Genomic DNA, 57,671 nt, shown 5'->3' on the forward strand with positions numbered 1-57,671 from the left:
CTGCAACAGGCCTTTGACCAGGTCGCTGGCATCATCAGCCGACGTTGACAGCTCGCTGATCAAGCTGGCGAGCTCAGGATTTTCCATCAGCTTCTCGCTGATCTCGTTGACCCTCGCCGGGTCATGGTTCTTCTTCGGTGACACCGTAGTCATTATCGGTGAAACTCCTTCTAGATCAGAGCCTCACACACAAACTTCCTGACACTCCCGCCCGCTATCTGCTCAGGAGAATACTCCTTGCGCAGCCACGCCCACACCACTTCCTGCAACTGCGGATTTGTCGGAATCTTGCGTGGTTTCGGCCTAAACCTGCGGAAAACGGATTGACGGTGTGCCTCAAACGGCCGGTAAATCCCATCATCACCACTGTTGCGGGCAATCTCGCGCGAAATCGTCGACGCACTACGCCCCAACTCACGCGCAATTGCACGGATAGACATGTTCTGATTAACCCGGTCCGCGATCATCTCTCGGTCCTCAACCGACAGATACCGCCCATCAATGACCTTCTCCACTGCAGCCTGCGGCATTACCTGCACAGGCACACTGACCCGACCGTCAACATAACCAAGGACCTGCATAAGCCGTTTATAGCGGGGCGCATCCTCACCATCAGGAACAAACACCACCCGCCGATGACTCCCTTTGACCACGCCTTTATCAACGTCTAAAGCAGTGCGTCGACTCATTCCACACGCATCAGCGGCACTATTGCGGTCCATGCCGCATACTCGCAACTTCAGATACTCCACCCTGCGCGTTGTCGCCACCGCCCGCCGATTGCCACTTGGTTTACGCCACGCACCAACAGCCACGCCCACTCGGTACACCGCAGACGGATCAAGCCCAACAGCACGAGCAATGTCCATCGGCATTAACCCTTGAGCAAACAAACCGGCAATGACATCCCTGTCAGCCTGAGTCAGCGCAGAACGCGCCCGAAGCGGCAAACTGTCACGATGCGCTATCCGATACGCCGTCGATAACGACCACCCAAGCCGCAGCCCAGCAGCACGAACCGACAGCCCCTCAACAACGACCAACCGGTGAAACCGAACAACCTCATCACCACTCGGATCCCAACGCGAACCAGACACAACCAACACCAACTTTCCAATCAGTGTTGCAACGATCCCTAGAACTTAAGGATTGGTGCCACACACGCGAAAACCCGCCGCTTCCTGTGGCGGGGAAGCAGCGGGAAAGCGTGGCTGACGAGTCAGCGCTTGTGGCCTACAGCGGAGTGATCTCCGCGTTGAGGTGCAGCTTGTCCGGCTTAGAGGAGCCGCGCAGCTGGATATCGTACGAACCGTCCTCGTCCTTGATGGTCCACAGAGCGACCTGCGCTGGGATCACCACAGGCTTGACGAACTCGACCGAGTAGCGCAGTGCCTGAGGCAGACGGCCCTCAAGCGGAGCGAGCACAGCCGCGGCGGAGTACATGCCGTGAGCGATGCGCGCCGGGAACCCGAACAGTTTCGCACCCAGGTTGGAGGTGTGAATCGGGTTGTGGTCGTTGGAGGCCTCGACATACGCATTGACGTCGGAACCAGTCCAGCGCCAGCGGGCGTTCGGCTTGAACTCCGGCAGCTCCGGCTTCGGCAGGACCTTGCCGGAATCCTCGGCGCGGGTGGTCACGCTGACATTCGCAGACTTGGCGAATTTCGCGCCCATGCCCAAAAACGTCGAAGTCTGGCGCCACACCGGCTCGCCGTTCTCCTCGCCTTCGACGAAGATCTCGGTGACGACGTCCACCAGCAGACCACGGCGGTGCGGACGCAGGTTCTCCCCGTGGGATCGGATGGTGTAGGTGTCGTCGACCTTGAGCGTGCGGGTCTGCTCGATCACGTTGGTGACGTGCACTGCGCCCATCGCCGCGTACGGGAAGTCCGGCCGGGAGAGCAACTCCATGACGAGCGGGAAGGAGAGGACGAAGAAGTAGGTCGGCGGCAGGTCGTTGCCCAGGCGCAGACCGGTCGCGCTGGTGTAGTCAGCCAGGTTGGCCTTATCCACCTTCACGCCGTTGACCTGGATTGCCGACGTCGGATCCTGCTTCGCCTCGCGGGTACCACCGACACCCGGAATGGCGCTGACGAAGATCTTGCGGTTGATCGCCTTCATGTCCGGAATGGACTTCAGATTCTCGTACTGACGGGTGCCGTTAGCGGATCCGGCGGCTGCCTTCGGTGCGGTTGCGTCGGCCTTCGACTCTGTCGCCTCTTCAGCCTTCTTTTCGGAGGCATCGGTCAGCTCGTCGACCTTGGACGAGACCTTCTCCTTCACGTTTTCGAAGGCGTCGGCTGCCTTGTCAGCGACCTCTTCAGCCTTGTCCTGAGCCTGTGCAGCGGCTTCCTTAGCTTCGGTCTTGGCTTCAGCGGCGGCTGCTTCGGCCTTCTTCTTGGGGTCGTTGTCGTCGTTGCCCCGATTTACAGCAGTAGTCATTGTGTTTACGCTCCCAGGAGGTTCTGGCCGCAGACACGGACGGTGTTGCCGTTGACGGCGACGGAAGACGGTGCAGAGAAGTATGCGACGGTCTCAGCGACGTCGACCGGCTGGCCGCCCTGGTTCAGGGAGTTCAGGCGGCGGCCGACCTCGCGCGGGCCGAACGGCATAGCGGCGGTCATGTCGGTCTCGATGAAGCCCGGTGCGACGGCGTTGATGGAACCGCCAGCCTCGGCGATGCGCTCAGCCAGAGCGTCGACGAAGCCGACCACGCCTGCCTTGGTGGTGGCGTAGTTGGTCTGTCCGCGGTTACCGGCGATGCCAGCCATGGAGGAAACGCCGATGATGGACGGGTTCTCGGCGAATGCGTCGGCGTCGAGCAGTGCCTCGGTGATGCGCACCGGTGCGACGAGGTTGATGTTCTGGACCATGTTCCAGCGGCCCTCGTCCATGTTGACGAGCAGCTTGTCGCGGGTGACACCTGCGTTGTGGACGATGGTGTCGATCTTGCGGCCGTAGCGCTCCTGGGCGTGCTTGGCGATCTCCTCGGCGGCCTTCGGGTTGGTCACGTCGAGCGGCAGGGCAGTGCCCTTGACCTTGTTCGCGGTCTCGGCGAGGCCCTCGCCAGCTTGCGGGATGTCCACGCAGATCACCTTGGCACCGTCGCGGGCCAGGGTCTCGGCGATGGTGGCGCCGATGCCGCGAGCAGCACCGGTGACGACAGCGAGACGGCCCTCGAGCGGCTTCTCCCAGTTCTCCGGAAGCTGAACATCGACCGGGGTGATGCGGATGACCTGTGCGTCGACGAAAGCGGACTTGCCGGAGAGGAGGAAGCGGAGAGTGGACTCGACCTTGTTGATCTGTGCGCCGTCGATCGCCGGGTCCACGTAAACCAGCTGAACCGTGGCGGACTTGCGCATCTCCTTGGCCAGGGAGCGGGTGAAGCCCTCGAGCGCGCGGGCAGCGATGCGGGCATCTGCGTTCTCGAGCAGCTCCGGGGTGGTGCCGATGACGATAAGGCGTGCGTTGTCCAGGACCTTCTTCAGCTGCGGGTTGAAGAATTCGTACAGCTGGACCAGGTCTTCCGGCTTCCCCAGCTGGGTCGCGTCAAAGACGATGCCGGCGCGCTTGGTGTCTGCCTCGGCCTTGATCAGCTTGTACGGGCCGTCGAGGAGAGACGTGATCTGCTCGGCCAGTCGGCCGTTGCCACCGACGACGACCGGGCCGTGAAGAAGATCCTCACCCTGCTTGTAACGGCGTAGGGGGTAGCCCTGGGGGACACCCGCCTTCGCGGCGAGAGGGGAGTTGATGAACTGTTCGAGGAGGCCTTTCTTTGCCACAACTTTCTCCTTCTGATTTGGGGGTGCGACCGTATCAATTCGGTAGCTCTGTGTCGGATACTATTATAAGATTGCAATGGTGACGAACCTTACAAAGTTCGAACTTTGTAAAATGTCAGACAAATATCGCACGGTAAACGACTGAACAGCAGTTACTTACCTCGAGCTCCATGGGAAGTGCAGGAAATAAGCATGAATCAACCCCGCAAAGTAGCCATTCTCGGCGGAAACCGTATCCCGTTCGCGCGTTCCAACAAGGAGTACGCGAAGGCCTCTAACCAGGACATGCTGACCTCGGCCCTCAACGGTCTTGTCGCACGTTATGGCCTGCAGGACCAGGAGATGGGTCTCGTCGTTGGCGGTGCTGTGCTCAAGCACGCACGCGATTTCAACCTGGTTCGCGAGTCCGTGCTCGGTTCGGAGCTGGCGTCCACGACCCCGGCCTTTGATCTGCAGCATGCTTGCGGCACGTCGCTGACTTCCGCGATCCAGGTCGCTGACGCTATTGCGCTTGGCCGAATTGAGAACGGCATTGCATGCGGTGCCGACACCACCTCGGATGCTCCGCTGGCTGTCAATGACACGCTGCGTAAGACGCTGATCCGTCTCTCCAACGCGAAGTCTGTGAAGGATCAGCTGAAGCTCGCTGGTTCCATTCGTCCGAACCAGCTCGCTCCGGAGCAGCCGCAGAACGGTGAGCCGCGCACGGGCCTGTCCATGGGCGACCATGCGGCGATCACCGCACGCGAGATGGACATCTCCCGTGAGGCGCAGGATGAACTGGCGGCGACCTCCCACCAGAACCTGGCCAAGGCATACGAAGAGAACTTCTTCGACGATCTGATGACTCCGTTCTTGGGTGTCAACCGTGACACCAATCTCCGCCCGGATTCCACCGTGGAGAAGCTGTCCAAGCTCAAGCCGGTCTTCGGCAAGAAGGACGCCGAGCAGCACGGCGGCACCGCCACCATGACCGCAGGTAACTCCACCCCGCTTACCGACGGCGCCGCGGCAGTCCTGCTCAGCTCTGAAGAGTGGGCAAAGGAACAGAACATTCCGGTCCGCGCGTACCTGGTCGACTCTGAGCTGGCTGCTGTGGATTTCGTGTCCGGCAAGGATGGCCTGCTGATGGCACCGACCTACGCAGTGCCGCGCCTGCTCGAGCGCAACGGACTGACCCTGCAGGACTTCGACTTCTACGAGATCCACGAGGCATTCGCTTCCCAGGTGCTCGCCACCCTCAAGGCATGGGAGGACGAGACCTACTGCCGCGAGCGCCTCGGCCTGGATGCCCCGCTGGGTTCCATCGACCGCTCCAAGCTCAACGTCAAGGGTTCTTCGCTGGCAGCCGGCCACCCGTTCGCGGCGACCGGCGCACGCATCCTCGCTTCCGCAGCGAAGACCCTCGAGGAAAACGGCGGCGGCCGCACCCTCATCTCCGTCTGTGCGGCAGGCGGCCAGGGTGTCGTCGCGATCATCGAGCGCTAAACACATACCCCCAACCACATAAAGGAAGCATTTTCAGGAAAGAAGGTCATCATGACTTCCGTTGAGGACAAAGTCCGCAAGGTCAATCTGGAACGGCGTCCCCAGAAGGCGTCTCCCGAAACCCGTTCCCCGCAGGCACTGCCGGAGACCCCGGACGCAGCAGTCGCGGGCAAGCTGAAGAAGCTGCTCGACGGCCAGTGGGAAGAGCAGAAGGACAATATCCGCGAGCAGCTCAACCGTGAGGAAGCGCTGCCGATGATCGAGGGCTCCGTCGAGGAGATCCGCGCTGCGCTGCTGGAAAAGGTCAAGATGGTGGCTACCTCCGGCATGATGCAGACCGCTTTCTCCAAGGCCAACGGTGGTTCCGGCGAGGCCCACATCGGCATTCTCGGCCTGGACCTGCTCGGCCAGTTCAACGGCTCGCTCGCGATCAAGTCCGGCGTGCAGTTCGGTCTGTGGGGCGGCGCTGTGGACGTGCTCGGCACCGAGCGTCACCGCGAATACGCGCAGGGCGCTATGGACCTGTCCAAGCTGGGCTCCTACGGCATGACCGAGCGTGGCCACGGTTCCAACGTGCAGGAGCTGGAGACCACGGCGACCTACGACCCGGAGACGAAGGAGTTCGTGATCAACTCCCCGTCCCCGTCGGCCACGAAGGTCTACATCGGCAACACCGCCCGCGACGGCCGTTGGTCCGCAGTTTTCGCTCAGCTCTACACCCCGGGTGTGGAGGAATCCCACGGCGTGCACTGCTTCGTCGTGCGCATCCGCGAAGAGGACGGCTCCCCGGTCGAGGGCGTGTCCATCGGCGACCACGGCCACAAGGGCGGCCTGCTCGGCGTCGATAACGGTACCCTGACCTTCGACAACGTCCGCATCCCGCGTGAGGCTCTGCTCAACCAGTTCGGCGACGTCGACGAGGAAGGCAACTACACCTCTCCGATCGAGTCAAAGAACCGCCGCTTCTTCACGATGCTGGGCACCCTGATCCGCGGCCGCATCGCTGTCGGCGCAGCCGGCGCAGGTGCGACCAAGTCCTCTCTGGCGATCGCCCTGAAGTACGCGCACCAGCGTCGCCAGTTCGACTACGGCGACACCGGCACCGAATCCAAGCTGATTGACTACCGTCAGCACCGCCGCCGCCTGATCATTCCGCTGGCCCGCTCCTACGCCATCCAGCTGCTCCAGAACCAGCTGACGGCGCGCTACGCAGACCAGACCGAGCGCCAGGCATCCGGCGAGTGGTCCGTGACCAACCCGACCGAGGCGCAGGCACTCGCGTCCCGCGAGATGGAGACTCTGGCAGCGGCCTTCAAGGCTGTGGCCACCGAGCACGCCACGGACACCATCCAGGAGTGCCGCGAGGCTTGTGGCGGTGCCGGCTTCATGTCGGAGAACCTGTTGACCACCTACCGCGCAGACACCGACGTGTACAACACGTTCGAGGGCGACAACACCGTCCTGCTGCAGCTGGCCGGCAAGAACCTGCTGACGGCCTACACCAGCGAGATGGCTAACCCGTCTGCGATGGACATCGTGAAGTTCGCGGCCACCAACGTGACCGACATCTTCCGCAGCCGCGCCGGTCTGGGCGCCACCGTCCAGTCTGTGGTGGACACCTTCACCAACGAAGAGTCCTCCCTGTTTGACGCGGACTACCAGCTGAAGGTCATCCAGATGCGTGAGCAGCTCGTCATGCGTTCGCTGATCCGTCGTATCCAGGGCGCACGCAAGCTGGATAAGGCTGAGGCCGCCAAGGTCATCGACAAGGCGCAGGACCACATGCTGAGCGCGGCATGGGCCTACATCGAGAGCCTGATGGTTCAGGCCATGATCGAGGCAGAGCGCTCCCTGCCGGTCGGCTCCACCGAGCGCGCTGTCTTCGAGCAGGTCCGCCACCTGTTCGTCCTCGACACCATCATCCGCGAGGCAGGCTGGTACCAGGAGCACAACGTCATCTCCTCCGGCCGTGTGAAGGCTGCCCGCGCTTCCATCAACGACCTGGTCGACTCCCTCGGCCCGTGGTCAGAGGTGCTCGTCGATGCCTTCGCTGTGCCGTCGGTCGTGCTCGACCGCCCGCTGTTCAAGGACGGCGGCACGGATGACTCCCGTGACAACCCGGAGGCAATGAAGGTCGGTTCCAACATTCCGACCGGCAAGAAGTAGGTCAGTGACGGTCCCTGATTAAGACGGGGCCGCGCTCACATGACCAAAGCCCATCAGGGTCGCTCCCTGGTGGGCTTTAGTCGTCGCTAGAGCGAGTCACTGTTCGCATACGCCAAACCCAGCTATCTGGATCCAGATAGCTGGGTTTAGAGCTGTGGAGGGGCGGCTGGGCGCTGGGGGAGCGCCCCACCCCCTAGTCGGCGCCGATGCCCGGCATGCCAAGCCCGACAGCGGGGCGGCCTGCGGAGACGACCGGGGTCTCCTCAGACGCGCCGTACTTGTTCAGCAGGGTCTCGGCTTCCTGGTCGGTGGCGCCCTGGGAGGTCTCAGCGAGGTGCTTCAGGTTCTCCGGAAGCTCGCGGCCGTGGAACTTCATGGCCTCGACGTAGAGCTTGCCTGCGCGGTAGGAGGAGCGCACCAGCGGGCCGGACATGACAGCGGCGAAGCCCATGTCGTAGGCGGCATCGCGGTACTCGATGAACTCCTCCGGCTTCACCCAACGCTCGATCGGGTGGTACATCGGGCCGGGGCGCAGGTACTGGGTGATCGTGATGATGTCGGTGCCCGCATCGTGCATGTCGGCGAGCGCCTCGAGGACCTCTTCACGGGTCTCACCCATGCCGAGGATGAGGTTGGACTTGGTGATCAGCCCGTAATCGCGTGCCTGGCGGATGACATCCAGGGAGCGGTCGTAGCGGAAAGCCGGACGAATGCGCTTGAAGATGCGCGGAACGGTCTCCAAATTGTGGGCGAAGACTTCCGGCTCGGCTTCGAAGACCTGCTGGAGCAGGTCCGGCTTGCCAGAGAAGTCTGGTGTGAGGTTTTCCACGCCGGTGTGCGGGTTGAGCTCGTGGATCTTGCGCACAACCTCGGCGTAGAGCCAGGCGCCCTCATCTTCGAGGTCGTCACGCGTGACACCGGTGATGGTGGAGTAGTTCAGCTCCATCTCGCGGACGCTCTCTGCGACGCGCTGCGGCTCTTCTGGGTCGAGCGGCTCCGGCTTGGCGGAGTTGATCTGGCAGAAATCGCAGCGGCGGGAGCAGTTCGCACCACCAATGAGGAAGGTAGCCTCACGGGATTCCCAACACTCGTGGATATTGGGGCAGCCGGCCTCCTGGCACACGGTGTGAAGGGAAGCACCCTTCACCTTCTTCCGCATGTCCTCGTATTCGGGGCCCGTTTTCACGGCGTTGCGGATCCAACGTGGCTTGGATTCGATCGGGGTCTGCGCGTTGCGCTTTTCAACGCGGCGCAGCTTGCGTCCTTCTTCTGCGACAGTCACGGGTTCCACGTTAACCCCGCTCGCGCAAAGGTGCGAATATGGCTGGCCGAAGCAACCCCCGTTTAGAGTCAGTCGCGCGAAATAGTGTGGTCGGCGACGGCGAGTTCGCCCGAGAGCGCGCGGTCCAGATTGCGGATGAGAGGGGGTGCCAGCTCTGCGGGAGTGAAGTCCCGACCGAGCTCCAGACTCATCGTTGTCACATCGGCGTCGCTGATCCCGCAGGCGACGATGTGGCCGAAGTATTCGAGGGTGTTGTTGCAGTTGACGGCGAGGCCGTGCATGGTCACGCCGCGGGTGATGCGGATACCCAGCTGGGCGACTTTGCGGTCGCGGCGCACGCCTATCGACGGATCATCTGCTGGCACCCAGACACCGGAGCGGCCGTCGATGCGGCCAGCGTCCTCCACACCGAACTCGCGGATCGTGGCGATCATGGCTTCCTCGATGCGGCGGACGAAGTCCACGACATCGACGGGGTCGGCGAGCTTGATGATGGGGTAGATGACCAGCTGGCCCTCGCCGTGCCAGGTGATGCGGCCGCCGCGGTCGACGGTGACAACGGGCTGGCCGTTATCGGGAAGGTCCTCCGGCTGGGTGCGCTTGCCGGCGGTGTATGTATTCGGATGCTGCAGTACTAACAACGTATCGCCGATCTCGTCGTCAGCACGCTGGGAGGCGAGCTTCGCCTGCAGCTCCCAGGTCTCCGAATAGTCCACGAGCCCCAGTTCCCGCACGTCTAGTGGGGAATCTGAGGCTCGGATGGAGCGGTCGGCGGGGAAGAACGGTTCACGCGGGGCACTCATGCCCTTCATGGTAGACCTCCCGCCGCGTCGGCTTAAGAGGGCACCGTTTACAGGCCGTTTGCGGAACCGTACTCGTCGGCAGTCATGAGCGGACCTGCGGATTCTGCGGCGACCTCGAAGAGCCAGCCCTCACCGAACGGGTCGTTGTTGATCGCCTCGTAGTTGTCTTCGATGTCCTCGTTGACCGCGGTGACCTTGCCGGTGACCGGGGAGTACAGATCGGAGACGGACTTGGTGGACTCGACCTCACCACAGGTCTCGCCTGCAGTCACGGTGTCGCCGACAGCCGGCAGCTCGGCGAAGACGATCTCGCCGAGGCGCTCGGTGGCCACAGAGGTGATGCCGATTCGGACGGTCTGTCCCTCTACGGCGTCAGCGGCGGCGTTGACCCACTCGTGGTCCTCGGAGTAGGAGAAATCCTGGGGCAGATCAGACATTCTTATTTGTCCTTTCGGGAGTAGAAGGGGGTCTCAGAGATGGTGTAAGCGTAGCGCTTACCCCTGATGTCGACCTCCACTTTAGTGCCCGGCTCAGCGTGCGCGGGATCAATGTGTGCAAGAGCCACCGGGTGGCCCAAAGTGGGGGAGGGCTGGCCGGAGGTGACCACGCCGATGCGGGTGTTAGAGCCGTCCTCATCTGTGAGGAAGACCTCTGCACCTTCGCGGGCGGCGCGGCGCTCCTCGGAGGTCAGGCCGGCGATGACAACGGATGGCTCGCGTCCGGTCAGGGCGTCCTTGCCCACGAAATTCGCTTCCTTCTTGGCAAAGGCACGGCCCATGCCTGCCTCCACCGGGGTGATGTCGGCGGTGAGCTCGTGGCCGTACAGCGGCATGGAAGCCTCCAGGCGCAGGGAGTCGCGGGAGGCGAGGCCGCAAGGAATGCCGGAGTCGATCACGGCATCCCAGATCTTCTCGGCATCCTCGTTCTGGCAGAAGAGCTCGAAGCCGTCCTCGCCGGTGTAACCGGTGCGGGCGACGAAGACCTCCACGTCGGAGCCGTCAGACTTCAGAGTGGTCCACGCGCCGGAGTAGTAGGCGAGGGGCGCCGGGTCGTCGGCAAGCAACGGCGTGAGTGCCTCGAGCGATCCCGGGCCTTGGACGGCGACGAGCGCCACCGCTTCGGAGTCGTTGCGGATCTCAACGTCGAAGCCCTCGGTGCGTGCCTCGAAGGCGGCCCAGACGGTCGCGGTATTGGCGGCGTTGGGCACGACCATGAAGTGGTCGTCGGAGAATTTGTAGGTGATCAGATCATCCAGGATCCCGCCGTTCTCGTCGACGATCATGGAGTACTTGGCCTTGCCCACCTTGAGGTTGGACAGGTTGGAGATGAGGACGTAGTCGAGGTACGCGCCGGCATCCGGGCCGGTGACGTCGATCTCGCCCATGTGGGACAGGTCGAAAATGCCCACGGCGTTGCGCACGGCGCGGTGCTCTTCGAGCTCGCTGCCGTATTTGAGCGGCATGGTCCAGCCGCCGAAGTCGGTGAACGATGCGCCGAGCGCCTCGTGCTTGGCGTGCAGCGGGGTCTGTGGCATGTGTGTGCTCCTTTACTTGCTGTTTTCTTCGGTGACGACAGGCTCGATGATCTCGCCGTCCTCAGGGGAGGCGGAGAGGTCGAATGCTTCCGGCGGTGGGCAGGCGCAGACGAGGTTGCGGTCGCCGTAGGCCTCGTCGATGCGTCGCACCGGCGGGAAGTACTTCCCGCCGGTGAGCAGGGACTCGACCGGGTAGGCGGCCTGCTCGCGGGTGAAGGCGTAGTCCCAATTGGAGGTGACCAGGCTGCGTGCGGTGTACGGCGCGTGGTGAATGACGGAATCCTCGTAGGCCACCTTACCGTCGATGATGTCCTGGATCTCTGCGCGGATGGAGCGCATCGCGGTGACGAAGCGCTGCAGCTCGGCGATGTCTTCGGACTCGGTCGGCTCGATCATGAGCGTGCCGGCAACGGGGAAGGCGAGCGTTGGGGCGTGGAAGCCGTAGTCGACGAGGCGCTTAGCCACATCGGCTGCGGTGACGCCGGAGGCATCGGTGATCTCGCGCAGGTCGATGATGCACTCGTGGCCCACAAGACCGGCGTTGCCGGTGTAGAGCACCGGGAACGAGTCGTTGAGCTCGTGCGCCAGGTAGTTGGCGTTGAGGATCGCGTTGCGGGTGGCCGAAGCCAGGCCATCAGCACCGGACATGGCGATGTATGCCCAGGAGATGGGCAGCACGCCTGCGGAGCCGTAGGTCGTCGCGGAGATCGGGACACCGGCACCCTCGGCGGCTTCCTTGGCCGCGTCCACGCCGGACATTTGCGGGTCGGCGGGCAGGAACGGGGTGAGGTGGGCACCGACACCGATCGGGCCGACGCCCGGGCCACCGCCGCCGTGCGGGATGGTGAAGGTCTTGTGCAGGTTCAGGTGGCTGACATCGCCGCCGAAATCGCCCGGGCGAGCAAGACCGGTCAGGGCGTTCATATTCGCGCCGTCGATGTAGACCTGGCCGCCGACAGCGTGAACCTTGTCCGCGACCTCGGTGACGGTCTCCTCGTACACGCCGTGCGTGGACGGGTAAGTGATCATGATGGCCGCGATGTGCTCGCCGTACTGCTCCAGCTTGGCATCCAGGTCGGCGATGTCGATCGAGCCGTCCTCGGCGGTCTTCACAACGACCACGCGCAGGTTCGCCAGTGTCGCCGACGCCGCATTCGTGCCGTGCGCGGAGGCCGGGATCAGGCAGATATCGCGTTCGGTATCGCCGTTAGCCACGTGGTAGCGGCGGATGGCCAGCAGGCCAGCCAGCTCGCCGGTCGCGCCGGAATTCGGCTGGACGGACACTGCGTCGTAACCGGTGATCTCCACCAGCCAGCCGGTCAGCTCGTCGATCAGCTCGCGCCAGCCCTCGGTGTACTTGTCGGGGGTGAACGGGTGGACATTTGCGAAGCCGGGCCACGTGATGGCCTCCAGACCCGCGGTCGGGTTGAGCTTCATCGTGCACGAACCCAGCGGGATCATCGTGCGGTCGAGAGCCAAGTCCTTGTCGCCGAGCGAGCGGATGTAGCGCATCATCATCGTCTCGGAGTGGTGGGTGTTGAACACCTCGTGGGTGAGCACCTCGGTGGTGCGCGCGAGCGCATCCGGCAGGTGATTCTCCGCCGAAGCAGCGGGGTCATCGATGATGCCGAAGCCGTTGAGCAGCGCCGCCAGATCGGCGTTTTCAGTGTCCTCGCCGAAGCTGACAGCCACGGTGTCCTCGTCGACGGCGCGCACGAGGTAGCCGGCATCGGCCAGCGTGTCGACAATGCCCTGCGCGCGGCCCGGGACGGTGACAGCCACGGTGTCGAAGAACGCGTCGTGCTTGACGGTCAAGCCAGCATTGCTTATCGACGCCGCGAAGCGCCCCGCCCATTCGTGCACGTCCCGCGCGATCTCGCGCAGGCCTTCCGGCCCGTGGTACACGGCGTACATCGAGGCGGTGACCGCCAGCAGCGCCTGGGCGGTGCAGATATTGGACGTAGCCTTCTCGCGGCGGATGTGCTGCTCGCGGGTCTGGAGCGCCAGGCGGTAGGCCGGGTAGCCCTCCGCGTCGACGGACACGCCGACCAGGCGGCCCGGCATCTGGCGCTTGAGCTTGTCGGAGACAGCCATGTACGCGGCGTGCGGGCCACCGTAGAACAGCGGCACACCGAAGCGCTGCGTGGTGCCCACGGCGATATCCGCGCCGAGCTCGCCCGGGGATTCCAGGAGCAGCAGCGACAGCGGGTCAGCGGCGACAGTGGCGAGGCCGCCGCGGGAGTGGATCGCCTCGATCACCGGGCGCGGGTCGACGATGTCGCCCTCGGTGCCCGGGTACGCCAGAACGACACCGACGAAGTCCTCGCCGACGAGGTTCGAGTCGAGCGCGGTGACATCCACCTCAAGATCCAGGGCACGCGCGCGCTCCGCGGCGACGGCGATGACCTGGGGGTGCAGGCGTGCGTCGAGAAGCACGCGGCGGCCCTTCTTCACCTTGCGGGACATCAGGCCGATGGCCTCGGCGACGGCAGACGCTTCGTCGAGAAGCGATGCATTCGCGATCGGCAGACCCGTGAGGTCTTGCACCATCGTCTGGAAATTGAGCAGCGCCTCCAAGCGGCCCTGGGAAATCTCCGGCTGGTACGGGGTGTAGGCGGTGTACCAGCCAGCATCCTCCACGACACCGCGGCGGATCACCGGGGGAGTGATGGTGGAGGAGAATCCCTGGCCGTAGAAGGCCTTTAGTACAGTATTCTTTCCGGCCAGCTCCCGCAGGCGGTTCTGGGCTTCCTGCTCCGTCAGCGCCTCCGGCAGGTCAAGCGGTGCCTTCGCCAGGATGCCCGGTGGGGTAGCGGCGGCCACAAGCTCGTCGATTGAACCGTAGCCCACGGCATCGAGCATGACTGAGCGCTCGCTGTCCGTCGGGCCGATATGGCGGGAAATGTAATCCACGTCAACTAGCTCCTTCAGTATTTAGTGCGTCACGTTTAACGTTTGCCTACGAGTGTAGAAAACCGTGTTTTAGAACTCGTCGACGGCTGCCTCGCCGAACAACCATGTGATGGCGATCGCGCCGGGATCCGGCACATCGGCGGCAGATTCTCCCAGGTAAGAAGCACGGCCTTTCTTGGCCTGCATGCCACGGGTGGACTTCGCGCCCTCCACAGCGGGGGCATGAATCTGTTTGAGGACCTCGCTGATCGAGCCCGCGGCCGAACCGTCGGCAAGCTTGGCCGCTTCCTTCGCGGCAGGTGCCAGGGAGTCGATCAATGTGTTGTCGCCCTCCTTCGCACCGCCAAGCTCGGTGATCGCGTCGACGCTGTTGTTCAGGCCAGTGCTCAGGGCGCGGACGAAGTCGGCGGCATCGGCATCGCGGGAGTCCACCTCTGCTTCGGCGAAAGCGTCGCTCATCTCGCGGAAGAGCGTGCCCAATACTGCGCCGGATGTGCCTCCGGCGCGCAACAGCATGCGGTGGGCGAAGAATTCGAGCACTTCGGCGTCGCTGCCGTTGAGCGGGGTCTCGATATCGCCGAAGGCCGCCTCGAGGTTCTGCCCGAAGTCGCCGTCGCCCGCCACACGGTCCAGCTCGGTGAGGTCGTCGTAGGATTTGCCGAGGCGGTCGGCGAAGGCGCTCAGCCACTCGTTCTCGGCACCGTCATTCGGAGCCTCGCTGTCGTCGACCATGAGGGCCGGGGAGTACTGCGGATCGGCGACGACCGCGGGCCACGCCGGGGCCGCCGTGTCAGCGTCGATGAGCTCCAGCAGCTCGTGGTCGACGACGGTGACGGTCAGGGACACGCCCGCCATGTTCATGGAGGTGACCAGGGTTCCCACAATGCCCCGTCGGACCGTCGCTCCGCGTTCCCCAAGCTGGCCCAAGGCCTGACCGAAGACCAAATCCAGCTCCAGCTCGCTCACGCCTCCGAGGCCGTTGACCAGCAGGACGACATCGACGCCGTCGAGCGCCACATCGGCGTTGCCGAGGGATTCGGTGATGCCGTCCAGCAGCTCTTCGACGAGCGCTTCCGCGGTCGGTGCCTCTCCCAGCGTGGTGTCACGGCGCTCCACGCCCGGCTCGCCGTGGATGCCGACACCGATCTCGATCTCGCCCTCGTCCAAATCGAAAGTCTGGCGGTCGCTGGTGGGAAGGTGCCCCGGCATGAGCGCGACAGCCATGCTGCGCGACTGGTCCGCGGCCTTCTGCGCGGTCGCGGCGACCGTCGCCAGATCGTCGCCGCGTGCGGCGGACGCGCCCGCGATCTTCTCCACGATGATGGTCGCGCCAGTGCCGCGGCGCCCCGGGGAATCATCGTCGTCATCGATCTCGGTCGCCGCATCGTCTGCGACAGTCACCGTGGCCACCTCAGCGTCGACGCTGTTGGCGGCGACGGAGAAATTCATGACGTCGCCGGTGTAGTTCTTCACCACATGCACGACGCCCTCGCCGCGGTCCGCCCATTCAGTCGCCGCAGTGATCTGGACGGCGTTGGGGGAGGTGAACAGCAGTCCCGGGCAGGCTGCGTCGAGCATGCCGGAACCGATGAAGCCGGCGTGCATCGGCTCGTGGCCGGAACCGCCGCCGGAGATCACTGCGACGTGGCGGTCGGCGTTGCCGTCGTTCTCCTCTGCCAGCCCGATGAAGCCTTCCTCGTGCCACTGCGCATTCGGGTGGGCGGCGACGAGCCCGCCGAGCGCTTCTTCCATGAAGTGGGCGGGGTGGTTGCGGAAAGACTTGTAGCTGTTCTTCTCGGCGTTGTTCGCAGTCGAATCCTGTGACATGAAAACCAGTGTATCGACTGCGCTCAAGGAGCGTTTTGGCAGATAAAACGGCCCGGCAACTGACCGTCGTGGTCAGTGCCGGGCCGTTCGAAGAACCCAGGTTCAGTGTGGACTTAGAGGTCCATGTCGTCCTCGAAGTCGCCTGCCTCGACGCGGTCCTTGATCGTGGTGATGAAGCGACCTGCGTCAGCACCGTCGACGATCTGGTGATCGTAGGTGAACGGCAGGTAGCACATCTGGCGGATCGCGATGGAGTCGATGCCGTCCTCGGTGACGATGACCGGACGCTTCACGATCGCGCCGGTGCCCAGGATGCCGGACTGCGGCGGGGTGAGGATCGGGGTGTCCATCAGCGCGCCAGCGGAACCGATGTTGGTGACCGTGAAGGTCGCGCCGGACAGGTCGTCCGGGCGCAGCTTCTTGTCACGTGCGCGCGCAGCCAGGTCACCGATGCCCTGAGCGATCTCAGCCAGGGACATGTTCTGGGTCTGCTTCAGAACCGGCACCAGGAGGCCCATCGGGGTGTCAACGGCAATGCCGATGTTGACGTCCTCGTGGTAGGTGATCTCCTTCGTCTCCTTGTCGTAGGAGGCGTTGACGTTCGGGTGGGAGACCAGAGCCTCAGCCGCAGCCTTGACGAAGAAGGCGAGGAACGTGATGTTCGCGCCGTGCTTCTCGACGAATGCCGGCTTGACCTTCTTGCGCAGGTCGGCGATGCGGGTGACATCGACTTCCTGGACGTGGGTGAGCTGTGCGGAGATCTGCAGGGACTCGACCATCTTCGCAGCGGTGATCTCGCGAATGCGGTTGACCTTCTGCGTGGTGCCGATGAGCTCCTGCTTGGCCGGGTCGACGGCCTTGGTGGACCAGCGTGCACGCGGGCCGGAAGCCTTCGGTGCGGACTCTGCAGCAGCCTTGGTGTCCGTGGCCTCGGATGCGCCCTTAGCGGAACCGCCCTCGGCAGCGGCGAGGACATCCTGCTTGCGGATGCGGCCGCCGACGCCGGTGCCCTCGACGGAGTTCAGGTCGACGCCGTGCTTCTCAGCGAGCTTGCGGACCAGCGGGGTGACGTACGGAACCTTGCCGCCGTTGTTGACCTTCGCGGAGGTGGTGGCAGAAGCGGACTTCTCAGCCTTCTTCTCCTGCTTCGGCTCAGCCTTCTTTTCTTCCTTCGGCTCTTCCTTCTTCGGAGCCGGCTTCTCCTCTTCCTCGTCCTCAGCGTCGTCAGAGGAATCGTCAGCAGCAGCCTCGGCATCGCCGATGCGTGCGATCGCGGCGCCGACCTCGATGGTGTCGTCCTCGTCGGCGAGGATCTCCAGCAGGGTGCCTGCGACCGGGGACGGAATCTCGGTGTCAACCTTGTCGGTGGAGACCTCGAGCAGCGGCTCGTCGACCTCAACGAGGTCACCGACCTCCTTCAACCAAGTGGTGATGGTGCCCTCGGTGACGGACTCGCCGAGCTCCGGCATAGCGACCTCAGTGGACTCGCCGGAACCCTTCTTGTCGGAGGAGGACTTCGGTGCAGACTTCTTCGGAGCGTCTGCCGGAGCCGCGGCCTCTTCCTCTTCTGCCTCGTCAGCGGAATCGTCGGAGCCGGAAGCAACTGCGTCAGCGTCGCCGACGCGGGCGATGACCTCGCCGACCTCGACGGTGTCGTCTTCCTGCGCCAGGATCTCAACGAGCGTGCCTGCGACCGGGGACGGGATCTCGGTGTCGACCTTGTCGGTGGAGACCTCGAGCAGCGGCTCGTCGACCTCGACTTCGTCGCCGACTTCCTTCAGCCAGGTGGTGATGGTGCCCTCGGTGACGGACTCGCCGAGCTCCGGCATCTCGACGTCAGTAGCGGAACCGGAACCGCCGGACTTCTTCGCCGGTGCGGACTCGGTCTTCTTCTCGTCCTCGGCCTTATCCTCGGAAGCAGCAGCGTCGTCGTCGGAATCGTCGGAGGGCTTCTCGCCTTCGTCGCCGACAACGGCGATGACCTCGCCGACCTCGACGGTGTCGTCTTCCTCAGCCTTGATCTCCAGCAGAACGCCGGCGACCGGGGACGGGATCTCGGTGTCGACCTTGTCGGTGGAGACCTCGAGCAAAGGTTCGTCGACCTCGACGGTGTCGCCGACTTCCTTCAGCCACGTGGTGATGGTGCCTTCGGTGACCGATTCGCCCAGCTCGGGCATCTCTACAGAGTGAGCCATGTTGATGGAGTCTCCTCAAAAAATTGCAGACGTTGATACGCCACCAGCGTACCTGCTTAGCCAGTATGGTGCGTGCGCAGATCTCTGCTTTGGGGTGTGTTCTATATCGCCTTATATGATGTGGTGCGTGTTCAATATCTTCGGTTCCCGCAAAAAGAACTCGCCGATCAAACCGCCTCGCGGCCCCGGCGAGACCGTGCGGCCGGAAGACATCAGGTACCTCGAGCAGTGGACCGCACAGCACGCCTTCGTTGAAGGGTTTGTTGAACCGGAAACGCTGGTCAACGAGATGTCGGTCGTGCTTGTCGCGGAAAACGGGGAATTCACCCGTCGCCGGATCGGCGGACCGAAGGGCATCGACGTGGTCGCGAAACAACTGGGCATCGCGCTTTACGACGTCGAGGAGACCGGTTACCCCGACCGCATGCGCAAGCGGATGGAGCAGGAGCGCATCCTGCGCAAGCGTGCCGAACAAAAAGAACGCCGCGCCCGGTTCGAGCGCGGCGAGTAGAACATTCCCCTAACTGGGGATTCATCGGAAGAAGAGCTGGGTTAGGCGAGGCCGCGAATGGTCTCCACCAGCGTCCGCACCGGCACGCCTGTGGCGCGGCCGGGGGTGAAACCGTGGGGCGCGCCCGTATTCCAAGCGGGGCTCGCCACATCCACGTGGGCCCATTCAATGTCGTCGCCGATGAAGCGAGACAGATAGGTAGCTGCGAATTCCATCCCGCCGAAACGGTCGCTGTTGGCGTTCTTCACGTCGGCGACCTTGGAGGAAATCTCGTCCTCGTGCTCCTCCAGCAGCGGCATTGCCCAGCCAGGTTCGTCGATGTCGCGGCCGTTCTCTGCGATACGGTCGCGCAGATTGTCGCTGCCCATCACGCCGAAGGTCCGCTTGCCCAGGGCGACCATCTGCGCGCCGGTGAGCGTGGAGGTCTCGATCAGGTGGGTGGGGGAGTCCTCGCAGGCGCGTGCAATCGCATCAGCGAGCACGAGTCGGCCTTCCGCGTCTGTGTTGATGATCTCACTCGTGATACCCCCGTAATGGGTGATCACATCGCCTGGTCGCTGTGCAGAACCGGACGGCATGTTCTCCGCGAGCGGCATCCAGGCCTCTACTCGCACCGGAGTATTCAGCGCAGCAATGGCGCACGCAGTAGCGAGCACGGCTGCGGAACCGCCCATGTCCATCACCATCTGCTCCATACCGTTTGACGGCTTGATGGAAATGCCGCCGGAATCAAAGGTGATGCCCTTGCCCACCAGCGCGACCGATGTCTCGGCGGAGGCGTTCTCCGGAGCCCACGTCAGGTGGACCAAGCGCGGCGCGTGCTCGGAGCCCTGGCCGACAGCAGTGATGCCGCCGAACCCCTGCTCACGCAATTGCGCGTTGTCGAGAATCTCGACAGCCAAGCCGGCATCGGTGGCGACCTTCTTGGCGTGAGCGGCGTAGACCTCCGGGTAGAGCAGATTCGACGGGGTATTCACCAGATCGCGTGCCAGAGCAACGGCATGGCCGATCGTCGCAGCAGTCTCGAATTCCTCGCGCTCGTCTTCGCGGCCGAGCACCGTGATAGCCAAGGATGTGTCCTTGGTCTTCTCGGCTTCAGTGTTTGCGCTGTTCTCGCTGTTTTCGCTGTCGCGAGTCTTCAACCCGGAGTAGCTGTAGCCGCCGAGCAACAGGCCCTCGACGATCGCGCCGACACCGAATTCACCCGAGACGACCGCGCGGTCAATGCCTTTCAAAGAGCGGGCAGCAACGCCCATCGCGCGGCGGACGGAGGTCGCGGAGGTGTCCTCGCCGAGTCCGACCGAGATATAGAGGACACCGTCGAGAACCACCTTGGTGATCTCGCCGTGGGCGCCCGTCGCCCCCACAGCTTCCAGTGCTTCCAGCAGGCCATCGCGGGTCAATGCCGACACCGGCAGCTCCAGTGCGTCGCCCTGGGCGATGGGGATGAGGCGCGCCGCGCCGTCGATAAGCGTGCTGTCTGTCGTCGCGGCGAAGTCGACGTCGGGCAGCGTGCCGTGGGAGGGAAGAACACCGGTGGTATGAGGAAGCATTGAACGCATACTCCTTCTAAAGACAATCAGTACGTGCGATTCTCGCGGCCGATCCTACGCCAGTACCGTGCTCGGAAACTGGCTGCGGCTGCTGACAGCCAGCGTATGCTTGGGAGGCATGACGAACTTGGAATTCACCGTGCGAGAAAACGAGAATCCTGCGAGCGACGAGCAGCGCGCGGAGATTCTCAAAGATCCGAAATTTGGCCAGGAATTCACCGACCACATGGTCGCGATTGACTGGACCGAGGACGAGGGCTGGCACAATGCCCGCGTGCAGCCGTACGCGCCGCTTGAATTCGAGCCAGCGGCCATGGTCTTCCACTATGGCCAGGCGATCTTCGAAGGCCTGAAGGCGTACCGTCAGCCGGACGGATCCATCGCCACCTTCCGCCCGGAGCAGAATGCACACCGCATGCAGAACTCCGCGCAGCGCATGGCCATGCCGGAGCTTCCCGACGAGTACTTCCTCGAGTCCCTGCGCCAGCTCGTCAAAATCGATGAGGCATGGGTGCCGGAGGCTGGCGGCGAGGCTGCGCTGTACCTGCGCCCGTTCATGATCTCTACCGAGGTCAGCCTCGGTGTGAAACCGGCGAACTCCTACACCTTCTACGTCATCGCCTCCCCGGCGGGTGCGTACTTCGACGGCGGTATCAAGCCGGTCAAGGTGTGGATCTCCGAGGACTATGTCCGCGCCGCGCCGGGCGGTACCGGTGCTGCGAAATTCGCCGGCAACTACGCTGCGTCGCTGCTCGCACAGGCTCAAGCTAAGGAGCAGGGCTGCGACCAGGTCGTGTGGCTGGATGCGATTGAGCGCACCTACATCGAGGAGATGGGCGGCATGAACCTGATGTTCGTCTACGGTTCGAGCGACGACGGCGTCAAGGTGGTCACGCCGGAACTGTCCGGCTCCTTGCTGCCGGGCATCACGCGTGACTCGCTGCTGCAGGTCGCCGAAGACCTCGGCTATGACACGGAAGAGGTCCGCATCTCCGTCGATGACTGGATGACCGACGTTGCCAACGGCAAGCTGACCGAGACCTTAGCGTGCGGCACCGCTGCCGTGATCACCCCGGTCGGCCACGTTGTCGGCAACGGGATCGACTTCACCGTCAACGACAATGAGGCTGGCGATGTCACGATGAAGATGCGTGAGCGCCTGACCAAGATTCAGCGCGGCGAGCACGAGGACACTCACGGCTGGTTGCACACGCTCGTGCCCGCGAAGTAGGGGTGCGCTGTTACAGCTCAGCTATTGCTCGGCGCCGTTCTGGGAACGCATCTCGTCGGCGACGAGCTCCGCAGCCGCGGTGACGAGCGGTAAGACAGCGGCACCGCCGGCACCCTGACCGGTGGTCATGTCGAGTGCCGCCACCGGGGTCAGGTCCAGGGCCTTCAGACACACAGTGTGGCAGGGCTCTGGGCTGAGCTGGCCGGCGAGCAGCCACTCTTTCACACCGGGAGCGAGCCGCTCGGCGGTGTAGGCGGCGGCTGCGGGAAACGCGCCGTCGATAAGCACTGGCGTACGTCGTGCCGCGCATTGCGCGATGAACGCGACCTCCGCGACGAAATCCGGTGATGAAATGCGGCGGAGGACCTCCGCGACATCGTCATTGATCTCGCGTGCGCGGAACATCGCGTCGCGCACGGCGGTGACCTTGATCTTCCAGGTCTCGTCATTGATGCCGCTGCCGCGGCCGACCGCGACGACGGGCTCGGTGAAGGTGAGCGTGCCGATGACTGCCGCGGCAACCGTCGTGTTGCCCACCCCGATGTCCCCGATCACGGCGAGATCGCACCCGGAATCGATCGCCGTGTCAGCGATGGTCCTGCCGAGCTCTGCGGCGCGAACGAACTCGTCGTCGCTCATCGCATCCTCGATATCGATTGCGCCGGACGCTTCGCGGATGAGCGAACCGGTTTCGGCGAGGCTCACGCGGACGAGTTCCACCGGGGCGTCGGCGATGCGCGCCAACGTGTTCACCGGAGCTGCTCCCGCGTCAATCTCGTCGGCTTGCAGAACCGATGCCTCCGGCGTGTATGCGGATACCCCGCGGGAGGCGATGCCGTGGTCGCCGGCGAATACGACGATCTTCGGCGATTGAACAGGCCGCGGGGGAGCTTCTCCCTGGCGTCCTGCTAACCACGCGCCGATCCCCGCGAGCCTGCCGAACGACACACCGCGCGGATTCTCCGTCATCGCGGTGCGCACCCGAGCCTCAGCGGAACTGTCCGGCATGGGGACTGGGTTGAAGTCCAGCGAAACGCTCATGATGACGTGGCCTGCTTTCTGCGCTATTCCCTGGCGCTACGCCTTGGAACCGATTGCGACCTGCGGCTTTGGGGTGCGCCAACCGCGCGGCTGGGAGGCGCGCGAGTAGGCGTACATGCCCAGGCCGAAGCCCGTCTCGTCCGTCTCCGGGAATTTCTCGCGCACAGCGCGGTTCGCACGGCGGCCGATCAGCACGGCCTCGACGAAGATCGCCACGATGAAGATCATGGACACCAGCGACAGAATCTCCGCGACGCGCGGCAAGAAAGTGCCCAGAAGCATGATGGCGAGCAGCACGACCATCGTGGTCAGCATGTAGTTGGCCAAGAAGCGGCGGGAATCCACCCAGTCGCGCACGTAGCGGCGGACGTCGCCCTGGTCGCGCTCCATCAAGTACTGCTCGTCGCCTGCGTCCATGCGAGCCTGAATTTCCTTGTTGCGCTCACGGCGCTCGGCGCGTTCCTGCTTCTTGTAGTCCTTCCACTCCTCCTTGGACATGGAGGCCTTCAGCTCCTTGCGCTTCTGCGCCTGCTGCGGTTTGGACATGGCGTTCGGGTCGCGCACGACACCGCGCTTGACTTCCTGGTCGTGCCGCTTCGGCGTCGGGCGCCCCTTCGGTGGGGTGTAGCCCTTCGGCAGTGGCTTGCCGTCTTTGCCCAGCGGGCGGTCGCTCTTGTCGCCTTGCTTTGTGTCTTGGGCGCCTGTGGAGGCGGAGTTTTTCTTCGCCGAGTTCTTCTTCGCGGAAGAGGCCTTCTTGGTGTCCTTGGCGTTGTCGCCGAGGTCGAGCTTGGTGGAGCCGCTGTCGGCGGCTGCGCCTTTTGCCGCGCGGGCATCGGATTTCTGCCAGGGAAGTTTCACGCACTCTAGGCTACAAAACCGCCGTGGGCTGGTGGGAATACGGGTGCGCAGCGTGGTGTTGAACAAATATACAAGCGCGGTATCACGCTCAGGTTTCGTTATTGTCTCGTTTTTTGAGCAGTGACCAGCGCAAGTTAGGGTGTACTAGCATCCAGGTGCCGGCCGGGAGTAGGCTCGGGAACCTGAAACGATTCGTAGGCAAGGAGAAACGTTCATGACTGCACCGACTTCCGCAACCGGCGTCAAGCTCACTGAGGCAGCGGCCGCCAAGGCGAAGGCGCTGCTGGATCAGGAAGGCCGCAACGACCTGTCCCTGCGCATCGCCGTTCAGCCGGGTGGCTGCGCTGGGCTGCGCTACCAGCTCTACTTCGATGACCGTGACCTCGAAGGCGACAAGTCCGATGTCATCGGCGGCGTCCGCCTCGTGGTGGACAAGATGAGCGTCCCGTACCTGATGGGCGCGGAGATCGACTTTGCTGACACCATCGAGCAGCAGGGCTTCACCATCGACAACCCGAATGCCGGCGGCTCCTGCGCCTGCGGCGACTCCTTCAACTAAGAGTCAGCTGGTCCGCCCCAAGCGGGTGGTGAAAACGCGTCCTTTACGGGGCGTGTTTCTTTTTGCGCTGCTGTACTGGCGGGGCGCTGTGAGATGTCAGTCCGGCATTGGTGCGGTGCCGAGAGTGCAATGGGGCAACGGGGGAAGTGCGCGCGGAACGGGGAATCGTGCGCTGAAGGAGGTTTGCCTTTTGTGGTTTGCCTTTTAGGCCACCAGAGCGGCAAAAGCCCAGGTGAATTTTTGGAAATAACCGCAAAAGGCAAACCACAAAAGGCAAACCTGCTCCCGCTGCTCCGGCAATGCGTCGGGAGCGGGTCACGGTGCAGTTACTGGCAGCCGTGGTCGTCGCGCAGCCATTTCTGGGCTTCGGCAAGCGCCGCGTCTCCTGATTCGGTTTTCGTGTCGGGCTCGAGCGGGTCTTCGGCGTAGGTCCGGCCCTCCCGATCGCGGTCCTTCGCGATAGTGAGCATCAGTTCGCTGCCGTCGGGGAAGTCATAGACAGTGTTCGCCGAGGCGAAGCCGGCTGTCGGGGTGCCGAAGCTGCGGGAGTTGTCTAGTCCGCGGAATGCCAGCATGGTCGCCTCGCCGGAAGATGCGGTTTCCTCGTCCACCAGGACCGCGGTCGGGACGTCCCATTTGCCGCCGTGGGTGGACAGGGGAGTGCCGCCGCCGGACACGGAATTGCCGTCTACGGTCACCGGCGACGTCCGGCCGGAATACTCGAATTCCATCGCCGTGCCGTCAGGGATGAGCGGGGACAGGCCGGCCAGCATCGGCCCCATATCGCCGCCGTCGTTGCCGCGCAGGTCCACGATCGCGCCACATGCGCCGCCATCGCGCGCCTGGGTCAGCCCGTCCGCGAGCGTGTCGGCGTAGCTTTGCACGTCAGCGTGGCGGGAGACACCCGGGACGGTGGCGACAGCGATGCCTCCGTTCACGTCGACAGCAGGCCCCGCACCGGCGGCGCTACCCGCGGCGTCGGAATCGGCGACGCGCTGCTTGGCTTCTTCCGGGGAGAACAGGCGGGAGTGTTTGCCACCAGCAGCATGAATGGCGTCGTCAAGCGCTGCGCGCACCTCGTCGACCGAATCCGCGTCCTTGGCCACCTCCTTCGCGTGCTCGCTGGCTGCCGCGAATTCCTCTGAATCGCTGTAAATGCCCTGTTCGGCGAGCTGCAGCACGGTGGAGGTGTAGCGTTTGGGCGAATCCGTGCCGAGGAAGCGTGCCTTGCCGGTCGTCATCGCGCTGACTGCGGGGCCGTAGAAATACGTGGCGATTGCAGCGACGAGCATGGCCGCGAGAAAGAGCACCCCGATCACGGTCAGGATTCTGCGTCCGGTCTTCTTTGGCTTTGGTTGAGTCGTGACTGACTGTGGCGTCGTGGCTGGCTGTGTTGTTGTCATGGTGTTCATTGAACAGCCGGGCGCAGGTAGAGTCAGTAGCTCTGTTTATGCAATCGAGGTAGAGACAGCACTACCCCGCGTGCAGGCACGGTGGATGTGCCGCGAGGCGGGGTAGTAGGGCCGAGGGGAGCGTTAGAGCTGCACCGGGTAGTCGCGCTGTTCGATGCCCGGGTCGATGCGGTGCTCGACGAAGATGCCGTGCCAGATCATGAATGCGAGCACGGTCCACAGGCGGCGGGAGTGGTCGGAGACACCGTCGCGGTGCTCCTTGAGCATCTCCAGCACCTCGGGCTTGTTGAAGATGTCGTCGGTCTGTGACTCGTTGATGGTCTGCTGCGCCCAGCCGTAGAGCTCATCGCCGGCGAGCCAGTGGCGCATCGGCACCGGGAAGCCGAGCTTCTTGCGGTGCAGCACGTGCGGCGGAACGATCTGCTCCATGGCCTTGCGCAGGGCGTACTTGGTGGTGCCATTCGCGATCTTCAGGTCGTGCGGGATGGTCTCGGCGACGGAGAAGACTTCCTTGTCCAAGAACGGCACGCGCAGCTCGAGGGAGTGCGCCATATTGATCTTGTCTGCCTTGACCAGAATGTCGCCGCGCATCCACGTGAACAGGTCGAGGTGCTGCATGCGCGCGACCGGATCCATGTCTTTCGAGCGGGCGTAGATCGGTGCGGTGACCTCGCGGTGGTCCCATTCCGGCTTCGCCCACGGCAGCACGCGACGCAGCTGGTCGTAATTGAAGGAGCGGGCGTTGCCGTAGTAGCGGGTCTCCATCGGGGTGGTGCCGCGCTCGAGCAGCGACTTGCCGCGCATTCCCTCAGGCAGAACCTGGCTGAGCTTGTTCAGACCCTTCAGCAGAGGATCGGGCATTTTCTCGAAAGGAGCGAGGGAGAGCGGTTCCTTATAAATGGTGTAGCCGCCGAATAATTCGTCGGCACCCTCACCGGAGAGCACGACCTTGACGTGCTTGCGCGCCTCCTGCGCGACGAAGAACAGCGGAACGAGCGACGGGTCCGCAACAGGGTCGTCGAGGTACCACATGATTTTCGGGATTGCGTCGGCGTATTCCTCAGGGGAGACGACCTTCACGATGTGCTCGACACCGATCGCTTCCGCGGATTCGGCGGCGACGTCGACCTCGGAGTAGCCCTCGCGCTCGAATCCGGTGGTGAAGGTGAGCAGGTCCGGGTTGTGGCGCTTCGCCAGCGTCGCGATCGCAGTGGAGTCAATTCCGCCGGAGAGGAAGGAGCCGACGGTCACATCAGCACGCATATGCTTTGCGACGGAATCCTCCAGTGCCCCGGCAATCTTCGTGAACAGTTCGTGCTCTTTGCCCTTGGTCACTGGGGCGACATTGAACTGCGGGTTGAAGTAGCGCTTCGCGTCGACGTTGCCACCCGGGGTGAGCGTGGCAGTGCAGCCGGACTCGAGACGGCGGATAGAGGAGTGCAGCGACTCCGGTTCCGGGACGTACTGGAGGTCGACGTAGTGCTCGATAGCGCGGCGGTCAAGGCTCAAATCCAGACCGAGTTCCTCTGCCATCTCCATGATGGCCTTCTTCTCCGAAGAGAAGACTGTGCCGGCGTCGGTGGTGGCGTAGTACAGCGGCTTGATGCCGAATTGGTCGCGGGCCACGAACATCGTGCGTGTTTCGGTGTCCCAGATGACAAAGGCGAACATGCCGCGCAGGTGCTTGACCACGTCCTCGCCCCAGTGGTGGTAGCCCACCACGATGGTCTCCGAGTCGCCTTCGGTGTTGAAGGTCAGGCCGGCGGCGGTGAGTTCCTCGCGCAGCTCGACGTAGTTGTAGATCTCGCCGTTGAATGTCAGGGCGTAACGCTCCGGGTTCTCTGCCGGGCCCCAGCGCAACGGCTGGTGGGAGTGCTCGAGATCGATAATGGCGAGGCGGTTGAAGCCGAAGACGGCGTCCTCGTCGTGCCAGGTGCCCGCAGCGTCCGGGCCGCGGTGGTAGAAGCAGGGGAGAGCTCGCTCGGCGGAATCTACGAAACGGGAAGCGTCAGACGAGCTGGTCAGCATGGCGAGAAGACCGCACATGGGAATGGCTCCTTAGTTGGTCATTTAAGGAAAGTGAGTTCAGCTCTACCCACAATAGAAGCCGCATCCGGCACGACTGGAATTAGCGCGCGCCCGCGTGGCGCGCCGCCTTGCTGTGAGGCGCTCTAGTTGTGCTGTCAGCCAACCTTTAGCCCGTCCCCAATAGGGGTGCAACTTCCGGTTGATATTTCTGGCGATTTGTGTGACGGCGGGCACATTGCCAAGTCGGCTCAGATGTCCGGCACTGAAGACGTGGCCGGTTACCAGCGGGTAAACGGATCGGTGTGGTCGCCGGTCGCAGCAGTTGATTGGGCTGGCTGAACATGCGGACCGCGGCGGGTTAGGTCCGGGGCGCGGATAATCTATTCTGACTTGGTAGGAATATTCTGCTCTGCTCGCCCCATGCTGGCTGTCAGCCGGGGGAGAGGATTGAAGGGTATTCACAGCTTTTTCGTTTGTGTGGACAGGAAGGCAGACACACGTGGATACGGCAAAGAACCGTGGCCTGGCCAAGAAGCTCGGAGTCGCAGGGCTGCTCGCCCTGAGCGGCTTCGGTCTCGCCGGCTGTGAGGCTGAACCGCCGAGCGCATTGTCGAACTTGCTCGACATGGGCTGGCCGGACCCCGTCACCCCTGAAGGTGCAAGCATGTACAACTTCTGGGTTTGGGTCTGGCTCGCTGCATGGATCATCGGCATCATCATGTGGGGCATCTTCCTCTACGCGATCTTCGCGTGGGGTGGTAAGCGCCGCGAGAAGAAGGGTGCCGGGGAATTCCCGAAGCAGCTGCAGTACAACGTTCCGCTGGAGCTGGGACTGACCATCGTCCCGATCATCATTGTGATGGTGCTGTTCTTCTTCACCATTCAGGCGCAGACCAAGGTCGTCGCTCTGGATAAGAATCCGGAAGTCACCGTTGATGTCACCGGTTTCCAGTGGAACTGGAAGTTCGGTTACGCCCACGTCGGTCCGGAGCTTTCGCCGACTGGTTCCGACTATGACGGTACTGACGCTGAGCGTCAGAAGATCGCCGACGAGTCCCAGAAGGATGCGGAGGACGTTCACAACGCGAACCCGATCCACGGCAACTCGATGTCGGACAAGTCCTACCTGAACTTCAACAAGATTGAGACTGTCGGCACGACCGAGGAAGTTCCGGTGCTGGTTCTTCCGACTAACACTCCGATCGAGTTCCGTCTGGCATCCGGCGACGTGTCCCACGCGTTCTGGGTTCCGGAGTTCCTGTTCAAGCGCGACGTCTACTCCCACCCGGAGAAGAATCAGCAGGAGCGTAGGTTCCAGATCGAGCAGATCAATGAGGAAGGCGCATTCGTCGGCCGCTGTGCCGAGATGTGCGGTACCTACCACGCAATGATGAACTTCGAGATCCGCGCGGTCTCCCCGGAGAAGTTCCGCGACTACATGCGCTTCCGCGAGGAGAACCCCGATGCGGCTAACTCCGAGGCCCTCGCATCCATCGGCGAAGAGCCGTTCGCAACGTCCACCCGTCCGTTCAACTCCGACCGAACCGGTACCCGCGGCGGCGACAACGCCGTGCAGAACGTCTAAGAGAGGCTAGGGAAAAGCAATGGGAGCTGGAGCAAAAGTCTTCTACGCCAACGGCGTCTTCCTGACGATCATGGCGGTTATCTACGCATTCGCCACCAACTACGTCGGCGATGATGCATACCTCTACGGCTACGAATGGGCCGGCGGTGTCGCACTGATTCTGGCAGCTGCCTTCTCGTTCATGCTCGGCGGTTACCTCAACTTCACCGAGAGCCGTACCGATGTTCTTCCGGAGGACTGGGAAGAGGCTGAGGTCGAGGACAGCGCAGGCGTCCTGGGCTTTTTCTCCCCGGGCTCCATCTGGCCGCTCGCTATGACCGGCGGCATCTGCCTCATGGCCTTCGGCATTGCCTTCTGGCAGCTGTGGCTGCTCGCCGTTGGTGCGGTCATCCTTATCTGGGCGACCACCAAGCTGAACCTGCAGTACGGCATTCCGCGCGAGAAGCACTAAACGCCTTCGACGCTTCACGCGCCCATCCCCGCACCGTTGATCTCGACGGTGCGGGGATTTTTTCATGCGTGCTTTTCGCACGTGAGCGGTGGGGGAGCATGGCCTTGACGCGGGGGGGTCATACGAAAGTTTGGGGCATCCGGCGTTTTGGCAGGGCGTATGTGTGAATCCAGTCACACCCGGGAACTAAAAACTTTTCGGATATTTTTCGAAAGACAGTTGCGGGATTTATGCGGATTTCAGTCCAGCGAAGTGTGCTCGCAAGCGTTAGCCGGTGACCTGCACCGATGAACGTCGTAAAGCGTGCCGAAATAGTTCCCGCAACTTTTATGTGGACCGACACGCGCAGGAAACGAAAAGAAAACGGCAGGTCCGCGTCGTGCTCACATGAAAAATTCGGGGGTGAACAAGGTGACTTTATGGTTCAAAAAGGCGATACTGATACGCGTGACGACTGCAACAACGAACCCAGGTATGGCGACAGCGCCCGATCGTCTTCCCGTGCTGAACCGACCCAACATGGTCAGCGTGGGCACGATCGTGTTCCTCGCCCAAGAATTGATGTTCTTCGCCGGCTTGTTCGCGATGTACTTCACCTCGCGTGCAAACGGCATGTCCACCGGCGATTGGTCGAACCAGACGGACCACCTCAACGTGGTCTTCGGCACGATCATCACCGTCGTCCTGGTGACCTCCTCGGTCACGTCTCAGTTCGGCGTCTTTGCCGCTGAGAAGGGCGATGTCTTCGGTCTGCGCAAGTGGTTCACCGTGACCATCGTGCTCGGCGTGGTCTTCTTGGGCCTCGTCGCATTTGAGTGGACCGAGATGGTCATGGCGGGAATCACCCCGCAGTCCAGTGTTTACGGCTCGGTGTTCTACATCATCACCGGCTTCCACATGGCTCACGTGACCGCGGGCATCCTCGCGTTCGTCGTGGTGATCCTCCGTGTGGCCAAGTCGAAGTTCACCCCGGCGCAGGCAACTGCCGCCATGGTGACCTCCTACTACTGGCACTTCGTCGACGTCGTGTGGATCGGCGTGTTCGTTACTCTCTACCTGGTTCAGTAGCGCGGCCTTTCGGACGTAAGCACTAACCACCGATTTCGCTTAAGGGAACAACATGGATAACACCCCAAAGAAGGCGCGGAACCGCCGCAAGATGCGCCGCTCCGCGGCTGGCGCACTGGCGCTCGGCATCGGTCTCTCGGGTGCCGGCCTGCTGGCTACGGCCCTGACTCCGGATGCGCAGGTTGCCACCGCCCAACGCGATGACCAAGCGCTGATCCAGGAAGGCAAAGACCTCTACGAGCAGGCCTGCATCACCTGCCACGGCGCGAACCTGCAGGGCGTGAAGGACCGTGGTCCTTCTCTGATCGGTACCGGCGAGGGCGCCGTGTACTTCCAGGTCAACTCCGGCCGTATGCCGATGATGTCCAACGACGCGCAGGCTGAGCGCAAGAAGCCGCGCTACTCCGAGGCACAGACGCTGGCTATGGCCGCATATGTTGCAGCAAATGGCGGCGGCCCGGAGCTCGTGTACAACGAGGACGGCTCCATCGCTATGGAAGAGCTGCGCGGTAAGAACTTCGATGGCGACATTCAGGCCGCTGACGTTGCACGCGGTTCCGAGCTGTTCCGCCTCAACTGCGCGTCCTGCCACAACTTCACGGGCCGCGGTGGCGCCCTGTCCTCCGGTAAGTACGCGCCGTACCTGGATCCCGCGAACGAGCAGGAGATCTACCAGGCGATGCTGACCGGTCCGCAGAACATGCCGAAGTTCTCCGACCGTCAGCTGACGTCGGATGAGAAGCGCGACATCATCGCCTTCATCAAGTCGTCGAAGGAGACCCCGAGCCCGGCTGGTTGGGCACTGGGCGGTATCGGCCCGGTGGCTGAGGGTCTGGCTATGTGGATCATTGGCGTCACCCTCATCGGTGCAGCCGCAATGTGGATTGGATCGCGCTCATGAGCAATGAACTAAAGAAGAACTACACCAGCGAAGAGCTGGACAAGATGAGCAACGCGGAGCTCGCTGCACTGGGCACCGAGCTTGACGACGTCACGGTGGCGTACCGCAAGGAGCGCTTCCCGATCGAGAACGATCCGGCAGAAAAGCGTGCCGCAGCTGGCATCAATATCTGGCTGGGTCTGTCCATCATCGCGGGTCTCGCTTTCTTGGGTGTCTATCTGTTCTGGCCGTGGGAGGCTCGCTTCCATGGTCAGGAAGGCCTGGGGATGTACAGCCTGTACACCCCGCTGCTGGGTCTGACCTCGGGTCTGTCACTCGTTTCCCTCGGCGTGGCAATCGTCCAGTACGTGAAGAAGTTCGTGCCGGAGGAGATCGCGGTTCAGCGTCGCCACGACGGACGTTCTTCCGAGCTGGACCGCCGCACCACGACGGCACTTCTGAACGATGCGTGGCAGACCTCCACCCTTGGTCGTCGCAACGTCATGAAGGGCCTGCTCGGCGGTGCTGGTCTGATGGCTGGTCTGGTCATCATCGCCCCGCTCGGTGGCATCATCAAGAATCCGTGGCGCGTTCGTCACCAGATGAACTACAACGGCGACGGCACGCTGTGGACCCAGGGTTGGTCACTGGCCCGCGAAGGCAAGAAGCTCTACCTGGGTCGCGACACCGCCGCGATCGCCGAGTTGCACGACACCGAGGCCGGTAAGCACTACAGCACCGCAGGCGTGTCCCGTCTGGTGCGTATGCGCCCGGAGGACCTCGACGCCGCTTCGATGGAGACGGTCTTCCCGCTCCTGGAAGAGGATGTCAACGACGGCGATAAGTACGACGCCGAGCGCGACGTGTACGAGAATCACATGCACTCGATTCACGGTCCGCGCAATGCTGTCATGCTGATCCGCCTGCGTTCCTCCGATGCCGCCAAGGTCATCGAGCGCGAGGGCCAGGAGGACTTCCACTACGGCGACTTCTACGCCTACTCGAAGATCTGCACCCACATCGGTTGCCCGACCTCTCTGTACGAGGCACAGACCAACCGCATCCTGTGCCCGTGCCACCAGTCGCAGTTCGACGCTTTGGAGCACGGCAAGCCGGTCTTCGGCCCGGCGGCCCGCGCTCTGCCGCAGCTGCCTATTGAAATCGACGAAGACGGTTACCTCATCGCCCGCGGGGACTTCATTGAGCCCGTCGGCCCGGCATTCTGGGAGCGTAAGTCATAATGAGCACGAAACTGGAACAAGCCGCGGACAATATTGACTCGCGGTACACGATCGCGGGCATTCTCCGCCCGCAGCTGAACAAGGTCTTCCCGACCCACTGGTCGTTCATGCTGGGTGAGATGGCGCTGTACAGCTTCATCATCCTCCTGCTGACCGGTGTCTACCTGGCCCTGTTCTTCGACCCGTCCATCACCAAGGTCATCTACGACGGCGGCTACCTGCCGCTCAACGGTGTAGAAATGTCGCGCGCATACGCGACGGCACTGGACATTTCCTTCGAGGTCCGCGGCGGTCTGTTCGTCCGTCAGATGCACCACTGGGCCGCCCTGATGTTCATGATGGCGATGTTCGCCCACATGATGCGCATCTTCTTCACCGGCGCGTTCCGTCGCCCGCGTGAGGCGAACTGGATCATCGGTGTCACCCTGATCCTGCTGGGCATGGCTGAGGGTTTCATGGGCTACTCCCTGCCGGACGACCTGCTCTCCGGTGTCGGTCTGCGAATCATGTCCGCCATCATCGTTGGTCTGCCGATCATCGGTACCTGGCTCCACTGGGCAATGTTCGGCGGCGACTTCCCGTCGGATCTCATGCTGGACCGTTTCTATATCCTTCACGTGCTGATCCTGCCGGGCATCATCCTCGCGCTCATTGCAGCGCACTTGCTGCTCGTCTGGTTCCAGAAGCACACCCAGTTCCCGGGCCCGGGTCGCTCCGAGAACAATGTCGTGGGCATCCGCATTATGCCGGTCTTCGCCGTGAAGGCCATGGGCTTCGGCATGCTGGTCTTCGGTGTTCTCGCTTTGATGGCTGGTGTCACCACCATTAACGCCATCTGGAATATCGGCCCGTACAACCCGTCGCAGGTCTCCGCTGGTTCCCAGCCGGATATCTACATGCTCTGGACTGACGGTGCCGCCCGTGTCATGCCGGCGTGGGAGCTCTACCTGGGCAACTACACCATTCCGGGCGTGTTCTGGGTCGCACTGCTGGCAGGCCTGATGGTCGTCCTGCTGCTGACCTACCCGTTCATCGAGAAGAAGGTCACCGGCGATGATGCTCACCACAACCTGCTGCAGCGTCCGCGCGACGTTCCGGTGCGCACCGGCATCGGTGTCATGGGCCTGGTCTTCTTCCTGCTCCTGACGCTGTCCGGCGGTAACGACTTGTTCGCGTACCACTTCCAGATTTCCCTGAATGCGATGACCTGGGTCGGCCGTATCGGCTTGATCGTCCTGCCGCCGCTGGCGTACTTCATCACCTACCGCATTTGCGTTGGTCTGCAGCGCAGCGACCGCGAGGTGCTGGAGCACGGTATCGAGACCGGTATCATCCAGAAGCTGCCGAACGGCGCCTTCGTCGGTGTGCATCAGCCGTTGGGCCCGGTCGACGCCGACGGCCACCAGCTGCCGCTGGAGTACGCCGGTGCACGTGTGCCGAAGCAGCTCAACGAGCTCGGCTATGCCGATTCGGAGACCTCCGGCATATTCTCCCCGGATGATCCGTCGATCACCGCGAAGCGCAACGAGATCAAGCGTGCTAACCACCACGAGGAGGTGGAGACCCTCCGCGCCCTCGAGGCCGAGAAGGATGCCTCCGACCGTGATGCTGGCGCTATTGAGCGCAAGCGCAAGTAGAATCTAGGCGCTACAGCGCTTAAAACCCCCTTCCGTTTGAGTCCGGTTCAGTCCGGATCAGGGAAGGGGGTTTTCTTCGTATTTATAGCGTTTTTGTAACGGTGTGACGAGCGTCACACTAAATTTTTTGACGGTATGGGGTCTCTCGGACAGAGGCTACGCAGCGCGTTCACAGATAAGAACTGTGCAGGTCAGGCAGTATATTTGCCGTCCGGGAAAAGTTTCTCCCGGGAATCTAGATGTCGAGAAATCGCCTTCACCGAAGGCACCGATGAAAATTACGAATTGATAACGGGCGCGTCGCTAGACAATGTCCGTGTCCATTTCGTAACCTATCTGAGACCTTGCGGCCACAGAGGCGCAAGCGATAAGACATCTGAACATTAAGCCGAATTTCACTCCGCCCCCCATGGCGGGGATGGAAGCCGGGGAACCGAAAACGTTTCCTGGGGTGAACGGGAAGCAAGGAGCGCGCACCGAGTGCGCCGGAGCGTCCCAAAGGTGATTTCCTGCACCGAACCCGTCAGCTAACCCGGTAGGCGACACTGGAAGATATTGGAGATTGTCCATGGCTAAGCACCGCCGCCAGAACACGACTGCAAAGCGCAGCATCGCTACCGCCTCCGCGATCGTCGCGGGCGCAACCCTTTTTGTACCGGCCACCGCTAACGCGGCTCAGGTCACCGTCCCGAACTCTGGCATCGCTACTGAGGTTCCGGGCATCGAGAACGTTCCGGGCATCGCTAACGTCCCGGGTATTGATCAGTGGATCCCGTCCCTCGCCGGCAAGGCTGACAAGGGTGCGGATGTCCGCGCAGCGATCGACGCTGTGAAGAACGTTCCGGGCGTCAACAACGTCCCGGGCTTCAGTGCATGGATCGCAGGCGTCGAGGCTAAGTACGCCCCGGCCAAGGCTCAGACCGAGTACCGTGCGGCCGCTGCTAAGCCTGCTCCGAAGCCGGCACCGGCTCCGAAGCCGAAGCAGTCCCAGGGCGAGCGCATCGTGTCCATCGCGAAGTCCAAGATCGGCTCCCCGTACGTCTACGGCGCAGCTGGCCCGAACGCTTTCGACTGCTCCGGCTTCACCTCCTGGGTTCACGCTCAGGCTGGCAAGCAGATCCCGCGTACCTCCGGCGCTCAGGCTGCCGCTGGCCGTAAGGTCGCTATCTCCGACCTGCAGCCGGGCGATGTCGTCGTGTACTACAGCGGCGCTTCCCACGTTGCTATCTACGCTGGCAACGGCCAGATCATTGACGCGCTGAACTCCGGCACCCCGGTCGGCTACCGTCCGCTGAACTACATGCCGATCCACTCGGCAGTCCGCTTCTAAGGCGTAACGCTTTTAAGAGCGATCAACCGGCCGCGGCACCCCGCAGCAACCACGGGGTGTACGCGGCCGGTTTTTGTCTCGTTTTTCACTTCGATCACACCTGTTTCAGTGGCGGAACTTGTCCGTTCTGGGCGTTTGACCTGCGACTGTTTGCAGATTAGTTTTGTTACAAGTTTGTAATCTTTTCACCTGTTGCTGCGGCCCCGACAGTGTGCGTGGGGGACGTCTGCGTTTTTTGAAAGAAGAGGTTCCCGTGATGGGTGCGCACCGCGCTTCTTCCCGTGTGAGTGTTCGTGGCTTCAATGGCGCCGCGAAGGCGTTCGCCGCCGCCGGTCTCGCGTCGGCGATCGCAGCTGGCGGCATTGCTACGCCTGCCCAGGCCGATGAGGTCGACGACCTGATCAAGCAGATGAGCGAGATCTCGGATGAGGCCACCTCGAAGGCTGAGGAAGTCAAGGCGATCGAAGACGATATCGCCAAGGGCGAGCGCGAGGTGAAGTCGCTGAAGAAGGTGGCGGACGATGCGCGGCGTGATGCCCGCAAGGCCGCTGACGCTCAGGACGGTGCGCAGGGCGAGGTGGATAACCGTGCGCGCGTCCAGTACCGCAACCTGTCGAATGACGCGAATGTGAATGCGTTGGAGTCGGCGAATCCGCAGGAAGCTATTGACCGGGCAGCGTACCTCGGCTCCCTGTCCCGTTCTGCGCAGCGCACGCTCGACGAGTCGCAGAGGCTCAACCAGCGGGCTGCCCAGCGCGCGACCGATGCGAATATCGCGGTGGCAGTGGCGAATTACCGCCAATCCGAGCTTGAGGGCAAACGCAAGAAACTAGAGCGCGAGCGCCGCGACCTCGACGACAAGGTCAAGGATGTGGAGAAGCGCGTGGACGCCTTCACACCGGAGCAGCGTTCCCGTTGGGAGGCGAAGAACGGGCCGGTCAGCCTCAATGTGCCGCCGTCCGCGTCCGCGAACGGTGTTGTCGGCTCGGCGCTGTCCAAGATCGGTTCGCCGTACGGCTGGGGCGCTGCGGGCCCGGGCCAGTTCGATTGTTCGGGCCTGATGTACTGGGCGTACCAGCAGAACGGCAAGTCCATTCCGCGTACCTCCAGCGCACAGCTCGCCGGTGGCACTCCGGTGTCTATGTCCGAGCTGCAGCCCGGCGACATCATCGGCTACTACCCGGGGGTTACTCACGTGGGCATGTACGTGGGCAATGGCCAGGTGGTCCACGCTGCGGACTATGGCATTCCGGTTCAGGTCGTGCCTTTGAATTCCATGCCCGTCCAGGGCGCCGTGCGCTACTAGTCGCGCAACGCGTCGAATCGCCCCCTTATTGGGCAGCATGGCAACGCTTCTCGTCACGAATGATTTCCCGCCCACAGTCGGCGGGATTCAGTCGTATCTGCGGGATTTCACGAACGAATTCGTGCGCCTGCGTGGGCCGGAGTCGCTCGTCGTCTTTGCCTCCACGCAAGATGCGCATGAAGCATCGCTTTACGACGCTACGTTGCCGTACACCGTCCACCGCCTGCCCGCGAACATGATGCTGCCGACTCCGGCGACGGTGCGCCGTATGCAAGAGCTGATTGAACAGCACGGCATCACCACGGTCTGGTTCGGCGCGGCTGCGCCATTGGCTGTGATGGCTCCAGCTGCGCGAAGAGCTGGTGCACGCACAATCGTGGCGACGACGCACGGACACGAAGTGGGATGGTCGATGTTGCCGGGAGCGCGTCAGGTGCTCCGTCTGATCGGCAATGCGGCGGATACGGTCACGTATATCTCGGAGTACACGCTCCGTCGTTTCCGCCCCGCATTCGGTGGACATCCCGCATTCGTGCCGCTGCCTTCTGGTGTAGACACGGACTTCTTCTGTCCCGCAACGAGCGAGCAGCGGGCTGCTGCGCGCGACCGCTACGGATTCGGCTCTGCCCCCTTGGTCGTGGTGGCTTCCCGGCTGGTGCCGCGCAAGGGGCAGGACCGGTTGATCGAGTGCTGGCCGGCTGTGCGCGATGCAGTGCCGGGGGCGACGCTCGCCGTCGTCGGCGAAGGTCGGTACGAGCCGCGCTTGAAGAAGCTTGCGCGACGCCACGGTGTCGAGGACGCCGTGCGCTTTTTGGGCCGCCTGCCGCGGGAGGACATGCGGGATATCGTCGCGTCGGCTGATGTGATGGCTATGCCTGCGCGCACACGCGGCGGTGGGCTGGATGTTGAGGGGCTGGGCATTGTCTACCTCGAAGCCCAAGCGTGCGGAGTGCCCGTCATCGCAGGACAATCCGGCGGTGCACCGGAAACCGTCACCGCCGAAACTGGCATGGTCGTCGACGGCACCGATAACACCGCGATCGCAGCAGCGGTCATCGAATTATTGAGCAACCCGCAGCAACGTGCCGCAATGGGTGCAGCCGGCCGGAAGTTCGTGGGGGAGAGGTTCTCGTGGCCGGTGCTGGTCGAACGCCTCGCGGACGTACTCGAGGATCGTTCGGATCGTGGTGGGGCAACCGGTGGGATATAGACCGCGCCGCCGCGAGGCTAGAATGTTGACCCATGCGTACACAAGACAGTGCCGCCCCGCTCACCATCGGTTTCGATATCGGCGGCACGAATACGCGCGCGGGCGTCGTGGATGCCTCGGGCAGTATTCTCACCACGGTGTCCACGCGCACCCCAGAGGACGAGGACGGCCTGGTCCACGCCATCGTTGAGCTGGTGGAGCAACTGCGCCGGGAGTATTCCGTGGGCGCCGTCGGTGTTGCGGTGGCAGGGTTTTTGGACCCGGAGTGCGAGGTCGTCCGCTTCGCGCCTCACCTGCCATGGAAAGACAATGAGCCAGTCCGCGACATTCTCCAGGAGGAACTCGAACTGCCCGTGCGATTAGAGCACGACGCGAACTCGGCTGCTTGGGGCGAATACCGCTTCGGTGCGGCGAAGGATGCTGATACGTGGGTGCTTTTCGCCGTGGGTACCGGAATCGGTGCCACGCTCATGCACCACGGGGAGATCTACCGCGGCTCGTTCGGCACTGCACCGGAATTCGGTCACCTCACCGTCATGCCGGGTGGACGGGCATGCTCCTGCGGCAAACGTGGCTGCCTCGAGCGCTATGCCTCCGGCACCGCGCTGGTGGACACCGCCGTGGAGATCGCAGAACGGGGCGGGTTCGACGGTTGTGGGCTGTACCGCCGCGTCGTCGATAAGCGTGCGTCCGGTAACGATGTCGTCGCTGCGGCGCGTTCCGGCGATGCGCTCGCGCTGGCGACGATGGATCACTTCGCGGGGTGGCTCGGGCAGGGCCTGTCGATCGTGTGCGATGTCCTCGATCCTGAGCTCATTGTGCTCGGCGGGGGAGTGAGCCTAGATGCTGACATGTTCCTGGATACCGCGCGAACCAAAATGGAAGCTGGCGTGGTCGGTTCCGGGTTCCGTCCCAATCCGCGTCTGGAAACAGCTGAGCTCGGCGCGCAGGCAGGTATGATTGGCGTTGCTGATTTGGCCCGAGACGTGCTGTAAGAGGAAGTATGAACAACAAGTGGTACAAGTTTTTCAAGTACATCCTGATCGGGCCGTGGTTGCGGATCTGGAACCGCCCCGAAACTGAAGGGCTCGAGCACATCCCGCCGGAGGGGAAGCCTGCGCTGATGGTGTCCAACCACCAGGCCGTGATGGATTCCTTCTACTTCCCGCTCGTGTGCCCGCGCCAGCTGGTGCACCCGGCGAAGAAGGAGTACTTCACCGCGCCGGGCGTGGTTGGCGCCATCCAGAAATTCTTCTTCACCTCTGTGGGCCAGGTGCCCATCGACCGTCAGGCGAAGGATGCAGGCGCGCACCTGCTCGAGGTCACACAAGAGGTCTTCGATAAAGGCGACCTGTTCTGCATCTACCCGGAGGGAACGCGCTCCCCGGATGGACGTATTTACAAGGGCAAGACCGGAATGGCACGCGTGGCGATGGAATCGGGCGTGCCCTGCATTCCGGTCGCCATGATCGGTACCCGCAACGCGAACCCGATCGGCTCTTGGATTCCGCGGCCGGCGAAGGTGCGAGTGAAGATCGGCGAAGCGATCGACCCGCACAAGTGGGCGCGCGAGAACGGATACGACCCGAGCGATTCTGCCGTGTGGCGCCCGTTCACCGATTTCTTCATGGAGCGGCTCGTTGAGCTGTCCGGCTACGACTACGTCGATGCGTACGCCGGGGACGTGAAAAAGTCCCTCGAGGCAGGCAACGGCTACCCGGAGGGCACGGAGCCTGACTGGCAGAACATGCAGTGAGGTACTTCTACGACACCGAATTCATCGAGGACGGCACGACGATCGAGCTGATCTCCATCGGGATCGTCGCCGAGGACGGACGCGAGTACTACGCCGTGTCCACGGACTTCGACGCCTCGCGCGCGAATCCGTGGGTGCGCGAGAATGTCCTGGAGAAGCTGCCCAATCCGCAGCGTCCGGAATGGAAATCGAAGCAGACCATCCGCGAGGAAGTCTTCGCCTTTCTCACCGATTCCGATTTGAAGCCCGAGCTGTGGGCGTGGGTGGGCGCGTACGACCATGTCGTGCTGGCGCAGCTGTGGGGCGACATGGCCAAACTTCCGAAGGAGATGCCGCGGTACACACGTGAGCTGCGCCAATACTGGGACATGGCGGGGCGCCCGACGCTGCCTCCCGCCCCCCAGGGCAACCACGACGCGCTTGTCGACGCGCGCCATAATCTCCTTAAATTCAAGATCTGCGCGCGCTCGCTGCCCCTCGATCGTCGGGGTCACGCGACCGTGCGGCCGGAATAATCCAAGCTCATTTCACACTTTTGCTACGTCCGGTAACGCAGACGTGCTAGAAGTAAAGAGGTGAGTTGGACAGTAGACATCCCCAAAGAAGTGTTGCCCGATCTGCCGCCGCTTCCCGGTGACATCAATGAGGCGTTCCAGGACGCCGTCAACCGCGACGCGAAGCAGCAGCCGACATGGGATGAGAACTCGTCCCTGTATGTGCGCAAGATTCTCGAGTCGGTCCCACCGGTGGTGGTGGCTCCCGAGATCCACAAGCTGAAGAGCCAGCTGGCGGACGTGGCAAACGGCGAGGCCTTCCTGCTGCAGGGCGGCGACTGCGCCGAGACCTTCGAGTCCAACACTGAGCCGCACATCCGCGCCAATATCAAGACCCTGCTGCAGATGGCAGTGGTGCTGACCTACGGCGCATCCACCCCGGTGGTGAAGCTGGCCCGCATCGCCGGCCAGTACGCCAAGCCACGCTCCTCCGATCTGGACGAGAACGGTCTGCCGAACTACCGCGGCGACATCGTCAACGGTGTGGAGCCGACCGAGGAGTCCCGCCGCCACGACCCTGCACGCATGATTCGCGCCTACGCGAACTCTTCGGCGGCAATGAACCTGGTCCGTGCGTTGACCACCTCCGGAACGGCTGATCTGTACCGCGTTGAGGCCTGGAACCGCGAATTCGTTGCCAACTCCGCCGCCGGCGCTCGCTACGAGGCACTGTCGCGCGAGATCACCCGCTCGCTCCACTTCATGGATGCCTGCGGCGTGAACGACCGCGAGCTGCGCACCTCCGAGATCTACGCGTCCCACGAGGCGCTGCTGGTCGACTACGAGCGTGCGATGCTCCGCCTCGCGGAGAACGAGAAGGGCGAGACCAAGCTCTACGATCTGTCGGCGCACCAGCTGTGGATCGGCGAGCGCACCCGCGGTCTCGAGGACTTCCACGTCAACTTCGCCGCCCTGATCGACAACCCGATCGGCATCAAGCTTGGGCCGAAGGTCACGCCGGAGGAGGCTGTCGCCTACGCCGAGAAGCTGGATCCGAACCGTGAGCCGGGCCGTCTCACCATGGTCGCGCGCATGGGCCACGAGAATGTCCGCGACGTTCTGCCGGGCATCGTGGATGCCGTGGAGCGCTCCGGCCACAAGGTGGTCTGGCAGTCCGACCCGATGCACGGCAACACTTTCACCGCATCGAACGGTTACAAGACCCGCCACTTCGACAAGATCATTGACGAGGTCCAGGGCTTCTTCGAGGTGCACCGCCACCTGGGCACCCACCCGGGCGGCATCCACATCGAGCTGACCGGCGAGCACGTCACCGAGTGCCTCGGCGGAGCGCAGGACATCACCGATATCGACCTGCCGGGCCGTTACGAGTCCGCTTGCGACCCGCGCTTGAACACGGAGCAGGCGTTGGAGCTCGCATTCCTCGTTGCGGAGATGCTCCGCAACTAACAGAGCGGAGCGGGGGAATTCCCGCTCTACTCAGGCATCCGGAGGATTTCGGGGATCTCCCCGTAGGACCCGGAACCGAACCACCAGCCACCGACAGCGACTGCTGCGGTGGCTGCTGTTATGAGCAGGAGAATCACGACCATCGCAGCCGCCGAGCGGTTCGTGTCCACCGGGGGCTGTTCATCCATTTCGGGCTCCCGCCGACGATCGTCGACACGCTCCAACGGCGGCACATGCGGTTCGTACGGTGCCGGGACTGGCGCCGGAGCTGGTGCGGCTGCCGGCGGGAGCGGGGCAGCGTACGGCTCACGCGGCTCGTCGTGATCCCAGTACCTGTGGTCGTCACGGCGGCCGAACAAGCCTGCTTCCGGTGCCGGGGCAGATTCCGGGGCAGACTGCGGGGAGTCAAGGTGAGTGACGCTCGTGGGAATCGCTGCGGCCCGGTTCGCCGCGGACTGAGTGGGCACCGGGACCGTGAACTCCGGCAGCTCCAACTCGGCGGCGACATCGTCGAGAGCCTCGAGAAATTCCCGTGCATCGGCGAAGCGCTCGCGGGGATCGCGGGCGGTGGCGGTGGCCACGAGCTCGTCGAAAAGCATTGGCACGCCCTGCATGCGTGACGACGGTGCCGGGACATCCGACCGCAGGCGCGCCATCGCATGGCTGAGCGAGGTGTCCCCGTCGAAGGGGACGGTGCCGGTGAGTAGTTCGAAGAGCACGATGCCGGCGGAATACACGTCGGAGGTCTGGGTGATTTCTGAGCCGTCGACCTGCTCGGGGGAGAGGTACGCGACAGTGCCGACGATCTGATCCGTGGAATGCCGGGCATCGCTCGCTGCGCGCACGAGACCGAAATCTGCGAGCTTCACCGTGCTGTCGCCGTTGATGAGAATATTGTCTGGTTTGATGTCGCGGTGCACTAGACCGCGACGGTGCGCGACGGACAAGCCCGTCAGCATTGCCCGCATGACTGCGGCGGCGGCATGTGGGGGCATTGGGCCGCGCTCGGCGAGCAGCTCCCGGAGCGTGCCGCCGGTGATCAGCTCCATGATGAGGAAGACATCCTCGCCGTCGGCCGCGAAATCGTACACATTGACCAGATTCGGGTGGCTCAGCTGCGCCATCGCGCGGGCCTCGCGCGCGAAGCGATCGAGAAAAACGTCGTCGTGGACATAGCGTTCATCCATCACCTTCGCGGCGACTTCACGGCCCAAACGGTCGTCGAGGCAGCGATACACGGTGGACATGCCGCCGCGCGCAATGGGGCGGTCGATGATGTACCGGCCTTCCAACACGTCGCCGGCTGCGAGGTGAGTCATAGCACCCAGTATGGTGCACGGGACTTCCCGATCGGTAGACGGCATGCGGTGAGTAGAGTGGCGGGCGTGAGTTCTACAGAGCACGACCCCAACGAACACGACCTCGACGCACTGCTGAGCGGGGAAACGCTGCTGTCATTCCCCGAGGTGGCCGAGCGGCTCGGCGTCCCTGTGACAAAGGTCCACGACTACGTCAACGCCGGCAAACTCGTGTCCCACAAAAAGGACGGCACGAAAGTCATCCCCGAGCTCATGCTCGACGGCGGGACGGAGCTGTCCAAATTCATCGCCGGGGCCATCACCGTTCTCCTCGACGGTGGCTTCAACCAGGAAGAAATCCTCGCCTACCTGTTCACGGAAGATGACAGTCTGCCCGGCCGCCCGATCGACGCGTTGCACGGCCACGGGGCCCGTGAAGTGATCAGGCGCGCTCAGGCGATGGCGTTTTAGAGCGCGGCAGGACATACGCGGCTGCGCACCAGCCGGCGATCAAAGCGGCGAGCATCCACGGCCCGTTGTAGAAGTGATGGTTGCCGCTGCCGGAAAACGCGAGCGCCACGATCACTGACAACCCCACAGTCAGGCGTGTTAGCCAGCGCGCCGGGGTGAACGTGCCCGCCACGGAGACAGCGGAAGCGAAGTACCACGGCAGCGAGACTGCGTTGAAGACGAATGCGACCATGTACGCCAGCGCCATACCCATGACATTGCGGCGGTCAGTCTTCCGGAAGATCCACCACACCGCCACGAGACCGGCCAGCATCAGCACCGAACTGATAGTGCGGGTGGTGCCGAGGACGGTGTTGTAGGGGAAGGCTTCGTCGAAAAGCTGCAGGAAGGGCGTGATTGCCTCCGCGGCGAGTGTCGCGGCGGAGAGCGGATTGACCACTTTTGAATTGCCGGAGATCTCCGCCAGCCAGCCCCACGAGGTGCCTGACGCCAGCGTCACCGCCGCGACGGTGGCCACAGCCGCTGCTACGACGGCGAAACCAGCAGCGAAGAAGACACCGACCCGTCGGGCTGGGCGGGACCCCTCGGGCGCGTAGCGGTGCAGAGCCATCCACACGATGAACGGCAACGTGACCGCAGCAGTCGCCTTGAGAGACACAGCCACCCCGACCAGCACGGTGCCCAGCAGGAAGCGTCGCGACAGGCACGCCACAAGGCCGAGACTGACCAAGCCGACCATGACCGCCTCGTTGTGCATGCCGCCGACCATGTGGATGAGCATCACCGGATTGGCCACACCCAGCCACAAAGCGACCGCTGGATCGCCCCCGAGGAAACGCGCGATTTTCGGGACAGCCCACGCAATGGCGGCGAAACCAGCGAGGGAGATGAATTTGTAGCAGATGATGCCCGCCATGACATTGTCACCGACAAAGCTGGTCACTCCATTGCCGATCCACAGGTGCAGCGGGCCGTAGGGCGTGGTGGTGTTGCGCCAGTCGTGGGAGACTTCCAGCAAATACGGACCGGGGTTTATAGCGGCGCCTTCCGAATACGGGTCGAAACCGTCGCGGACCATGGCGCCCTGCATGAGGTAGGAGTAGATGTCGCGCGACATCAGCGGCGCGGCGAGCAGGAGTGGGGCAGTGGCGGACCACAGTGATGCCCGCGCGAATTCACACCGGTCGCGCACGCCAGGCTCGGTGCGGTCAGCCAGCACATACCGGCCGACGGCGACCCAACCGAGCACGAGAAGCACAAGCCCTGCGGTCAATGCGATGTTGAGCAGGCCCCGGCCGTGGCCGTACGACAAGAAGGCGACACCGAAAGCATCGAGCACCCCGCCGCGGTTCCTCGTTGCGCCCGCGCCGAAGGAGCCGATCATCATGAGGACGGCGCCGGCAGTGCCCAACCACAGCGCGGTTTTCGGAGAGAGTCGTACGGTCATCGGACAGGCGCCTCTATTTGCGCCGGGCCGTGGACTTGATAGCCAGGGACGTGAGGGTCTCCACGGCGTCATCGGTGATGTGGGCATCCTCGAGATGCTTCAATCCGGACTCGGTCAGACGCGTGATGCGCTCTTCCGTGACGTCCACAGCGCCGGTCGACTCGATGATGCGCGCCAGTTCCGCGATGTCGTCGGGGGCCGTGGCGGTGCCGATTCCCGAGCGGAGTTTTTCTGCAGCGGCCGGATCTGATGCGTCCGCGGCTTGCAACGCAAGTGCGTAGAGCACGGTCCGCTTGCCTTCGCGCAGATCGTCGCCTGCCGGCTTACCGGTCACCTCAGGGTCGCCGAAGACGCCCAGAAGATCGTCGCGGAGCTGGAAAGCAATGCCGATATCGCGACCGTATCCGCGCAGCGCAGCGATAGTCGTCTCGTCCGCGCCCGCCAGTGCCGCACCGAGGTGGAGTGGACGTTCCACCGTGTAGGCGGCGGTCTTGTAGCGGTTGACGGAATCTGCCATCTCCACGCTTTCGCTGCCGGAGGCCTCCAAGGCGATGTCGAGGATCTGCCCGCCGATGACCTCCGCGCGCATACCGCGCCACGGTTCAGCCGCGCGCAGCAGCGCTGCATCGCTCACGCCGGAGTAGCGCCACATGTCGTCGGCCCAGGCCAGAGCAAGATCGCCAATGAGGATCGCGACATTCTCACCATATATGTCAGCGTCGCCGTGCCAGCCGCGTTGCGCATGTTCCGCAGCGATTGCACGGTGGACCGTGGGCTTGCCACGCCGGGTGTCCGAGGCATCGATGATGTCATCGTGGACGAGCGCACACGCCTGAATGAGCTCGAGGGCGCTGACCGCACGAAGCACGGCAGCCGGGTCCTCGCCGCTGTCGTCCGCACCGACGGTCGCCGCGTATCCCACCCAACCGTAGGTGGGACGGATGCGTTTGCCTCCGCCGAGCACGAAATTGCGCAAGTGCCCCACGGCCTCAGCGACGGGAGCGCCGATTTCGCTTATCGACGCCGCGTTGTCCCCGAAGAATGCTTCCAGCTCTCGTTCCACTGCTGCTGGGACATCTGCTACCGCAATGTGAGGTGTGCGCTCGCTCAAAAGTGGAATCTCCTTCTGCCGCACGGAGGGGAGGATGGACGATTACCACTCACTTTACCGGGGTGCTGATCTCCAACGGCAATGTCCGGCCAAGCACCGCGAAGGGGCGCGGATCACCGGTGTAGCGGAAATCGCGGAGCACATCTTCAAAGCCGAGCGAGCGGTAGAGGCCGAACGCTGCATTGCCCTCGTTCGGCACTTCGGGGGTGGAGAGCAAGACATGTGGCTGCGATGCCCGGCTGAGCAGTCTTTCAATGAGGGCTCTGCCGATGCCGCGGCCCTGGAGATGCGGGGCGACGTGAATTTCCGCTAGCTCGAAATAGTTTTCCACGACCGCGGTCATCTCTGGCGTCATCGCGTGGCTATTCACTAGTCCGCGTCGAAGCTGCTGGTCCCACCAGCGTTTCTGTGAGCCTCGGAAACCATAAGCGACACCGGCGAGCTGCTCCTCGTCGAATGCGGCGACGGCAGTGAAGTCCCGTTCCAGCGAATCGCGGCGCCAGACAGTCACGCGTTGGTCGTGGATGGCAATGGGGTAGCGCATCGCCGTGATGTAGAGGCCCACGAGTTCGGGAGCCATGGCGGTGAATTCGTACGGGGACAGCTCGCGGATGGTGACGGACACGGTTTCCATCGAACCATGTGGGGCGCGTGGGTGCGTCTGATTCAGCTTATCCACACCCCGACATGGCTGAAACTGCAGGTCATAGCGGGGTATTGATACGAAGTGGGGCAATAGTTCGAAAACGTGTTCGAACTGCTGGCGGGCTGTGTCCGGTTCGGTTTCTAGTGTGAGGCTCACAAAGTAATTGGAAATGAGGGCGCGAACAGGAATGTGAACGCCGGGCGGAACGGTAGTGAAACGAGGAGGAGGGTCAGATGTCTAGCGTGATCTCAGCGACGACGGGCGCGGTGTACGGGGCGGTGCCCGCTACCTTGCAGCATGATGAATTTCTGGCTTCGGGGCGTGCGCTGCTCGGGGACGCGCATGCGCAGCTCGCTGCCGGCGCATACGACCTGGCTCTGGAAAGTGCGTACCGCGCGGCACTGCGCACGGCGGGAGCCGTGATTGCGGAGTCGGCGGTGGTGGCTAAGCGGAAGCGTCTGCCCACGAGTGCGTGGGACAAGCTTGCACTCACGGGGGCTCGTGGAGCGTATTGGGCGAATGCGTTCTCCGGATTCTCGCGGCTGAGGGGAAGGGTCGCGTCTGGGATCGAGCTGAATCCGCAACGTGGGGATGTCGAACGTCTTGTTCAGTTGGCTTCCGAGTTCTTCGGGGAGACGGCCGGGGAGGGAAGTGGCATGACCGCTGCCTAGCCTGCTGTGACTGTTCTGCGGTGGTGTCGGGGCGCTATGATGAAGGGAACAAAACGGCGCCGTGGCGCGTTGTAGTTCAGAGAAGACAGCGACCAAACCAGGCTGGGAGTGAAAGTGGCTTTATCTGAGCAGGAACAGAAGTTGCTCCGCGAAATCGAGGAGTCGCTGATGGCCGACGATCCGAAGTTCGGGTCGACGGTGGCTTCTGCGCCTGGGCGTGGATCTGCTGACGGCGGGTTCCGGCCGACCATGCGGGCCGTTGCCCTCATTGTGCTCGGCCTCGTGCTGCTCATTGCGGGCGTCGCCTTGGCTGCTGAAAGCATCTGGTTTGTGGCACTCAGCATTCTCGGTTTCGTTGTCATGTTCATCGGCGGCATTTGGGGGTTGCGTGCACCGGCCCAGGAGAACGTGCCATCGCGCACCCAAAACGCCGGACCGCAGCTGCGCCGCGAAGGTCGCAGCTCCCGGATGGAAGAGAATTTCCGCCGTCGCTTCGAAGGTCAGTAAACCGTCCTCCTAATTCAGTTGCCGCCCTCCCTGGCGTGAAGGCCCGTCCATGAGGGCCTGCCCAACTAGGCAAGAGAGCCTGCCCAGCTAGATAGGTTTCCGACCATTTAACGGAATAGTTTCAAACCCTCTTACGGAAACGTGAGGGGGAATTTTTGTGCGCGCATCACGGTATCTCGCCTGGGTGGTGCCTTCTTTCCTTGGCTTCCCACTTTCCTCCACCTGGGGTTCCCACTTTCCCCCACTTAGGCTCCCCACTTTCACCCACTGGGGTCTCTTAGTCTTGGCGTGATCCGTTTTTCCTGCGGGAATGTCGATCGGTCGTAGTGGTAGTGGTGGTGATGGCGGGGCGGTAAAGGGCGATTAGGGGCGGATGTGGTGGAATGTGGCTAGAGGGGGCGGGTGGACGCGCCACGTGTGATCAGTGTGCTGAACTGTGGATTCGTGACACACGGAAAGAATTTTGTGTTCCAATGTGGCGTTTGTGGGGGAGAGTGGGTTAAAGTGGGGGACAGTGAAGGGCCGGTGTGACGATGCCGGGTCGGATCTGACAAAAATTCACAGCCGGAGTCATTGAGCGAAGGAAGGTAGGGCGCCGGATGTTTCTTGGCACCTATACCCCCAAGCTGGATGACAAAGGGCGCCTGACGCTGCCCGCCAAGTTCCGTGAAGGACTGGCGGACGGGCTGATGGTGACCAAGGGACAAGACCACTCGCTGGCGGTCTATCCCCGCGAGGAATTCGCGGCACGTGCACGTAAAGCTGCTGCGGTTTCCCGCACGAATCCGAAGGCGCGCGCCTTTATCCGAAACTTGGCGGCAAGTGCGGATGAGCAGACGCTGGACGGTTCAGGTCGCATCACCCTGTCACCGGCGCACCGGGACTACGCGAACTTGTCCAAGGAATGTGTGGTCATCGGTTCAGTGGATTTCTTGGAAATCTGGGACGCCGAGTCCTGGCAGAAATACCAAGAAAATACGGAGGCCGCTTTCTCGGCGGCCGATGAGGACGACATTCTCTCGGGCCTGCTCTAAGCGGGCGAACGGAGAGCGTGTACGGACTCTGCTCGGGGCGCGAGTCGTTCTGGTGTACTTCCCCGATATCAGAATGACCGCCCCGAGCAGGGCCCTACACGTTCCCCGTTAGAACAGATTCTTTCAACCGCAGTCAGACCTAATCCGCAGCACCGGCACACCAGGCACAAAGGGGGGGGTGGACCACATGGCACATGACACGTCGCAGAAGTCGGACATGGACTTCGGTGTTGATGCCAACCATGGTCACGTCCCCGTCATGCGCGACCGCATGGGCGATCTGCTGCGCCCGGCAGTAGAGCGCTTCGGAGCTGAGGCCGTGATCGTCGACGGCACGCTGGGTGCCGGCGGGCACACCGAATATTTCCTCACCGAATTCCCCGACGCCACCGTGATCGGCATTGATCGTGACGGGGCAGCGCTGGAAAACGCCACCGAGCGTCTGGCGCGGTTTGGCGACAGGTTCGTTCCGGTCCGGGGCCGCTTCGATTGCCTCGGCGAGGAGTTGGCGAGCAACGAAAACGTTGTGTTCGAGCGCGTCCGCAAGACGGGATTGGCGGGCGCGTTCTTTGATCTTGGCGTGTCATCGATGCAGCTCGACCAGGAGGAGCGTGGTTTCGCTTACCGCGTCGACGCACCACTGGACATGCGCATGGATCCGAGTGTTGGCCTGACGGCCGCGGATGTCTTGAACACGTACAGCCATGGTGATTTGGCGCGTGTGCTTAAGACGTACGGTGACGAGCGTTTCGCCGGCAAGATCGCCTCGGCAGTGATCGATGAGCGCGAGAAAGAACCATTCGATCGGTCTGGGCGCCTCGTGGAGCTTCTTTACGATGTGATCCCTGCGGCGACGCGCCGCACGGGCGGACACCCGGCCAAGCGTACGTTCCAGGCCCTCCGCGTCGAGGTCAACCGGGAGCTCGAGGCGCTGGAAAACGTCATCCCGATGGTTGCGAATGTGCTCGGTGAGGGTGGCCGCGCAGTGTTCATGAGTTACCAGTCGCTCGAAGACAAGCTGGTCAAGCGCGCATTTGCGGATATGACGAAGTCGAAGACCCCGCCGGGTCTCCCGACCGAGCTGCCAGACATGGCGCCGAAATTCCGGTTGGTCACTCGTGGCGCCGAGCAGGCCTCCGAGGCGGAGATTGAGCTGAACCGCAGAGCAGCTTCAGTGCGCGTTCGGGCGGTGGAGAAGCTCGACAGCGGGCCACCTGGGGGTGCGCGATGAGCATCCGATCGACGCATTCACGCACAGCACGGCAACCACACACAGGACGGCAACAAGCGAAGGGAACCACGACCATGGGAGCAAGCCGAGACCTCACCGCCGGTAACACCGCCGGCAGCTCGACTGCGCTGCTGGAACGCACCCCGCAGCGTACGACCCGCCATGCTGACCGGCCTGGCACGCGCACAGCACCGGCGCCGTCGGGGCTGAAGCCGCGCATCGCCCCGCACGTCCCACGCGGACCGCGTCGTCTCGGCTCCAAGCAGGTCGTGTCCGTGCGCGGACGTCGCGTGGCCACCACGGAGGCGAAGCGCAAGTTCTCGACGATGTCGATGCTGGCATTGCCGCTGCTGGTGCTGGGCATCTTCGGTGCGATGCTGCTGTCTGCTCTGTCCACGCAGCAGACATTCACGATCGAACAGCTCCAGAGCAAGGAGCGCACGCTCAACAATGAGATTGAGACGCTGAACCGCAACGTCGAGGACAGCCGTGCTGCCGCAGAAGTCGCGGCGAAGGCCGATGCTGCGGGCATGGTCGTCCCGGTCCAGCCCGGCATCATCGATGTCGTCGCTGACGGAAAGGCGAACGAAACCCGCGAAGCCGACCCAGAAAAGCACGTGCGTGTTGTCGATGTGAATGAGGAGACGATCCGCACCGACAAGGCGACGAGTGACCGCGAAGCAACGCGCGATATTGCCGATAACCTGTCTGCTCTTCCGCAGAACTCGCTGCCGACCGGACGCGGTGCTGCGCCGTCGCTGCCGACTCCTGGCGGCCAGTCAGGTAATCGCGGGGCTGCTCCGGCGGCACCAGCGCCCGCTGCTGAGGCACCGACATCTGAGGTGCCGGCACCTAACGCACCGGCACCTAACGCACCGGCCCCGGCAGCTCCGGCCCCAGCGCCCGCACCGGCGGAGGGCGCACTGCCAGCTTTGCCCGGCGGTTTCTGAGCGTCTTCCCAAACGCGAATGATTCGTACCGGGATTTAGTTCCCAGTTCGTGTGTGGCGGTCATAATCTTGCCCGGTGATAGGGGCAAGATGAAGGCAATCATTGGGATGAAAGCCTCCTATGGGCGCGACGACACAAGAGAAGTAGGTGAGACTGCGACGTGAGCAGAATGGTCCCGCGGAAGCGGCAGGCACGGGCAGTCCCCGCGCAAAAAGTCATTACTGCCAGTCGCATGCGCATCCTCACGGCCGTCTTCCTGGTCGCCGCCCTCGTCCTCGTCGGGCGTCTTGCCTGGGTCCAGCTCAAGTGGGGCCCGCAATTGCAGACGGTGGCCGCCGAGCAGCGCGAACGAGATTTTGAGGATCCTGCCCGCCGCGGTGCGATCCTGGACCGCGAAGGCAATTACTTGGCCTACACGATGAAGGCCCGCTCCTTGACAGTCTCGCCGGTGACCCTGCGCCGCGAGCTCGGCGAGATCGCTCGCAACGAGATGTACGAAAACGGAGCGACCCGCGCTGAAGCGGAAGCGCAGCAGGACGCACGCGTCGAGGACATTCTGCGCCAGATGGCCAATGAGATCCCCACCATGATCAGCGACGATCAGGTGCAGGATCCGAACGGCGAGAGCTCTGAAGATTCAGACGATAAGGATGGAAAAGACGACGACAAGAAATCGGCGGGGGAGAAGGACAAGCTGCCCACCCCGCAGGTGAAGTCCAAGGACATCTTGGAGAAGCTCCACGCGGACACCGATTACGAGGTGCTCGTCCGCAATGTCGACCCGGATGTCGCGGCGAAGGTCGCGGAGAAATTCCACGGCGTGGCCGCTGACCGGCAAGACATTCGTGAATACCCGAACGGCGCGATCGGCGAGAATATCGTTGGAAGGGTGTCCATGGATGGCCAGGGCCAGTTCGGGCTCGAAGCGTCCAGTGATTCGATTCTCACGGGCATTGACGGCCGTTCCACCGAGGATGTTTCCGCTAACGGTCAGGCGATCCCCGGCACCTTGCGCGATGTGGTGCCGGTCGTCGATGGCGCACGCGTCGAGCTCACCGTCGACCTGGACCTCCAGGCATATGTCCAGCAGTTGCTGGAACAGTCCAAGGCGAATGCGAAGGCCAAGGAAGCAGAAGCAGTCGTGCTGGACGCCAAGACCGGTGAAGTTCTAGCAATGGCGAATACGAATACGATCGACCCGAACGGCGACCTGGACCGCCAGCTCGATTCCGGGCGGAATTTTGAGAACCCGTCGATTTCCCATCCGTATGAGCCAGGCTCTGTCGCCAAGATCATCACTGCTGCGGCAGCGATCGAGGAAGGTCTGACCACTCCGGACGAGGTACACCAGGTGCCCGGCTCCATTGAGATGGCTGGCGTGACGGTCGCAGATGCATGGCAGCACGATGTCGTTCCGTACACCACAACCGGCATCTTCGGTAAGTCCTCCAACGTGGGCACCCTGATGCTTGCCCAGAAAGTGGGCGAGGACCGATTCGACGATTATTTGAAGCGATTCGGCGTGGGCCAATCCACCGGCATCGAATTGCCCAATGAATCCTCAGGCCTAGTCCCGACACGTGAGCAGTGGTCCGGCGGCACCTTTGCCAACCTGCCGATCGGCCAGGGCATGTCCATGACCACGCTGCAGTTGGCCAGCGTCTATCAGGCGCTGGCCAATGAAGGAGAGAGGATCGAGCCCCGCGTGGTCAAGACTGTCACGCAGTCCACCGGCGAGGAGATCCCGCAGGATGATCCGCGTCGCACCCGTGTGGTCAGCGAGAAGACTGCGAAGACGATCGTCGACATGTTCCGCGCACCGTTCCAGGACGACCCGAACGGGGTCAACAGCGGTACCGCGCAGGGCAACTCCATTCCGGGCTACCAGCTGTCCGGCAAGACCGGTACAGCACAGAAGGTGAACCCTGACACTGGCGCGTACTCCAATTCGGATTATTGGATCACGTTCGCTGGTATCGCGCCGGCGGACGATCCGCGCTTCGTCGTGGCGGTGATGCTCGATGATCCGGAGCGTGGCCCGCTTGAAGGCGGCGGTGGCGGACAGTCGTCGGCGCCGATCTTCACCGAGATCGCCAACTGGCTGATCAACCGAGAAAATATTGCCCAGAGCCCGGACCCGGGCGAGCCGATGGTCCTGCAAGCCCAGTAGCGAAAGCGAGGAGTGGTCATGAACAACATCAACGAGAATTTTGCGGCCGCCGTCGCACTCACCACAGTGGCCGAGATTGCCGCCGCGCGGGTCGAGAACGCTCCGACGGAAGAACTGAAGGTCAGCGGGATCAGCCTCGACTCGAATGCAGTTGAAGCAGGCTCCATTTTCGCGGCGCTGCCGGGCACGCGCGTGCACGGGGCGACGTACGCGGAGGGATCGAAGGCCGCGGCCATTCTGACCGATGTGGTCGGCTGGGACATCCTCGTTGAAGCGCACGAAACCCGACCGGTGCTCGTTGTCGAGGACGTGCGCGCGATCCTCGGTCTCGTCTCCGCTGAGATCTACGGGCGCCCTTCGGAAAAGCTCACCATCATTGGTGTCACTGGCACGTCAGGCAAGACCACCACGACGTACATGCTTGAATCCGGGCTGACTGCCGCTGGTTGCGCGGTGGGGCTCATTGGCACGACCGGCACCCGCATCAAGGGCGAAGACGTGCCTACCTCGCTCACCACGCCGGAGGCACCGAAGCTACAGGAACTCTTCGCGCTCATGGTCGAGCGCGGCGTGACCCACGTGGTCATGGAGGTCTCCTCCCACGCTCTCGTACTGGGACGTGTGACAGGCACGCGTTTCGCTGTCGCCGGTTTCACGAATCTGTCCCAGGACCACTTGGATTTCCACCCGACGATGGAGGAGTACTTCGACTCTAAGGCGATGCTCTTCGAACCCGGTTCACCGGTCGCGTCTGAGCAGGCCGTGATCTGCGTTGACGATGAGTGGGGCCAGAAGATGGCGCAGCGCGCTGCAGGAGGGGAGCGCGCCGTAATCACCGTGGGCACGAATGGGCAGGACGATGTCGATTGCGCTGCCACGCTGAACAGCACCACCGACAGCGGCGCGCAGGACATCACGGTGAAACTTCGCGGCACCGCGATCGACACGCGTCTGCCGCTGCCGGGCGCATTCAATGTCGCCAACGCAGCGCTGGCCACGGCACTCGCTGCCGCAGCGGGTATCGACGCGGAGACCTTCCTCAAGGGTGTCAGCGGCGCAGCGGTCCCGGGCCGCATGGAACGCATTGATGCGGGCCAGGAATTCGTGGCTGTCGTCGACTACGCGCACAAGCCCGCCGCGATCGCCGCTGCCTTGGACTCGCTGCGCGAACAGGTCGATGGCCGTGTCGGTATCGTTGTGGGCGCCGGCGGCGACCGCGACCAATCCAAGCGCGCAATCATGGGTGCGGAGTCGGCGCGACGCGCCGACCTGGTCATCATCACCGACGACAACCCGCGCACCGAGGACCCGGCCACCATCCGTGCGGCTGTGCGGGAAGGCGCCGAACAAGCGGCAGCGTCCGGCGGAAACGTCGAGATCCGCGAGAGCGATTCACGCGGGGACGCGATCAGGCAGCTCGTCGCGTGGGCACAACCCGGCGACGCAGTTATCGTCGTGGGTAAAGGCCACGAAGTCGGGCAAATCATCGGTGACACGACCCACCACTTCGACGATAGAGAAGAAGTACGCGCGGCTTTGGCGGACAATGGCTTCGGCACTGCACCCGCACGGACTGAGAATAAGGAGGACCGGGCATGATTCCGATGACGCTGGCAGACATCGCACGGGTCACCGGTGGCACCCTCAGTGAGTCCGCCGACCCGCAAGCGACGGTGACCAGCTACGTCGAGTTCGACTCACGGAAGATCACCCCTGGCGGCCTTTTCGTGGCCCTGCCCGGTAGCAATGTCGACGGACACGATTTCGCCGAATCCGCGATTGCGCGTGGAGCAGTAGGAGCGCTCGTCGCGCGCGAAGTGGGAGTTCCCGCAGTCATTCTTCCGCCTGTCGAGCAGATTGAGGGAGATAATTCAGATCTCGCCGCGGGTGACCCGGATGGTTCCGCCCGCGCAGTCGTCGCCGGAATGGCGAAATTGGCGGGGCATGTGGCGCGAACGCTCGTCGATAAGCATGGCTTGCGCATCACTGGCGTGACGGGTTCTGCGGGCAAGACCTCCACGAAAGACTTGATCGCGAATGTGCTCGGTCAGGGTGGGGAGACGGTCGCGCCGCCTGGCTCGTTCAATAACGAGATCGGCCTGCCGTACACCGTGCTGCGCTGCACGGAAAACACAGACTTTTTGGTCGCGGAGATGTCCGCGCGCAATGTCGGGCACATCGCCCAGTTGGCCAGCATCGCGCCGCCGCACATCGGTGTGGTGCTCAACGTCGGTAGCGCTCACCTCGGCGAATTCGGTTCGCGCGAGAATATCGCCCAAGCGAAAGGCGAGCTCGTCGAGGCCCTGCCGGCTGATGGCGTGGCTATTCTCAACGCTGACGACGATCTTGTCGCGGGCATGGCGCCCCGCACCCACGGGCGCGTCGTGCGTTTTTCCGCGGAGCGTGGAGGCGCCGCAGGGCACGGCGCGGCTGAGTACTATGCCACGGACATAAAGCTTGACGACGTCGCGCGTGCCACCTTCACCATGCATTCACCCGCGGGCGGCCCGCAGCGGGTGAGTTTGAAGGTCTTCGGCGCCCACCAGGTGTCCAATGCTCTCGCGGCGGCGGCTGTCGGCATCGAAGCTGGGCTGGATGCGGCGACCGTAGCCGACGCGTTGTCTAATGCGCACAGCGTCTCGGTCAACCGGATGGACGTGAACACGCGTGCCGACGGGGTGACCGTGATCAACGACGCGTACAACGCCAACCCGGATTCGATGCGCGCCGGTATCGCCGCCCTCGGCTTCACTGCTGCTGCGCGCCCCGGTGTCCGCTCGATCGCGGTGCTGGGCGAGATGGGCGAACTCGGCTCCGACTCTGTCGAAGCGCACCGTGCATTGGGCGATGAACTCGCCCGATACCGTGTCACTCACCTCGTGGTGGTGGGGGAGAGCGAGGAGACGCGAGTGCTCGCCGAGCGCGCCGCCGGGCGCGGGATTCACACCCATACCGCGGGTGGCGTCGACGCAGCCGCAGACATCGTCAGCGAGATCGTGCGCACCGCCCCGCCAGGGGAGGGAAATTGGCGCAACCGCGACGACCGCGATGTAGTGCTCGTCAAAGCATCGAATGCGGTGGGCCTGTGGCGCGTCGCGGAGATTCTGCTCGCCGACGGGCCTGCGCACCCGCAGCGACCGAATACTGTCCCGCATTCGCCGAACACACCGATCACACAAACTGACCAGGAAGACACGAGGTAGCCAACCATGACCCAGATCATCATGTCGGGGGCCATCAGCTTCCTCGTCGCAATCTTCACCACACCGCTGTTGATCCGGTACTTCACCAATGCTGGAAAAGGCCAGGAAATCCGCGAGGACGGTCCGGCTTCCCACATCCGCAAACGCGGCACGCCGACGATGGGCGGCATCGCCATCCTGCTCGGCATTCTCGTCGCCTATCTCGTCGTGGGCATCTGGGGACAGGCCACTGGCCACGGGGGCTTCACCGCTTCCGGTCTGCTGGTGCTGGGGTTGACCATGTGCCTGGGCCTGCTCGGTTTCGCCGATGACGGAATCAAGCTCTTCTTCAACCGCAACCTCGGGCTGAATAAGACCGCGAAGCTTATCGGCCAGCTCGTAGTGTCGCTCGTTTTCGGCTTCCTGCTCCTGCAGTTCCCGCAGGACCGCACCGGCCTGACACCGGGCTCGACGAAGCTGAGCTTCATTCGCGATATCGAGACCTTCGATATCGCCGTCGGTGGCGCAGTCCTGGGCACGATTTTCTTTTTGATCTTCGTCTACTTCCTCATCGCCGCATGGTCGAATGCGGTGAACTTGACCGACGGCCTCGACGGGCTCGCTGCCGGTTCCACCTCGCTGGTGATGTTCGGCTACACCTTGATCACCTTCTGGCAGTTCCGGAATTCCTGCGCCCAAGCGCCAGGCGCCGGCTGCTACGACGTGCGCGATCCGCTCGATTTGGCGGTGTTGTGCTCCGCGGGCCTCGGCGCCTGCATCGGCTTCCTGTGGTGGAATGCCGCTCCCGCGAAGATTTTCATGGGCGATACCGGTTCTTTGGCCCTCGGCGGACTGGTGGCCGGCGTGTCCATCGCCAGCCGCACCGAGGTTCTGATGGTCGTCATCGGTGCCCTGTTCGTCATGGAGGCCGCGTCCGTGGTCATCCAGGTGCTGGTGTTCAAGACCAGCGGTAAGCGCGTGTTCCGCATGGCGCCGTTCCACCACCACTTTGAAAACGGTGGCTGGGCAGAGACCACCGTGGTGGTCCGTTTCTGGGTCATGTGCGCCATCGCCGTCGTGCTCGGCCTGGCTGTGTTCTACACCGATTGGCTCTCCGCCACGGGGGTGAACTTGGCATGAGCCCCCACACAAGCTCCTTTTCGAGTGTGAACGAGACCTTCTCCATTCTGCTCTCCGGCGGAGTTCTCGTCGCCGGAGCCGGAGTGTCAGGCATGGGAACGGCGAAGCTGCTTCGTGAGGCGGGCGTTTTCTTCGCTGTCGCCGACGACAACGAAGCTAACCGCGCAGCCGTGCACGAAGCGACCGGCTGCCGCACCATGAC

At 63.2% G+C, this 57,671-nt stretch carries 47 protein-coding genes, 2 pseudogenes and 1 riboswitch (1 of these 50 running past the window's edge); of the genes and pseudogenes, 29 read left to right on the forward strand and 20 right to left on the reverse strand.

Annotated features, from left to right (window positions below):
* From ACUY2Y_RS06440 to ACUY2Y_RS06455, 4 genes and pseudogenes are all read right to left on the reverse strand, one after another.
* Positions 1-153, reverse strand: a pseudogene (locus ACUY2Y_RS06440) (IS256 family transposase); the annotation flags it as partial.
* A gap of 56 nt (positions 154-209) precedes the next feature.
* Positions 210-1,109, reverse strand: a pseudogene (locus ACUY2Y_RS06445) (transposase); the annotation flags it as partial.
* 124 nt (positions 1,110-1,233) lie between these two features.
* Positions 1,234-2,442, reverse strand: coding sequence for a MaoC/PaaZ C-terminal domain-containing protein (locus ACUY2Y_RS06450; RefSeq protein ID WP_448325300.1), 1,209 nt, complete (start codon positions 2,440-2,442; stop codon positions 1,234-1,236).
* 5 nt (positions 2,443-2,447) lie between these two features.
* A complete protein-coding gene (locus ACUY2Y_RS06455; protein ID WP_448325301.1) occupies positions 2,448-3,782 on the reverse strand; it encodes a 3-oxoacyl-ACP reductase in 1,335 nt (444 codons plus the stop codon).
* Between the two features lie 192 nt (positions 3,783-3,974).
* On the opposite strand from ACUY2Y_RS06455, the gene ACUY2Y_RS06460 reads away from it, so the two are divergent.
* Both ACUY2Y_RS06460 and ACUY2Y_RS06465 read left to right on the forward strand, forming a co-directional pair.
* The gene (locus ACUY2Y_RS06460) at positions 3,975-5,270 is read left to right on the forward strand and encodes an acetyl-CoA C-acetyltransferase (protein WP_448325302.1); all 1,296 of its coding nucleotides are present in this window, start codon (positions 3,975-3,977) and stop codon (positions 5,268-5,270) included.
* Between the two features lie 51 nt (positions 5,271-5,321).
* Positions 5,322-7,436, forward strand: a complete 2,115-nt coding sequence (locus ACUY2Y_RS06465; protein WP_448325303.1) for an acyl-CoA dehydrogenase family protein — start codon at positions 5,322-5,324, stop codon at positions 7,434-7,436.
* 193 nt (positions 7,437-7,629) lie between these two features.
* Here the strand turns inward: ACUY2Y_RS06465 and lipA are convergent, their stop codons facing one another.
* The 7 genes from lipA to sucB all read right to left on the reverse strand — a co-directional run bounded on the left by lipA (position 7,630) and on the right by sucB (position 17,990).
* A complete protein-coding gene (gene lipA / locus ACUY2Y_RS06470) occupies positions 7,630-8,718 on the reverse strand; it encodes a lipoyl synthase (RefSeq protein ID WP_448325304.1) in 1,089 nt (362 codons plus the stop codon).
* 68 nt (positions 8,719-8,786) lie between these two features.
* Complete coding sequence (gene lipB / locus ACUY2Y_RS06475; RefSeq protein WP_448325305.1) at positions 8,787-9,521, reverse strand: lipoyl(octanoyl) transferase LipB; 735 nt, start codon at positions 9,519-9,521, stop codon at positions 8,787-8,789.
* 47 nt (positions 9,522-9,568) lie between these two features.
* The gene (gene gcvH, locus ACUY2Y_RS06480; RefSeq protein WP_259900472.1) at positions 9,569-9,958 is read right to left on the reverse strand and encodes a glycine cleavage system protein GcvH; all 390 of its coding nucleotides are present in this window, start codon (positions 9,956-9,958) and stop codon (positions 9,569-9,571) included.
* Positions 9,959-9,960: 2 nt separating this feature from the next.
* Complete coding sequence (gene gcvT, locus ACUY2Y_RS06485) at positions 9,961-11,055, reverse strand: glycine cleavage system aminomethyltransferase GcvT (RefSeq protein WP_448325306.1); 1,095 nt, start codon at positions 11,053-11,055, stop codon at positions 9,961-9,963.
* Between the two features lie 12 nt (positions 11,056-11,067).
* Positions 11,068-13,968 (reverse strand): aminomethyl-transferring glycine dehydrogenase, encoded by a 2,901-nt coding sequence (gene gcvP, locus ACUY2Y_RS06490; RefSeq protein WP_448325307.1) that lies wholly within the window; start codon positions 13,966-13,968, stop codon positions 11,068-11,070.
* A 69-nt stretch (positions 13,969-14,037) separates the two neighbouring features.
* Entirely contained in the window at positions 14,038-15,795 is a 1,758-nt protein-coding gene (locus tag ACUY2Y_RS06495) for a dihydroxyacetone kinase family protein (RefSeq protein ID WP_448325308.1), read from the reverse strand.
* Between the two features lie 113 nt (positions 15,796-15,908).
* Positions 15,909-17,990, reverse strand: a complete 2,082-nt coding sequence (gene sucB, locus ACUY2Y_RS06500; protein WP_448325309.1) for a 2-oxoglutarate dehydrogenase, E2 component, dihydrolipoamide succinyltransferase — start codon at positions 17,988-17,990, stop codon at positions 15,909-15,911.
* A gap of 127 nt (positions 17,991-18,117) precedes the next feature.
* Between sucB and ACUY2Y_RS06505 the strand changes: the two genes are divergently transcribed.
* The gene (locus tag ACUY2Y_RS06505) at positions 18,118-18,501 is read left to right on the forward strand and encodes an oxidoreductase (protein WP_210571571.1); all 384 of its coding nucleotides are present in this window, start codon (positions 18,118-18,120) and stop codon (positions 18,499-18,501) included.
* Positions 18,502-18,542: 41 nt separating this feature from the next.
* On the opposite strand, the gene ACUY2Y_RS06510 is transcribed toward ACUY2Y_RS06505, so the two are convergent.
* Entirely contained in the window at positions 18,543-20,054 is a 1,512-nt protein-coding gene (locus ACUY2Y_RS06510) for a leucyl aminopeptidase (RefSeq protein WP_448325310.1), read from the reverse strand.
* A 118-nt stretch (positions 20,055-20,172) separates the two neighbouring features.
* Here ACUY2Y_RS06510 and ACUY2Y_RS06515 point away from each other — a divergent pair, with 118 nt between their 5' ends.
* Complete coding sequence (locus ACUY2Y_RS06515) at positions 20,173-21,285, forward strand: branched-chain amino acid aminotransferase (RefSeq protein ID WP_448325311.1); 1,113 nt, start codon at positions 20,173-20,175, stop codon at positions 21,283-21,285.
* A gap of 21 nt (positions 21,286-21,306) precedes the next feature.
* Here ACUY2Y_RS06515 and ACUY2Y_RS06520 read toward each other — a convergent pair whose 3' ends face one another.
* Both ACUY2Y_RS06520 and ACUY2Y_RS06525 read right to left on the reverse strand, forming a co-directional pair.
* Positions 21,307-22,326, reverse strand: coding sequence for a nicotinate-nucleotide--dimethylbenzimidazole phosphoribosyltransferase (locus tag ACUY2Y_RS06520; protein WP_448325312.1), 1,020 nt, complete (start codon positions 22,324-22,326; stop codon positions 21,307-21,309).
* Between the two features lie 36 nt (positions 22,327-22,362).
* Positions 22,363-23,184: a DUF3043 domain-containing protein gene (locus tag ACUY2Y_RS06525; RefSeq protein ID WP_448325313.1), complete on the reverse strand. Its 822-nt coding sequence runs from the start codon at positions 23,182-23,184 to the stop codon at positions 22,363-22,365.
* A gap of 214 nt (positions 23,185-23,398) precedes the next feature.
* Here ACUY2Y_RS06525 and ACUY2Y_RS06530 point away from each other — a divergent pair, with 214 nt between their 5' ends.
* Complete coding sequence (locus ACUY2Y_RS06530; RefSeq protein WP_259900463.1) at positions 23,399-23,743, forward strand: HesB/IscA family protein; 345 nt, start codon at positions 23,399-23,401, stop codon at positions 23,741-23,743.
* Positions 23,744-24,069: 326 nt separating this feature from the next.
* On the opposite strand, the gene ACUY2Y_RS06535 is transcribed toward ACUY2Y_RS06530, so the two are convergent.
* Positions 24,070-25,062 (reverse strand): S41 family peptidase, encoded by a 993-nt coding sequence (locus ACUY2Y_RS06535; protein ID WP_448325314.1) that lies wholly within the window; start codon positions 25,060-25,062, stop codon positions 24,070-24,072.
* A 216-nt stretch (positions 25,063-25,278) separates the two neighbouring features.
* Positions 25,279-27,201, reverse strand: a complete 1,923-nt coding sequence (asnB, locus tag ACUY2Y_RS06540; RefSeq protein ID WP_448325315.1) for an asparagine synthase (glutamine-hydrolyzing) — start codon at positions 27,199-27,201, stop codon at positions 25,279-25,281.
* Positions 27,202-27,682: 481 nt separating this feature from the next.
* Here asnB and ctaC point away from each other — a divergent pair, with 481 nt between their 5' ends.
* From ctaC to ACUY2Y_RS06605, 13 genes are all read left to right on the forward strand, one after another.
* The gene (gene ctaC, locus ACUY2Y_RS06545; protein ID WP_448325316.1) at positions 27,683-28,768 is read left to right on the forward strand and encodes an aa3-type cytochrome oxidase subunit II; all 1,086 of its coding nucleotides are present in this window, start codon (positions 27,683-27,685) and stop codon (positions 28,766-28,768) included.
* Between the two features lie 19 nt (positions 28,769-28,787).
* Positions 28,788-29,219 carry an aa3-type cytochrome oxidase subunit IV gene (gene ctaF / locus ACUY2Y_RS06550; RefSeq protein WP_448325317.1) on the forward strand — a complete coding sequence of 144 codons (432 nt, stop codon included), beginning with the start codon at positions 28,788-28,790 and terminating at the stop codon, positions 29,217-29,219.
* Positions 29,220-29,666: 447 nt separating this feature from the next.
* Complete coding sequence (gene ctaE, locus ACUY2Y_RS06555; RefSeq protein ID WP_448325318.1) at positions 29,667-30,287, forward strand: aa3-type cytochrome oxidase subunit III; 621 nt, start codon at positions 29,667-29,669, stop codon at positions 30,285-30,287.
* 52 nt (positions 30,288-30,339) lie between these two features.
* A complete protein-coding gene (qcrC, locus tag ACUY2Y_RS06560) occupies positions 30,340-31,188 on the forward strand; it encodes a cytochrome bc1 complex diheme cytochrome c subunit (protein WP_448325319.1) in 849 nt (282 codons plus the stop codon).
* Positions 31,185-32,408, forward strand: coding sequence for a cytochrome bc1 complex Rieske iron-sulfur subunit (qcrA, locus tag ACUY2Y_RS06565; protein ID WP_210571586.1), 1,224 nt, complete (start codon positions 31,185-31,187; stop codon positions 32,406-32,408). The genes qcrC and qcrA overlap by 4 nt, the downstream gene beginning before the upstream one ends.
* Complete coding sequence (gene qcrB / locus ACUY2Y_RS06570) at positions 32,408-34,045, forward strand: cytochrome bc1 complex cytochrome b subunit (RefSeq protein ID WP_448325320.1); 1,638 nt, start codon at positions 32,408-32,410, stop codon at positions 34,043-34,045. The genes qcrA and qcrB overlap by 1 nt, the downstream gene beginning before the upstream one ends.
* A 376-nt stretch (positions 34,046-34,421) precedes the next feature.
* A riboswitch (cyclic di-AMP (ydaO/yuaA leader) is annotated at positions 34,422-34,602 on the forward strand.
* An 11-nt stretch (positions 34,603-34,613) separates the two neighbouring features.
* A complete protein-coding gene (locus ACUY2Y_RS06575) occupies positions 34,614-35,375 on the forward strand; it encodes a C40 family peptidase (RefSeq protein WP_210571588.1) in 762 nt (253 codons plus the stop codon).
* Positions 35,376-35,631: 256 nt separating this feature from the next.
* Positions 35,632-36,681, forward strand: a complete 1,050-nt coding sequence (locus ACUY2Y_RS06580) for an NlpC/P60 family protein (RefSeq protein ID WP_448325402.1) — start codon at positions 35,632-35,634, stop codon at positions 36,679-36,681.
* Between the two features lie 37 nt (positions 36,682-36,718).
* Positions 36,719-37,891, forward strand: coding sequence for a glycosyltransferase family 4 protein (locus ACUY2Y_RS06585; RefSeq protein WP_448325321.1), 1,173 nt, complete (start codon positions 36,719-36,721; stop codon positions 37,889-37,891).
* 32 nt (positions 37,892-37,923) lie between these two features.
* On the forward strand, positions 37,924-38,886 hold the full coding sequence (locus ACUY2Y_RS06590) for an ROK family protein (protein ID WP_448325322.1): 963 nt from the start codon (positions 37,924-37,926) through the stop codon (positions 38,884-38,886).
* Between the two features lie 8 nt (positions 38,887-38,894).
* Positions 38,895-39,647 carry a lysophospholipid acyltransferase family protein gene (locus ACUY2Y_RS06595; RefSeq protein WP_448325323.1) on the forward strand — a complete coding sequence of 251 codons (753 nt, stop codon included), beginning with the start codon at positions 38,895-38,897 and terminating at the stop codon, positions 39,645-39,647.
* Positions 39,644-40,162, forward strand: a complete 519-nt coding sequence (locus tag ACUY2Y_RS06600) for a polyadenylate-specific 3'-exoribonuclease AS (protein ID WP_259900449.1) — start codon at positions 39,644-39,646, stop codon at positions 40,160-40,162. Before ACUY2Y_RS06595 ends, ACUY2Y_RS06600 begins: the two co-directional genes overlap by 4 nt.
* Positions 40,163-40,222: 60 nt before the next feature.
* The gene (locus ACUY2Y_RS06605; RefSeq protein WP_210571598.1) at positions 40,223-41,611 is read left to right on the forward strand and encodes a class II 3-deoxy-7-phosphoheptulonate synthase; all 1,389 of its coding nucleotides are present in this window, start codon (positions 40,223-40,225) and stop codon (positions 41,609-41,611) included.
* A 26-nt stretch (positions 41,612-41,637) separates the two neighbouring features.
* Here ACUY2Y_RS06605 and ACUY2Y_RS06610 read toward each other — a convergent pair whose 3' ends face one another.
* Positions 41,638-42,930: a protein kinase domain-containing protein gene (locus ACUY2Y_RS06610; protein ID WP_448325324.1), complete on the reverse strand. Its 1,293-nt coding sequence runs from the start codon at positions 42,928-42,930 to the stop codon at positions 41,638-41,640.
* Between the two features lie 57 nt (positions 42,931-42,987).
* On the opposite strand from ACUY2Y_RS06610, the gene ACUY2Y_RS06615 reads away from it, so the two are divergent.
* Positions 42,988-43,380, forward strand: a complete 393-nt coding sequence (locus ACUY2Y_RS06615) for an Rv2175c family DNA-binding protein (RefSeq protein WP_448325403.1) — start codon at positions 42,988-42,990, stop codon at positions 43,378-43,380.
* Here the strand turns inward: ACUY2Y_RS06615 and ACUY2Y_RS06620 are convergent.
* Genes ACUY2Y_RS06620 through ACUY2Y_RS06630 form a run of 3 tightly spaced genes read right to left on the reverse strand, consistent with a single transcriptional unit; the run spans position 43,352 to position 46,563 of the window.
* The gene (locus ACUY2Y_RS06620; RefSeq protein ID WP_448325325.1) at positions 43,352-44,827 is read right to left on the reverse strand and encodes an alpha-(1->6)-mannopyranosyltransferase A; all 1,476 of its coding nucleotides are present in this window, start codon (positions 44,825-44,827) and stop codon (positions 43,352-43,354) included. The genes ACUY2Y_RS06615 and ACUY2Y_RS06620 overlap by 29 nt on opposite strands.
* Positions 44,828-44,840: 13 nt before the next feature.
* Complete coding sequence (locus ACUY2Y_RS06625; protein WP_448325326.1) at positions 44,841-45,938, reverse strand: polyprenyl synthetase family protein; 1,098 nt, start codon at positions 45,936-45,938, stop codon at positions 44,841-44,843.
* 49 nt (positions 45,939-45,987) lie between these two features.
* A complete protein-coding gene (locus ACUY2Y_RS06630; RefSeq protein ID WP_448325404.1) occupies positions 45,988-46,563 on the reverse strand; it encodes a GNAT family N-acetyltransferase in 576 nt (191 codons plus the stop codon).
* 254 nt (positions 46,564-46,817) lie between these two features.
* Here ACUY2Y_RS06630 and ACUY2Y_RS06635 point away from each other — a divergent pair, with 254 nt between their 5' ends.
* The 10 genes from ACUY2Y_RS06635 to murD all read left to right on the forward strand — a co-directional run.
* Positions 46,818-47,255 (forward strand): SAV_6107 family HEPN domain-containing protein, encoded by a 438-nt coding sequence (locus ACUY2Y_RS06635; protein WP_448325327.1) that lies wholly within the window; start codon positions 46,818-46,820, stop codon positions 47,253-47,255.
* Between the two features lie 114 nt (positions 47,256-47,369).
* Entirely contained in the window at positions 47,370-47,762 is a 393-nt protein-coding gene (locus ACUY2Y_RS06640) for a DUF3040 domain-containing protein (RefSeq protein ID WP_448325328.1), read from the forward strand.
* A gap of 599 nt (positions 47,763-48,361) precedes the next feature.
* Positions 48,362-48,796 carry a division/cell wall cluster transcriptional repressor MraZ gene (gene mraZ / locus ACUY2Y_RS06645; RefSeq protein ID WP_076598706.1) on the forward strand — a complete coding sequence of 145 codons (435 nt, stop codon included), beginning with the start codon at positions 48,362-48,364 and terminating at the stop codon, positions 48,794-48,796.
* A gap of 217 nt (positions 48,797-49,013) precedes the next feature.
* On the forward strand, positions 49,014-50,027 hold the full coding sequence (rsmH, locus tag ACUY2Y_RS06650; RefSeq protein ID WP_448325405.1) for a 16S rRNA (cytosine(1402)-N(4))-methyltransferase RsmH: 1,014 nt from the start codon (positions 49,014-49,016) through the stop codon (positions 50,025-50,027).
* 74 nt (positions 50,028-50,101) lie between these two features.
* Entirely contained in the window at positions 50,102-50,977 is an 876-nt protein-coding gene (locus tag ACUY2Y_RS06655) for a hypothetical protein (protein WP_448325329.1), read from the forward strand.
* 232 nt (positions 50,978-51,209) lie between these two features.
* Complete coding sequence (locus ACUY2Y_RS06660) at positions 51,210-53,147, forward strand: peptidoglycan D,D-transpeptidase FtsI family protein (RefSeq protein ID WP_448325330.1); 1,938 nt, start codon at positions 51,210-51,212, stop codon at positions 53,145-53,147.
* An 18-nt stretch (positions 53,148-53,165) separates the two neighbouring features.
* Complete coding sequence (locus ACUY2Y_RS06665; protein ID WP_448325331.1) at positions 53,166-54,746, forward strand: UDP-N-acetylmuramoyl-L-alanyl-D-glutamate--2,6-diaminopimelate ligase; 1,581 nt, start codon at positions 53,166-53,168, stop codon at positions 54,744-54,746.
* Positions 54,743-56,350, forward strand: a complete 1,608-nt coding sequence (locus ACUY2Y_RS06670; protein WP_448325332.1) for a UDP-N-acetylmuramoyl-tripeptide--D-alanyl-D-alanine ligase — start codon at positions 54,743-54,745, stop codon at positions 56,348-56,350. Before ACUY2Y_RS06665 ends, ACUY2Y_RS06670 begins: the two co-directional genes overlap by 4 nt.
* A gap of 6 nt (positions 56,351-56,356) precedes the next feature.
* A complete protein-coding gene (gene mraY / locus ACUY2Y_RS06675) occupies positions 56,357-57,469 on the forward strand; it encodes a phospho-N-acetylmuramoyl-pentapeptide-transferase (RefSeq protein ID WP_210571611.1) in 1,113 nt (370 codons plus the stop codon).
* Positions 57,466-57,671: the 5' portion of a UDP-N-acetylmuramoyl-L-alanine--D-glutamate ligase gene (gene murD, locus ACUY2Y_RS06680; protein ID WP_448325333.1), read on the forward strand. It continues 1,243 nt past the right edge of the window; 206 of the gene's 1,449 nt are visible here — the first part of the coding sequence; its start codon is at positions 57,466-57,468; its stop codon lies off the right edge, out of view. Before mraY ends, murD begins: the two co-directional genes overlap by 4 nt.

It is taken from the genome of Corynebacterium sp. 20-84, from assembly GCF_053479455.1.

Bases quoted from the DNA above. Each gene is read 5' to 3' on its own strand.
- ACUY2Y_RS06595 (WP_448325323.1), top strand. From the start codon at position 38,895: ATGAACAACAAGTGGTACAAGTTTTTCAAGTACATCCTGATCGGGCCG.
- asnB (WP_448325315.1), bottom strand. From the start codon at position 27,201: ATGTGCGGTCTTCTCGCCATGCTGACCAGCTCGTCTGACGCTTCCCGT.
- sucB (WP_448325309.1), bottom strand. From the start codon at position 17,990: ATGGCTCACTCTGTAGAGATGCCCGAGCTGGGCGAATCGGTCACCGAA.
- ACUY2Y_RS06530 (WP_259900463.1), top strand. From the start codon at position 23,399: ATGACTGCACCGACTTCCGCAACCGGCGTCAAGCTCACTGAGGCAGCG.
- ACUY2Y_RS06460 (WP_448325302.1), top strand. From the start codon at position 3,975: ATGAATCAACCCCGCAAAGTAGCCATTCTCGGCGGAAACCGTATCCCG.
- ACUY2Y_RS06655 (WP_448325329.1), top strand. From the start codon at position 50,102: ATGGGAGCAAGCCGAGACCTCACCGCCGGTAACACCGCCGGCAGCTCG.
- ACUY2Y_RS06575 (WP_210571588.1), top strand. From the start codon at position 34,614: ATGGCTAAGCACCGCCGCCAGAACACGACTGCAAAGCGCAGCATCGCT.
- ACUY2Y_RS06450 (WP_448325300.1), bottom strand. From the start codon at position 2,442: ATGACTACTGCTGTAAATCGGGGCAACGACGACAACGACCCCAAGAAG.
- lipB (WP_448325305.1), bottom strand. From the start codon at position 9,521: ATGAGTGCCCCGCGTGAACCGTTCTTCCCCGCCGACCGCTCCATCCGA.
- mraZ (WP_076598706.1), top strand. From the start codon at position 48,362: ATGTTTCTTGGCACCTATACCCCCAAGCTGGATGACAAAGGGCGCCTG.
- ACUY2Y_RS06520 (WP_448325312.1), bottom strand. From the start codon at position 22,326: ATGAGCGTTTCGCTGGACTTCAACCCAGTCCCCATGCCGGACAGTTCC.
- ACUY2Y_RS06590 (WP_448325322.1), top strand. From the start codon at position 37,924: ATGCGTACACAAGACAGTGCCGCCCCGCTCACCATCGGTTTCGATATC.
- ACUY2Y_RS06495 (WP_448325308.1), bottom strand. From the start codon at position 15,795: ATGTCACAGGATTCGACTGCGAACAACGCCGAGAAGAACAGCTACAAG.
- gcvT (WP_448325306.1), bottom strand. From the start codon at position 11,055: ATGCCACAGACCCCGCTGCACGCCAAGCACGAGGCGCTCGGCGCATCG.
- ACUY2Y_RS06665 (WP_448325331.1), top strand. From the start codon at position 53,166: ATGAACAACATCAACGAGAATTTTGCGGCCGCCGTCGCACTCACCACA.
- ACUY2Y_RS06660 (WP_448325330.1), top strand. From the start codon at position 51,210: ATGCGCATCCTCACGGCCGTCTTCCTGGTCGCCGCCCTCGTCCTCGTC.
- qcrA (WP_210571586.1), top strand. From the start codon at position 31,185: ATGAGCAATGAACTAAAGAAGAACTACACCAGCGAAGAGCTGGACAAG.
- ACUY2Y_RS06515 (WP_448325311.1), top strand. From the start codon at position 20,173: ATGACGAACTTGGAATTCACCGTGCGAGAAAACGAGAATCCTGCGAGC.
- ACUY2Y_RS06510 (WP_448325310.1), bottom strand. From the start codon at position 20,054: ATGCTTCCTCATACCACCGGTGTTCTTCCCTCCCACGGCACGCTGCCC.
- gcvH (WP_259900472.1), bottom strand. From the start codon at position 9,958: ATGTCTGATCTGCCCCAGGATTTCTCCTACTCCGAGGACCACGAGTGG.
- ACUY2Y_RS06670 (WP_448325332.1), top strand. From the start codon at position 54,743: ATGATTCCGATGACGCTGGCAGACATCGCACGGGTCACCGGTGGCACC.
- qcrC (WP_448325319.1), top strand. From the start codon at position 30,340: ATGGATAACACCCCAAAGAAGGCGCGGAACCGCCGCAAGATGCGCCGC.
- ACUY2Y_RS06620 (WP_448325325.1), bottom strand. From the start codon at position 44,827: ATGACCGTACGACTCTCTCCGAAAACCGCGCTGTGGTTGGGCACTGCC.
- qcrB (WP_448325320.1), top strand. From the start codon at position 32,408: ATGAGCACGAAACTGGAACAAGCCGCGGACAATATTGACTCGCGGTAC.
- ACUY2Y_RS06580 (WP_448325402.1), top strand. From the start codon at position 35,632: ATGGGTGCGCACCGCGCTTCTTCCCGTGTGAGTGTTCGTGGCTTCAAT.
- ACUY2Y_RS06585 (WP_448325321.1), top strand. From the start codon at position 36,719: ATGGCAACGCTTCTCGTCACGAATGATTTCCCGCCCACAGTCGGCGGG.
- ACUY2Y_RS06635 (WP_448325327.1), top strand. From the start codon at position 46,818: ATGTCTAGCGTGATCTCAGCGACGACGGGCGCGGTGTACGGGGCGGTG.
- ACUY2Y_RS06465 (WP_448325303.1), top strand. From the start codon at position 5,322: ATGACTTCCGTTGAGGACAAAGTCCGCAAGGTCAATCTGGAACGGCGT.
- ACUY2Y_RS06610 (WP_448325324.1), bottom strand. From the start codon at position 42,930: ATGACTCACCTCGCAGCCGGCGACGTGTTGGAAGGCCGGTACATCATC.
- mraY (WP_210571611.1), top strand. From the start codon at position 56,357: ATGACCCAGATCATCATGTCGGGGGCCATCAGCTTCCTCGTCGCAATC.
- rsmH (WP_448325405.1), top strand. From the start codon at position 49,014: ATGGACTTCGGTGTTGATGCCAACCATGGTCACGTCCCCGTCATGCGC.
- ctaF (WP_448325317.1), top strand. From the start codon at position 28,788: ATGGGAGCTGGAGCAAAAGTCTTCTACGCCAACGGCGTCTTCCTGACG.